The organism is Rhodomicrobium vannielii ATCC 17100, assembly GCF_000166055.1.
Lineage (GTDB): Bacteria > Pseudomonadota > Alphaproteobacteria > Rhizobiales > Rhodomicrobiaceae > Rhodomicrobium > Rhodomicrobium vannielii.
Genome location: NC_014664.1, coordinates 3756486 through 3813072 on the forward strand (window position 1 = coordinate 3756486; position 56587 = coordinate 3813072).

Annotated in this window: 52 protein-coding genes (2 of these 52 only partly in view); 26 read left to right on the forward strand and 26 right to left on the reverse strand. The window is 62.4% G+C overall.

Annotated elements, in window-relative coordinates; all coding sequences use genetic code 11:
* On the reverse strand, nt 1-444 hold the 5' portion of the coding sequence (locus RVAN_RS17290) for an APC family permease (RefSeq protein WP_013420987.1). It extends 936 nt beyond the left edge of the window; 444 of the gene's 1380 nt are visible here — the first part of the coding sequence; it begins with the start codon at nt 442-444; the stop codon falls past the left edge of the window.
* A 281-nt stretch (nt 445-725) separates the two neighbouring features.
* Between RVAN_RS17290 and RVAN_RS17295 the strand changes: the two genes are divergently transcribed.
* Complete coding sequence (locus tag RVAN_RS17295) at nt 726-2018, forward strand: alpha/beta hydrolase (protein ID WP_155942505.1); 1293 nt, start codon at nt 726-728, stop codon at nt 2016-2018.
* 13 nt (nt 2019-2031) lie between these two features.
* Here RVAN_RS17295 and RVAN_RS17300 read toward each other — a convergent pair whose 3' ends face one another.
* Genes RVAN_RS17300 through RVAN_RS17310 form a run of 3 tightly spaced genes read right to left on the reverse strand, consistent with a single transcriptional unit; the run spans nt 2032 to nt 3682 of the window.
* Nucleotides 2032-2505, reverse strand: a complete 474-nt coding sequence (locus RVAN_RS17300; RefSeq protein ID WP_013420989.1) for a periplasmic heavy metal sensor — start codon at nt 2503-2505, stop codon at nt 2032-2034.
* Nucleotides 2505-3023, reverse strand: coding sequence for a hypothetical protein (locus tag RVAN_RS17305; RefSeq protein WP_013420990.1), 519 nt, complete (start codon nt 3021-3023; stop codon nt 2505-2507). Before RVAN_RS17305 ends, RVAN_RS17300 begins: the two co-directional genes overlap by 1 nt.
* Nucleotides 3020-3682 (reverse strand): RNA polymerase sigma factor, encoded by a 663-nt coding sequence (locus RVAN_RS17310; protein ID WP_013420991.1) that lies wholly within the window; start codon nt 3680-3682, stop codon nt 3020-3022. Before RVAN_RS17310 ends, RVAN_RS17305 begins: the two co-directional genes overlap by 4 nt.
* A gap of 268 nt (nt 3683-3950) precedes the next feature.
* On the opposite strand from RVAN_RS17310, the gene RVAN_RS17315 reads away from it, so the two are divergent.
* The 3 genes from RVAN_RS17315 (at nt 3951) to grpE (ending at nt 6590) form a co-directional block, all read left to right on the forward strand.
* Entirely contained in the window at nt 3951-4445 is a 495-nt protein-coding gene (locus RVAN_RS17315) for a DUF4405 domain-containing protein (RefSeq protein ID WP_013420992.1), read from the forward strand.
* A gap of 76 nt (nt 4446-4521) precedes the next feature.
* Nucleotides 4522-5625, forward strand: coding sequence for a heat-inducible transcriptional repressor HrcA (gene hrcA, locus RVAN_RS17320; RefSeq protein WP_013420993.1), 1104 nt, complete (start codon nt 4522-4524; stop codon nt 5623-5625).
* Between the two features lie 98 nt (nt 5626-5723).
* Nucleotides 5724-6590: a nucleotide exchange factor GrpE gene (gene grpE / locus RVAN_RS17325; RefSeq protein ID WP_013420994.1), complete on the forward strand. Its 867-nt coding sequence runs from the start codon at nt 5724-5726 to the stop codon at nt 6588-6590.
* Nucleotides 6591-6635: 45 nt separating this feature from the next.
* Here grpE and RVAN_RS17330 read toward each other — a convergent pair whose 3' ends face one another.
* Nucleotides 6636-7538, reverse strand: a complete 903-nt coding sequence (locus RVAN_RS17330) for an N-acetylmuramic acid 6-phosphate etherase (RefSeq protein ID WP_013420995.1) — start codon at nt 7536-7538, stop codon at nt 6636-6638.
* 81 nt (nt 7539-7619) lie between these two features.
* Here RVAN_RS17330 and RVAN_RS17335 point away from each other — a divergent pair, with 81 nt between their 5' ends.
* Genes RVAN_RS17335 through nagA form a run of 3 tightly spaced genes read left to right on the forward strand, consistent with a single transcriptional unit; the run spans nt 7620 to nt 10695 of the window.
* The gene (locus RVAN_RS17335) at nt 7620-8501 is read left to right on the forward strand and encodes a BadF/BadG/BcrA/BcrD ATPase family protein (protein ID WP_013420996.1); all 882 of its coding nucleotides are present in this window, start codon (nt 7620-7622) and stop codon (nt 8499-8501) included.
* Nucleotides 8501-9535 carry an SIS domain-containing protein gene (locus RVAN_RS17340; RefSeq protein ID WP_013420997.1) on the forward strand — a complete coding sequence of 345 codons (1035 nt, stop codon included), beginning with the start codon at nt 8501-8503 and terminating at the stop codon, nt 9533-9535. Before RVAN_RS17335 ends, RVAN_RS17340 begins: the two co-directional genes overlap by 1 nt.
* Complete coding sequence (nagA, locus tag RVAN_RS17345) at nt 9535-10695, forward strand: N-acetylglucosamine-6-phosphate deacetylase (protein WP_013420998.1); 1161 nt, start codon at nt 9535-9537, stop codon at nt 10693-10695. The genes RVAN_RS17340 and nagA overlap by 1 nt, the downstream gene beginning before the upstream one ends.
* Nucleotide 10696: 1 nt before the next feature.
* Here the strand turns inward: nagA and RVAN_RS17350 are convergent, their stop codons facing one another.
* The 6 genes from RVAN_RS17350 to RVAN_RS19345 form a co-directional block, all read right to left on the reverse strand.
* Complete coding sequence (locus RVAN_RS17350; protein ID WP_013420999.1) at nt 10697-11830, reverse strand: 8-amino-7-oxononanoate synthase; 1134 nt, start codon at nt 11828-11830, stop codon at nt 10697-10699.
* A complete protein-coding gene (bioB, locus tag RVAN_RS17355) occupies nt 11814-12833 on the reverse strand; it encodes a biotin synthase BioB (RefSeq protein ID WP_013421000.1) in 1020 nt (339 codons plus the stop codon). Before bioB ends, RVAN_RS17350 begins: the two co-directional genes overlap by 17 nt.
* A gap of 87 nt (nt 12834-12920) precedes the next feature.
* Complete coding sequence (locus RVAN_RS19335) at nt 12921-14714, reverse strand: sensor histidine kinase (protein WP_049779516.1); 1794 nt, start codon at nt 14712-14714, stop codon at nt 12921-12923.
* A gap of 388 nt (nt 14715-15102) precedes the next feature.
* Nucleotides 15103-15603: a hypothetical protein gene (locus tag RVAN_RS17365; protein ID WP_013421002.1), complete on the reverse strand. Its 501-nt coding sequence runs from the start codon at nt 15601-15603 to the stop codon at nt 15103-15105.
* A 192-nt stretch (nt 15604-15795) separates the two neighbouring features.
* Entirely contained in the window at nt 15796-16470 is a 675-nt protein-coding gene (locus tag RVAN_RS19340; protein WP_013421003.1) for a response regulator transcription factor, read from the reverse strand.
* Entirely contained in the window at nt 16467-16982 is a 516-nt protein-coding gene (locus tag RVAN_RS19345; RefSeq protein ID WP_013421004.1) for a Rab family GTPase, read from the reverse strand. Before RVAN_RS19345 ends, RVAN_RS19340 begins: the two co-directional genes overlap by 4 nt.
* Before the next feature lie 245 nt (nt 16983-17227).
* Here RVAN_RS19345 and RVAN_RS17380 point away from each other — a divergent pair, with 245 nt between their 5' ends.
* The 3 genes from RVAN_RS17380 to RVAN_RS17390 all read left to right on the forward strand — a co-directional run bounded on the left by RVAN_RS17380 (nt 17228) and on the right by RVAN_RS17390 (nt 19601).
* Complete coding sequence (locus RVAN_RS17380) at nt 17228-17464, forward strand: hypothetical protein (protein ID WP_013421005.1); 237 nt, start codon at nt 17228-17230, stop codon at nt 17462-17464.
* A gap of 135 nt (nt 17465-17599) precedes the next feature.
* Nucleotides 17600-17905 (forward strand): hypothetical protein, encoded by a 306-nt coding sequence (locus RVAN_RS17385; RefSeq protein WP_013421006.1) that lies wholly within the window; start codon nt 17600-17602, stop codon nt 17903-17905.
* On the forward strand, nt 17895-19601 hold the full coding sequence (locus RVAN_RS17390; protein ID WP_013421007.1) for an OmpA family protein: 1707 nt from the start codon (nt 17895-17897) through the stop codon (nt 19599-19601). Before RVAN_RS17385 ends, RVAN_RS17390 begins: the two co-directional genes overlap by 11 nt.
* 40 nt (nt 19602-19641) lie before the next feature.
* Here RVAN_RS17390 and RVAN_RS17395 read toward each other — a convergent pair whose 3' ends face one another.
* From RVAN_RS17395 to RVAN_RS17405, 3 genes are all read right to left on the reverse strand, one after another.
* Nucleotides 19642-20844 (reverse strand): cytochrome-c peroxidase, encoded by a 1203-nt coding sequence (locus tag RVAN_RS17395; protein ID WP_013421008.1) that lies wholly within the window; start codon nt 20842-20844, stop codon nt 19642-19644.
* 164 nt (nt 20845-21008) lie between these two features.
* Nucleotides 21009-21431 carry a hypothetical protein gene (locus RVAN_RS17400; RefSeq protein ID WP_155942507.1) on the reverse strand — a complete coding sequence of 141 codons (423 nt, stop codon included), beginning with the start codon at nt 21429-21431 and terminating at the stop codon, nt 21009-21011.
* A gap of 198 nt (nt 21432-21629) precedes the next feature.
* Nucleotides 21630-24020: a TonB-dependent receptor plug domain-containing protein gene (locus tag RVAN_RS17405; RefSeq protein WP_013421010.1), complete on the reverse strand. Its 2391-nt coding sequence runs from the start codon at nt 24018-24020 to the stop codon at nt 21630-21632.
* A gap of 520 nt (nt 24021-24540) precedes the next feature.
* Here RVAN_RS17405 and RVAN_RS21225 point away from each other — a divergent pair.
* From RVAN_RS21225 to RVAN_RS17420, 3 genes are read left to right on the forward strand one after another with little or no spacing between them, the layout of a single operon-like run.
* The gene (locus tag RVAN_RS21225; protein ID WP_013421011.1) at nt 24541-24771 is read left to right on the forward strand and encodes a FeoA family protein; all 231 of its coding nucleotides are present in this window, start codon (nt 24541-24543) and stop codon (nt 24769-24771) included.
* Nucleotides 24771-27104 (forward strand): Fe(2+) transporter permease subunit FeoB, encoded by a 2334-nt coding sequence (feoB, locus tag RVAN_RS17415; protein ID WP_013421012.1) that lies wholly within the window; start codon nt 24771-24773, stop codon nt 27102-27104. The genes RVAN_RS21225 and feoB overlap by 1 nt, the downstream gene beginning before the upstream one ends.
* 7 nt (nt 27105-27111) lie before the next feature.
* Nucleotides 27112-27357: a FeoC-like transcriptional regulator gene (locus RVAN_RS17420; protein WP_013421013.1), complete on the forward strand. Its 246-nt coding sequence runs from the start codon at nt 27112-27114 to the stop codon at nt 27355-27357.
* Between the two features lie 121 nt (nt 27358-27478).
* On the opposite strand, the gene RVAN_RS17425 is transcribed toward RVAN_RS17420, so the two are convergent.
* The 5 genes from RVAN_RS17425 to RVAN_RS17445 all read right to left on the reverse strand — a co-directional run bounded on the left by RVAN_RS17425 (nt 27479) and on the right by RVAN_RS17445 (nt 37475).
* Nucleotides 27479-27988 carry an acetone carboxylase subunit gamma gene (locus RVAN_RS17425; protein WP_013421014.1) on the reverse strand — a complete coding sequence of 170 codons (510 nt, stop codon included), beginning with the start codon at nt 27986-27988 and terminating at the stop codon, nt 27479-27481.
* A 65-nt stretch (nt 27989-28053) separates the two neighbouring features.
* Nucleotides 28054-30387: a hydantoinase B/oxoprolinase family protein gene (locus RVAN_RS17430; protein WP_013421015.1), complete on the reverse strand. Its 2334-nt coding sequence runs from the start codon at nt 30385-30387 to the stop codon at nt 28054-28056.
* 68 nt (nt 30388-30455) lie between these two features.
* Entirely contained in the window at nt 30456-32609 is a 2154-nt protein-coding gene (locus RVAN_RS17435; protein ID WP_013421016.1) for a hydantoinase/oxoprolinase family protein, read from the reverse strand.
* A 239-nt stretch (nt 32610-32848) separates the two neighbouring features.
* Entirely contained in the window at nt 32849-34804 is a 1956-nt protein-coding gene (locus RVAN_RS17440; RefSeq protein ID WP_013421017.1) for a sigma-54-dependent Fis family transcriptional regulator, read from the reverse strand.
* 553 nt (nt 34805-35357) lie between these two features.
* Entirely contained in the window at nt 35358-37475 is a 2118-nt protein-coding gene (locus RVAN_RS17445; protein WP_210160444.1) for a TonB-dependent receptor, read from the reverse strand.
* 400 nt (nt 37476-37875) lie between these two features.
* Between RVAN_RS17445 and RVAN_RS17450 the strand changes: the two genes are divergently transcribed.
* Nucleotides 37876-38667 carry a TOBE domain-containing protein gene (locus RVAN_RS17450; protein WP_013421019.1) on the forward strand — a complete coding sequence of 264 codons (792 nt, stop codon included), beginning with the start codon at nt 37876-37878 and terminating at the stop codon, nt 38665-38667.
* 290 nt (nt 38668-38957) lie between these two features.
* Here RVAN_RS17450 and pqqB read toward each other — a convergent pair whose 3' ends face one another.
* The 3 genes from pqqB to RVAN_RS17465 form a co-directional block, all read right to left on the reverse strand.
* Complete coding sequence (gene pqqB, locus RVAN_RS17455) at nt 38958-39866, reverse strand: pyrroloquinoline quinone biosynthesis protein PqqB (protein ID WP_013421020.1); 909 nt, start codon at nt 39864-39866, stop codon at nt 38958-38960.
* Nucleotides 39867-39873: 7 nt separating this feature from the next.
* Nucleotides 39874-39984, reverse strand: coding sequence for a pyrroloquinoline quinone precursor peptide PqqA (pqqA, locus tag RVAN_RS17460; RefSeq protein WP_013421021.1), 111 nt, complete (start codon nt 39982-39984; stop codon nt 39874-39876).
* A gap of 199 nt (nt 39985-40183) precedes the next feature.
* Nucleotides 40184-41071: a 2Fe-2S iron-sulfur cluster-binding protein gene (locus RVAN_RS17465; protein WP_013421022.1), complete on the reverse strand. Its 888-nt coding sequence runs from the start codon at nt 41069-41071 to the stop codon at nt 40184-40186.
* 277 nt (nt 41072-41348) lie between these two features.
* On the opposite strand from RVAN_RS17465, the gene RVAN_RS17470 reads away from it, so the two are divergent.
* Nucleotides 41349-42374 carry an aspartate-semialdehyde dehydrogenase gene (locus RVAN_RS17470; protein WP_013421023.1) on the forward strand — a complete coding sequence of 342 codons (1026 nt, stop codon included), beginning with the start codon at nt 41349-41351 and terminating at the stop codon, nt 42372-42374.
* Between the two features lie 223 nt (nt 42375-42597).
* The gene (locus RVAN_RS19350; RefSeq protein WP_013421024.1) at nt 42598-43083 is read left to right on the forward strand and encodes a bactofilin family protein; all 486 of its coding nucleotides are present in this window, start codon (nt 42598-42600) and stop codon (nt 43081-43083) included.
* 16 nt (nt 43084-43099) lie between these two features.
* Here RVAN_RS19350 and RVAN_RS17480 read toward each other — a convergent pair whose 3' ends face one another.
* Nucleotides 43100-43936 carry a 23S rRNA (adenine(2030)-N(6))-methyltransferase RlmJ gene (locus RVAN_RS17480; protein WP_013421025.1) on the reverse strand — a complete coding sequence of 279 codons (837 nt, stop codon included), beginning with the start codon at nt 43934-43936 and terminating at the stop codon, nt 43100-43102.
* 254 nt (nt 43937-44190) lie between these two features.
* Between RVAN_RS17480 and RVAN_RS17485 the strand changes: the two genes are divergently transcribed.
* On the forward strand, nt 44191-44880 hold the full coding sequence (locus RVAN_RS17485) for an HdeD family acid-resistance protein (RefSeq protein ID WP_013421026.1): 690 nt from the start codon (nt 44191-44193) through the stop codon (nt 44878-44880).
* Between the two features lie 71 nt (nt 44881-44951).
* Here the strand turns inward: RVAN_RS17485 and RVAN_RS17490 are convergent, their stop codons facing one another.
* Nucleotides 44952-45827 carry an S-methyl-5'-thioadenosine phosphorylase gene (locus RVAN_RS17490; RefSeq protein ID WP_013421027.1) on the reverse strand — a complete coding sequence of 292 codons (876 nt, stop codon included), beginning with the start codon at nt 45825-45827 and terminating at the stop codon, nt 44952-44954.
* 58 nt (nt 45828-45885) lie between these two features.
* A complete protein-coding gene (locus RVAN_RS17495) occupies nt 45886-46473 on the reverse strand; it encodes a hypothetical protein (RefSeq protein ID WP_013421028.1) in 588 nt (195 codons plus the stop codon).
* Nucleotides 46474-46556: 83 nt separating this feature from the next.
* Between RVAN_RS17495 and RVAN_RS17500 the strand changes: the two genes are divergently transcribed.
* The 9 genes from RVAN_RS17500 to ybaK all read left to right on the forward strand — a co-directional run bounded on the left by RVAN_RS17500 (nt 46557) and on the right by ybaK (nt 55526).
* Nucleotides 46557-47381, forward strand: a complete 825-nt coding sequence (locus tag RVAN_RS17500; protein WP_013421029.1) for an undecaprenyl-diphosphate phosphatase — start codon at nt 46557-46559, stop codon at nt 47379-47381.
* Nucleotides 47382-47768: 387 nt separating this feature from the next.
* Nucleotides 47769-48920, forward strand: coding sequence for a GTP cyclohydrolase II RibA (gene ribA / locus RVAN_RS17505; protein WP_013421030.1), 1152 nt, complete (start codon nt 47769-47771; stop codon nt 48918-48920).
* 452 nt (nt 48921-49372) lie between these two features.
* Entirely contained in the window at nt 49373-50338 is a 966-nt protein-coding gene (locus RVAN_RS17510) for an IS481 family transposase (protein ID WP_013421031.1), read from the forward strand.
* A 143-nt stretch (nt 50339-50481) separates the two neighbouring features.
* Nucleotides 50482-51228: an SDR family oxidoreductase gene (locus RVAN_RS17515; protein ID WP_013421032.1), complete on the forward strand. Its 747-nt coding sequence runs from the start codon at nt 50482-50484 to the stop codon at nt 51226-51228.
* A 5-nt stretch (nt 51229-51233) separates the two neighbouring features.
* Nucleotides 51234-53303 (forward strand): excinuclease ABC subunit UvrC, encoded by a 2070-nt coding sequence (gene uvrC / locus RVAN_RS17520; protein WP_013421033.1) that lies wholly within the window; start codon nt 51234-51236, stop codon nt 53301-53303.
* A gap of 192 nt (nt 53304-53495) precedes the next feature.
* Nucleotides 53496-53732 (forward strand): hypothetical protein, encoded by a 237-nt coding sequence (locus tag RVAN_RS17525; RefSeq protein WP_013421034.1) that lies wholly within the window; start codon nt 53496-53498, stop codon nt 53730-53732.
* Between the two features lie 207 nt (nt 53733-53939).
* Nucleotides 53940-54674: a hypothetical protein gene (locus RVAN_RS20405; protein ID WP_169309583.1), complete on the forward strand. Its 735-nt coding sequence runs from the start codon at nt 53940-53942 to the stop codon at nt 54672-54674.
* Nucleotides 54671-54967 (forward strand): YciI family protein, encoded by a 297-nt coding sequence (locus RVAN_RS17530; protein ID WP_013421036.1) that lies wholly within the window; start codon nt 54671-54673, stop codon nt 54965-54967. The genes RVAN_RS20405 and RVAN_RS17530 overlap by 4 nt, the downstream gene beginning before the upstream one ends.
* 85 nt (nt 54968-55052) lie before the next feature.
* A complete protein-coding gene (gene ybaK, locus RVAN_RS17535; protein ID WP_013421037.1) occupies nt 55053-55526 on the forward strand; it encodes a Cys-tRNA(Pro) deacylase in 474 nt (157 codons plus the stop codon).
* Between the two features lie 555 nt (nt 55527-56081).
* Here the strand turns inward: ybaK and hemA are convergent.
* A protein-coding gene (gene hemA, locus RVAN_RS17540) for a 5-aminolevulinate synthase (protein ID WP_013421038.1) crosses the window boundary here: on the reverse strand, nt 56082-56587 show its end. Its footprint extends 778 nt past the window's final position; only the last 506 of its 1284 coding nucleotides appear in the window; its start codon lies beyond the right edge, outside the window; the stop codon is at nt 56082-56084.

Sequence of the window (56587 nt, forward strand, 5' to 3'; positions counted from 1 at the left end):
GATACCGAGGAGCAGGACGGGTGCGCCTGGCATCACGCCTGCAAAATATTGGCCGAACGCCATGGCCGCGAGCGCAACCGGCGCGGCGAAGCCGACGGTCGCTGAAATCCATCCGGCCATGAAGCCGATGGCCGGGCGGAAGGCGCGCGACAGGAAATTGTATTCGCCGCCGGAGCGCGGAAAGGCCGCCGCAAGTTCAGCGTAGGACAATGCCCCGCATAGCGCGACCAGCCCGCCGACGACCCACAGCATGAGCAGCGAGAAGGCAGATGGGATGCCGCGAACCTGGAAGCCGAGGCTCGTGAAGACGCCCGTGCCGATCATGTCGGCGACCGCGAGCGCAGTTGCCGTTACGACGGATATCTTGGGGAGGTCCAGTGACCCGAATTTGCCCCCGGACGAAGACGCGGCAGGTTCCTGCGCGCAAACCGATGCATCACTCATACCCTGCTCATATCAACTGAGGACAATTTCAACAATTCCGCCGGTAAGGTTAACTGTCTGGTAGTTGCATAGTGGCAACTTAGGCTGTGCGCTCAAGCGGATCGTACTCTAGCGGGAAAGGCATTTAGAAAGTCCTTTCGTCTAGGCTCGGGGAGCGGCTCATGATGTGGTCACGATTGCGGGTTATCCCGCTTCACACGTCTGGTGAGTGCAAGACGCTAGGTCTGGTTAGTAAGAGCGTGCGAGTATCCGTGTTCATCCTGCCGCGAGTATCTTTGGCGTTGTTTTCGAGGCTGCGTTTCCCGATTGTGGCGGCGCTCGCGATCACTGCCGCGGGCTGTCGTTCCGAGACGGAAGCCGTCGATCTCGCGAAAACCTCGGACGCCGCGGCGCTCAGCATGGAACTTCCCCCCTCCGGCTTGGCGGCGATGAGCCCCGATGCTGGCGACCGTTTGAACCGATCTGCCAAGCAGGGCGTTCTCAAACAGCAACAGCCAAAAGCCGTCACCCCGACACTTGCCGTCGCTGCGGTTGCGCCGCTCCCCGAACAGCGCCTTGCCCCGGCCGAGAGGCGCACTCCCGCCGAGGCGCCGACGCTGATGACGGCTTCGATGTCGGTTGAGGCGCAAGCTCCCTCGATCCTCGTGCCCGTCAAGATGGTCAAGAAAGGCTCGCCGATCAAAGCCGAACCGCCGCTGCTTCCGCTCCGGCAGACGCGCACGAAGCTCGTGCCGCTGCAAAGCGCGCCGTTCCCCTATCGCGGCACCAATCCGGCGACCGGCCACCCGTTCCTCAATGTGAACGACGGCGGCAGGCGCGGCCACAGCACGTCGAGCGGCGCGGTTTACTGGGAAGATCCGACCTACAACGACAGCCGCACTCTGCTTCACATCCCGCGCGGCTTCGACCTCCGGCGCCCCGCGCTCATGGTGCTGTTCCTGCATGGGCATGGCGCAACCTTGCAGCGCGACGTGATCCAGCGTCAGCGCGTGCCGGAGCAGGTGTCCGAGGCGGGCGTCAATGCGGTGCTCGTCGCGCCGCAGCTCGCGTCCGACGCGGCCGATTCGAGCGCGGGCAAGCTATGGGAGGTGGGCGGCCTGCGCCGCTTCCTCGACGAGGCGAGTGACGAACTCGTGAAGCTGCACGGCGATCCGCGCTCCAAGGCGTATTTCGACCGCATGCCGATCGTGATTGTCGCCTATAGCGGCGGTTACGCGACGGCGGCGTCGTGCATCCGTCAGGGCGGTGCAGACGAGCGCTTGCGCGGCGTGGTGCTGCTGGACGCGCTCTATGGCGAGACGGACACCTTCGCGAACTGGATTTCGTCGCGCGAAAAAGCGTTCTTCCTCAGCGCCTATGCGTCGTCCACGCGGGCGCGCAACACGGAGCTTGCCGATATCCTGAAGGGCAAGGACGTGGCGCTGAACACCAAGCTCAAGGGGCCGCTTCGCAGCGGAAGCGTGACGTTCATCTCCACCGATCCCGGCACCGAGCACCGCGATTTCGTGACGAAGGCGTGGGCTTATCACCCGATCAGGGATCTGCTGCAAAGGCTCCGCGTCGATACGCGATAGTCGATGATGTGCCCTATTTGCGCGGCGGATCGGCCCGCCATTCCGCCAGTTGCGCGCGCCCTTCGAGCGACATATCCGCCGCCGCCGATGCGATGACCGCCTGAATCACCGTCTCCAGCCGACGCCGCGCGTCCTGCGCGTCCGCCATTGCCTTGCGTGTCGCATCGCCGTCATAGGGTTCGGCGCGCAGCGCGAGGCGCATGGCGTCCCGCGCCTTGTGAGAGGCGGCGTGCGTCTCCTCGACCTCGCTCGCGCGTTCAGCAAACGCCGCCTTGAGGCGGTCCGCATCCTGCGCTGGAAGCCGCGCGGCAATCCTCTCGAACTGGTAGGCCGGGCCGCCGCCCCCGCCGCGAAACGCCGGTTTGTATAATGACGCGACCGAAAACGCGACGACGCCGCAGATGAAAAACATGTTCAGGGCGAGAGACCAGAAAAGCAGGCCACGCCGAGGCCGGCTTTCGGCGGCGATGGTGTCTTGCGCGCTCATCAGAAGGTTCCAATCGCGGTTTCGGACTGAAAGATGACGGCGATGGCGTCGGTGCTCTCAGAGGCTGCCGCCGCCATCTGCTCATCGTGCGTGATCTTCTGCGCCCAGAAGACGCCGAGCGCGATGCCGCACGCCGCCGCAAGCGAAAACGCGGCAGCTCTCGGCAGGATCGGGCGCGAGAAAAGGCGGTTGCGCGCGAAACTTTTCGCACCTTCCCGCCGCGCCGGGGAAGCTGCCCTTGCACCGCGCGCCTGCGCTGGAAGCGCCGACTGAGGCGGAAGCGTTGAGGGCAGGGCGTCGAGGAGGCGCGCCGCGATAGCCTCATTCTCGGCTTCGGATGAGGAGGTCGCGAGGCTCGCGCGAATGAGGCCATCGAGGTGGCGCGCTTCCGCGAAAGCCGCCGCCGCATCTGCATCGCTAGCGACGAGACGCTCGGCGGCGCTCCGGTCTGCGGCGGGCCACGCGGCAAGATCGCTGCCGTGCATATCGAGGAGATCCTGAAAACGGGCGCGGGTCATGTGCGGCTCCCTGAGTCATCGGATTGCGCGCGAAGCTCGGCGCGCAGCGTTCGCTTGGCACGCACGAGCAGCGCTTCGACGCTTGAAACTGTGGTCTCCAGCACCGAAGCCGCTTCGGCGTTGCTGAGGTCTTCGTAGTAGGTCAGCACAATGGCCGCGCGCTGGCGATCCGGCAGGGCGGCGATCGCGCGCGCCACGGCGGCGTCGGCCTCCTGCCTTTCGAGGCTCGCCAGCGCGGAAGGCGACGGGTCCGGAACCTCGGCCGCGTCGTCGAGCGGAGCGAAGCTTTTATGGCGCTGCCTGTTGAGGCAGAGATTGACGACCACGCGGTAAAGCCACGTCTTGAAAGCCGCCTCGGCGCGCCAGTGCGGCGCATTCACCCACACGCGGAGCATCGCCTCCTGCAAGACCTCGTCGGCATCGGCCGCATTCGCGAGCATGCGTCGCGACAGGGCCAGCGTGCGCGCGGCATGGCGAGCAGCAAGTCGGCGGAACGCAGCCTCGTCGCCCATCGCCACGCTTCGCATCAGGGTCTCGTCGGTCGCCTCGGCGGAGCGGCGGGCCTCGGCGTCGGGGCGCGCGCTATTCCGGGGCGGCGTCACGACGAATGGCCTCGCCAGCGTTTCTTCGTACATCCATGCAACGGCCCCGATAGACACGCGGTCGCCTCCGCCTCGTCGCGCCAGGCCCGCAATGCCGCCTGCTTACCACTTGGACACCGCAGGCGCAAAAATCCTGCGCGAAAACTCCCCCGCGAGCGCATCGCCGCAGGCTTGGAGAGTTCGTCGACGAAATCCTGCGCAGGGTTTTGCGCCGCCGCCGTGTTCAAGCTGCAGGTCGGCGGGCTTTCGGTGATCGCCGCCGCGACCGAAACCGAATTACCTCCGAAGCGCCCGATGCGGCGGCTTCAATTGAAGGACGCATGACATGAATGGATTTCTTGGGCGCGTGACGACGCCGTTCACGTTCGGCCTTTTCGCCGTATCCGCGATTTCAGGTTTGGCGCTGTTTTTTCACCTCGGCTCGAACCTGTTTCACAGCATGCATGAATGGCTGAGCCTGCTGTTGCTCGTGCCCTTCTTCGTGCATGTCTGGCGAAACTGGGGCGCGATGAAGGGTTATTTCCGGCGCGGCTCGATGATCGTTCCGCTCGCCCTGTCGCTTGTGGCCGCTGCGGCGTTCGCGATTCCCGCCGCGATGCAGGGCAAGGCGGGTTCGCCGCGAGCCGCCGTCATGCTGATGACGCAAACGCCACTCGACAATCTCGCCCCAGTGCTCAAGACTACGCCCGATGCGCTGCGAGCGAACCTCCTTCAGCGCGGCTACAAAGTGGCCTCCACCGCCGACACCCTCGCGAGCGTCGCGGCAGCGTCCGGCGCACCGGCGATCAAGCTGCTGGTGGAAGTCATGCCATCCCGGTAATCGCATCTGTGATCGGCATTTGACGAAGGGGCCGCGCGACCTTAGATTTAACAGGTTTGGAACAAGGACGCGAAGCATGTCGAAACGGCAAGAGTTGCGCGCGCCCGCCCTCGAATTAAATCAGGCAAACGGGCTGCTCGAACTGAATGAGCGCTACCGGGAAATCTTCCGGAGCATCGTTGAGACCTATCTTGAAACGGGCGAGCCGGTCGGATCGCGTCACCTGTCGCGTCAGCTTCCGATGACGCTGTCGCCCGCATCCGTGCGTAACGTGATGTCGGACCTCGAATCGCAAGGGCTGATCTACGCGCCGCATGTGAGCGCGGGCCGTATTCCCACGCAGACGGGCCTGCGCCTGTTCGTTGATGGCCTGCTCGAAGTCGGCAGCATCGAGGAAACGGAGCGCGATCAGCTCGAACGCCAGCTTCTGCGCGACTATCACCGCGAGCATGCCGTGACGTCCGAAGTGCTGGCAGAGGCGGGTGACCTTCTCTCCGGTCTGTCGCGCTGCGCGGGCGTGGTGCTCGCCGAGAAGCAGGTGAGCCGCCTGAAGCATATCGAATTCGTCAGCCTCGACTCGAAGCGCGCGCTGCTCGTGCTGGCGGGCGATGACGGCAGCGTGGAAAATCGCGTGCTGAATTTGCCGGAGGGGCTGCCGCCGCAAGCGCTCGTCGAGGCGACAAATTATCTCAACGCGAAGATTCGCGGCGTGACACTTCCCGAGGCGCGCGAAAAGATCGAGGGCGAACTCAAGGCCAGACAGGCCGAACTCGACGCGCTCACCGCGAAGCTCGTGCGGTCGGGTCTGGCGCAGTGGTCGGGCGGACGCGAGGACAATCGCAGCCTCATCGTGCGTGGGCAATCGCGCCTCCTGAACGACCTCAGGGCGGTGGAAGACCTCGAACGCATTCGCCTGCTTTTCGAGGATCTCGAATCGCAAAAAGCGCTGATCCACCTTCTCGATCTCGCCGAAAAGGCCGAAGGCGTCCGCATTTTTATTGGCTCCGAGAACAATCTGTTTTCCCTGTCCGGATCTTCCCTTATCGTTGCTCCGTTCCAGGATCACGAGCGCAAGATCGTAGGCGTTCTTGGCGTCATCGGCCCGACGCGCCTCAATTACGGCCGCATTATCCCCATGGTTGACTTTACGGCCAAGCTCGTGAGCCGCGTGCTCGCTTGATTATCCCGCCGAAACCGCCGATATAGCTTCAAAAATCGGCGCATTGAAGATCGAGGATAGCGGACGGTCCTCATCGAAAACGGAAACGGCAGAACACCATGAACGATACCCCGGACGGGCCCTCGGACGCGAACGGGCCGGAAAATAACGATTCTCTTGGCCGCGACCAGAATCCGCAAGCCACCGAAGAGCAGGTAAAGGCGCTGGCGAAGATGCTGGCCGATTCGAGGGCCGAAAACGCCGAGCTTCGGGATCGCCATTTGCGCATTGCTGCGGAGATGGAAAATTATCGCCGGCGCAGCGAACGAGAGAAGATTGAAACCGCGAAATACGCGTCGTCCGAGTTCGGCAAGGACGCCATCGTGATCGCCGACAATCTGCGCCGTGCGATCGAAGCCGCGCAGAAGGAAGCGACCGACCAGACCCCGGCCCTGAACACACTGCTTCAGGGCGTGGAAGTGACGGAGCGTGAGCTTCTCAAGGTTTTCGAGCGTCACGGCATCACGCGCTTCGAGCCGCTCGGCGAGAAATTCGATCCACATACCTCCGAGGCGATGATCAAGGTGGATGTGCCCAACGTGCCCGCCGATGTCGTCGTGCAGGTGCTTCAGGCGGGCTACAAGATCGGCGAGCGGGTTTTGCGCCCGGCAGCCGTGATCGTTGCCAAGGGAGGCGCGCCGGTCAAGCCGGAGCCGCCGCAGGGCGAGCACTCGGCCAAACCCGTGAGCGACGCGCCGTCAGCCCCGCATGGGGAGCCGCATCACGATCATCACGCGGTTGAACCCGCTCACGAACACGATCCCGATGTTTTCCGCGATCCGAGCGGCGCGCCCCTGCGGCGTGACCGGTCCGGCGGAGATAAGCGTGCGTCGTCCGTCACGCAGCCCGTTACGGAAAACAGCGGCCCCGCAGGCGTAGACGACCTGATTTCGTCCTTCGGAAAACGGCTCGAAAACGGCAACTGACGGCGAGCGGCGTAACCGAAAGCGGTTAACCGGCAGGCGCGGCGTTCAGCCCGCCCCGCCATCCCGCCCCGCAAGCGTCAGCGCCTCGCGGAGGCGGCCGCCCGTGCGTTCGAGCAGTGCGCTGGCCTCGTCAAGCGCACACCCTTGCAGCAGAAGCATCGCAAGCTTGATATTGCCGCCCGTCTGCGCCAGCGCTTCGCGCACCGCGCTCAAGTCTTTGCCCGTCAGATGCACGAGCATCTTTTCGCGCCGCCCGACAAGCTTCGCGTTCACGGCCTGCACCTCGACCATCAGCCCTTCGTAAACGCGCCCGAGCCGGATCATCACCAGCGACGACAACATCGCGAGCGTGACGCGCTGCGCGGTGCCCGCGTTCATGCGCGTTGACCCAGCGATGGGCTCCGAGCCGGTTTCAAGGCATATCGGGCGGTCAGCTTCGAGCAAAAGGGGCGTGTCGGCGTTGTTCGCGATGCCCACGGTAAGCGCGCCGAGTTTCTTCGCCTCGCGCAGCGCCGACAGCGTGAACGGCGTCTTGCCGCTGGCGGCCACCGCGATCAGCACGTCATTCGCGCCGACGCCATGCTCCACGCGGATGAGTTGGGCGGCGCGGTGGGTTTCATCCTCCGCCCCTTCTACGGCCTGAACCATGGCCTCGTCGCCGCCCGCTAGCAGCAGCACAAGCCGTTCTTTCGGCCAGCTGAAGGTTGGCATGAGTTCCGCGCCGTCCTGCACCGCGAGGCGGCCGGACGTGCCCGCGCCCGCGTAAACGAGCCGCCCTCCGCTGGCGAGGCGCTTCTCCATCGCGAGCACCGCGCGGAGGATGTCGCGCCGAGCTGCGCGCACGGCGGCGACCGCAGCGAACTGACCCTCGATCATCGCATCGAGCGCGTCGAGCGGTTCCCAAACATCGATGCCGGAGAAGCGGGGCGATGGCCGTTCAGTATCCATAACAACCGAAAACGCGTTTGAGTGGCGTTGGACTTTGCAACATGCAACCTTAAATAAGCATCCGCAACAAGGGCATAAAGAGTGAACGCTGAGGTGTTGTTTCTCGCGGTGGATGGCGGCGGCACGAAATGCCTGGCGCGACTCGCCAACGCGGACGGCGAAACGCTGGGTAACGGGCGCTCAGGCCCGGCCAATGTGCGGCGCGGCCTCGCACAGACTTTCGCGGCCATCATGGACGCCACGGAGCAAAGCTTCGATGAGGCGGCCCTCGCTCGCGATTACAGCCGCGTCGTCGCCTGTCTCGCGCTTGCAGGCGCAGGTGAGCCGGACATTCAAGCCGAACTCGCGCGCTACGCCCACCCGTTCAGGGCTGCGATTTTTACCACGGATTCGCATGCGGCTTGCGTCGGTGCGCATCGTGGCGAGGATGGCGGCGTGATTATCGCCGGAACAGGCAGCATCGGCGAAGCCTTCGTGCGCGGCGTGCGTCATCGCGTCGGCGGCTGGGGGTTCCCTGTGTCCGACGAAGGCAGCGGCGCGTGGCTCGGCCTCGAAACCGTGCGGCGCACGCTGTGGGCGCTCGACGGCAGGGCGGCAGCGTCGCCTCTGCTCGACGAAGTCGCGAGCCGTTTCGCCCATGACCCGAACGCCATCACGCGCTGGGCGAGCGAGGCCAAGCCCGCCGATTTCGGCACGTTCGCGCCGCCCGTTTTCCGGCACGCCGGCGATGGGGACACGGTCGCACGGGAACTTGTCGCCTCCGCAGGGCGCCACGTGGAACGAATTGCCGAGGCGCTGCTTGTTCTGGGGACACCAAGGCTCGCGCTCATGGGTGGCCTCGCGAAGCCGCTGGAACCGTGGCTGTCCGCAGCGGTAAAGCGATCGCTGGTTCCCCCAACTGGCGACGCGCTGGACGGCGGGTTGCAACTCGCTCGAAATGCTTTTTTCGGGCAGGAGGATTGATGAAATATTCTGACGTGCCGGACGTGCGCATGGCGCAGGAAATTCGAGAAGCGCCGCATGCGGTGAGCCGCCAGCGTGACGCGCTCGCACGCCCGGTTGAGGAGCTTGCCGCGCGGCTGAGGCGGAAGCCCCCCCGGGTGATCGTCACCTGCGCGCGCGGAAGTTCCGCCCATGCCGCCACCTTCGGCAAGCACCTGTTCGAGCGTTATCTGGGCGTTCCCGTGGCCGCCGCCGCGCCGAGCATTGCGAGCGTCTACGGCGGCGAACTGAAGCTGAAGGATCAACTTTTCCTCGCGATCTCGCAATCGGGAAGCAGCGCCGACATCATCGCCATGACCGAGGCCGCGCAACGCTCCGGCGCGCTGACGGTGGCAATCGTCAACGACATCGAAAGCCCGCTCGCCCGCGTGAGCGACATTGTGCTTCCCATGAGCGCCGGGCCGGAACTTTCCGTCGCCGCGACGAAAACCTTTGTCACCACGCTCGCGGCACTGGTTCGGCTTACAGCGGCATGGAACGGACATGCGGCGCTTGACGCAGCCGTCGCCCGCCTGCCCGAACGCCTCGCCGCCGCTTCGGATCTCGACTGGAGCGCCGCGCTGCCCGCGCTCGCAGGCGCGCCGAGCCTCGTTACCATCGGGCGCGGGCCGACGCTTGCCATCGCCCGCGAGGCGGCGCTGAAGCTCAAGGAAACGGCGAACCTTCACGCCGAAGCCTTCAGCGGCGCGGAGTTTTTGCACGGGCCGGTGGCGCTTGTTTCGCCGGAATATCCGATTCTTATGTTCAACCCCACGGACGAAGCCGCCGCGGGCATGGACCGGCTCGCCGCAGACCTGCGGGGCAAGGGAACGGCCCTCTTCGCGACAGGCTCGCAACATGACGAAAATTTAACAGTCCTGCCTCCGGATCAACCCGAGACAGATGCGGTTTGTCTCATCCAGAGCTTCTACATGATGGCCGTCCGGCTCGCGGAGCGTCTCGGGACAGATGTGGACCGCCCCCGCCATCTTCGCAAAGTCACAAGCACACGATAATGCTTCGCAATCGATACGCCATAGCTGCTTCCGTGATCTTCGACGGTGCGGAGATCCATCGGGATCGCGCGGTCTTCATGCGGGGCGGTCGCATCCTCGACATCCTGCACGTGGGTAATCTGCCTCACGGGGTGCCCGTGCGAACGCTGCCGGAGGGCGCCTGGCTCGCGCCGGGCTTCATCGATGCGCAGGTGAATGGCGGCGGCGATGTGCTCCTGAACGACGATCCGGGCGCGGGGGCGATGGCAGCCATCGCGGCCGCGCACCGGAAATTCGGGACCACCGGCGTGATGCCCACGCTCATCACCGACGCACGCGAGAAGATGGTCGTCGCGCTCGAAGCCGTAGATCGAGCGGCGGCGCTCAATGCGGGCGTGCTGGGGCTGCACCTCGAAGGGCCATTCATCTCGCCCGAAAAGCCGGGTATCCACTGCCGCGACTATATCCGCGAGCCGACCGCGGAGGATCTTGACCTGCTGACCGCGCCGCGCGAAACGGCGACGCTCGTGACGCTTGCGCCGGAGCGCTTCGGGGCGGGGGTCGTGGAGCGGCTTGCCGATGCGGGCGTGCGTGTCTCGCTTGGTCACTCGATGGCGACCTATGAAGAAACGAAGGCGGCGCTCGACGAGGGGCTGACCGGCTTCACCCACCTTTTCAACGCGATGCGCCCGCTCGGTGCCCGCGATCCTGGCCCCGTGGCCGCCGCGCTGGAAGCACCGAACGCCTTCTTCGGCATGATCGTGGACGGTGAGCACGTAGCGCCCGCCATGCTGCGGCTCGCGCTGCGTGGCGCCGCGCATCCGATGCTCGTGACGGATGCCATGCCGCCCGTTGGGGGGGAGACGGCGAGTTTCTTGCTGAACGGACAGGATATCGTGCTCAAGGATGGCCGCCTCACCAATGCGGCGGGGACGCTGGCGGGCTCGGCGCTCGACATGGCGTCGGCGGTTCGCAATACGGTGGAGATGCTCGGCGTGCCGCTGACGGATGCACTCCGTTTCGCGTCGACTGAACCGGCGGCATTCCTCGGCTTTGGCGATTTGCTGGGCCGCATTTCGCCCGACTTCCGGGCCGACCTCGTGGCCTTCGATCCGCGCGACATGACGATTTACGAAACGTGGGTCGATGGTCGCCCATCAGAGCCCACCAATCCGGCGTGATCTATTCGCCGGTCCGAGGAAGCTCGTGTGCCAGCGCGTCGAGCATGTCGCTGACGGTGGCCTCGCTCGTGTTGAGCGTGAGCGAAATGCGCAGCCGCGCGGTCTTTTCCGGCACGGTCGGCGGCCGGATGGCGCGGATGTCGTAGCCGTAACCGCGCATCGCAGCCGCGAGCGCCGTTGCGCGCGTGTCCGCCCCAACGACAACCGGCACGATCTGCGAGCCGCTGCCCTCGATCCCGCAGCGCTCCTTGATGGCGGCATTCGCGAACGCGATGAGGTTTGCGAGCTTCTCGCGCCGTTCCGGCTCTTCCTTGCACAGGCGCAGTGCGGCGCGGACGGCGGCGGCGATCAGCGGCGACGGCGCGGTGGAGAATATGAACGGCCGCGAACAGTTCACGAGGTAGTTGCGGAAGGTACGGGGCAGGCACACAAGCGCGCCAGCCGAGCCGAGCGCCTTGCCGCAGGTGTGGAGCGAGACGACGTTCGCGCTGCCTTCGAGATGCGCGCCGAGGCCGCTGCCGTCGGGGCCGAATACGCCCGTCGCATGCGCCTCGTCAATGACGAGCATGCCTTCGTTGCGGTCGGCGACGGCGGCGAGGTCGTCGAGCGGCGCGCGGTCGCCGTCCATGCTGTAGAGGCTCTCGACCGCGATCCAGGCGCGACCCTTGCCGCCCGCTGCGCGCCACGCGCGGATGCGATCTTCCACCGCGTTGGCGTCATTATGCGCGGCCTTGACGGTCTCGGCCTTGCCCGCACGCATGCCGTCATGCGCGCTTGCATGGATGAGCGCATCGTAAACCACGAGGTCGCCGCGTTTCGGCAGCGCCGCGAAGATCGCGTAATTCGCCTGAAAGCCGTTCGAGAAGAACAGCGCACTTTCCGCGCCGAAGAACTTCGCGGCGTCGGCTTCGAGGCTTTCATGTTCGGAATAGTTGCCGCGAAGGAGCCGCGACCCGCCCGCGCCGATGGCGATGCCGCGTTCGAGCGCCGCGAGCACCGCTTCTCTCAGTTCATGCGATTCCGCAAGGCCCAGATAGTCGTTGGACGTGAAGTCGTAGCCGGACGGCAGGGTGAGCTGGCGAAGCCGCCCGCGCTCCTCCAACCGTGCCAGCGCGTCTTCATAAGGCCGCAGCATGAACCGTTTCCCGCGCGGCGCAGCTTTCGGTGCGATCCTCTGGTTTCAGTTCCATCGGGGAAAGGCCGAGCCTCGCGAAAAGATGCGCGTCCGAGCCCTCTTCCGTGTTCTCCGTCGTGAGCAGCGTATCACCCATGAAGATCGAGTTCGCACCCGCGAAGAAGCACAGCGCCTGCGTTTCGTCGCTCATCTCCGCGCGGCCGGCCGAAAGTCGGACCATGGAGCGCGGCATCATGATGCGCGCGAGCGCCACCGTGCGAACGAAGGCGATCGGATCCATGGGCGGCACATTTTCGAGCGGCGTTCCCTCGACCGGCACAAGCTGATTGATCGGCACGCTTTCGGGCGGCTGCGGCAGGTTCGCCAGCGTCACCAGCATGTCGAAGCGGTCTTCGGGTTCCTCGCCCATGCCGAGAATGCCGCCGCAGCAGATCTTGATGCCCGCCGCGCGCACACGATCCAGCGTTTCGAGCCGGTCGGCGAAGGTGCGTGTCGTGATGATTTCCTTGTAGTACCGCTCGGACGTGTCGATGTTGTGGTTGTAATAGTCGAGGCCGACAGCGGCGAGGCGCTTCGCGTGCGCATCGGACAACATCCCGAGCGTCATGCAGGTTTCCATGCCAAGCGCCTTCACGCCCGTTACCATGGCGCAGATCATATCGAGATCGCGCTCCTTGGGGCTGCGGAAGGCCGCGCCCATACAGTAGCGCGATGCGCCCGCCGCCTTCGCCTTGCGGGCCTCTTCGATGACGCGCTCGACTTCCATGAGCTTCTCGGCGGAAAGCCCGGTCTTGTGATGCGCGGACTGACTGCAATAGGCGCAATCCTCGGGGCAACCGCCCGTCTTGATCGACAGGAGGCGGCTTATCTGGACCTTGTTCGGCTCGAAATAGCGGCGGTGCAGGCTGTGAGCCTGAAAGATGAGGTCATTGAACGGCTGGTCGTAAAGTTTCTGCGCTTCTTCGCGCGTCCAATCATGCCGTTCTTCACTGGTGCGGGACACTTGAGGCGAACCCCCTTTTTTGAATTCCCGGCGTTTGTAGACCTCCTGACCGCCGCGCGCAACAAACCGGGACGACTCGCCGCGCGATCAGGACGCGATCTTGACGGGGACGGTTTCGGCGAAGCGTTGCTTCGACACGCGCTTGTCGAAGACGACGCGCTTTGCCGGGAAGCGGACGGAAACTTCGGTTCCCTCGCCCGGAATGCTGTCGACCGTAAGCGTACCGCCGTGCAGTTCGGTGAGCCGAACCGCGAGGGGCAGCCCCAGCCCCGCGCCTTCGTAGCGTCTCGCCAGCCCGTTCTCCACCTGCCGGAACAGCTCAAGCGCCTGGCGGATCTCGTCGCCGCTCATGCCAATGCCGGTGTCGCGGATTTTTACGCAAAGGCCGCCGTCCCATTCGGGAGTGGCTGAAATCACGATGCGGCCGCCTTTGGCCGTGAACTTGATGGCGTTTGAAAGCAGGTTGACAAGGATCTGCTTCAGCTTGCCCTTGTCGCCGCGCAGCACCACGCCGAGATTTCGGGCGGGCGCGGCAAGGAGAACTCCGCCCGCAAGCGCCTGACTCTGAACATCGAGCAGGCTGCGGTGAATGAGCGTGTCGAGGTTGATTTCGTCCTCGTGCAGTTCAAGCTTGCCCGCCTCGATGCGCGTCACGTCGAGGATGTCGTTGACGATGTTCAGCAGGTGCGTGCCCGATTTGTGGACATCGGCGGCATAGGATGCGTAGCGGTCGATGTCGTTGCCGATCATCTTGTCGCGAATGATTTCCGAGAAGCCGAGGATGGCGTTCAACGGCGTTCGCAGCTCATGGCTCATATTCGCAAGGAACGCCGATTTCGCTTCGTTCGCCTGCTCGGCCCGGCTTTTGGCCGCCACGAGTTCCGCATTGGTTCGGCGGAGCTTCACGCGTTCGTTCGCCAGTTCCTCGCTGATGGAGAGAAGAGCGGCATGCTCCATGCGCACTTTATCGCTTTCGCGGTCGAGGGCGGCTTCCTGAACGACGCGCTTGTTGATCTCCCGATTGAGCATGATCGCCATGATGAGCGGGAGACACAGCGCGGCAAGGCCGAGACCTACGAATGTAAGCTCCTGCCGACGGACGGGAGCCAAAACCTCGTCTCGGCCGACGCCGGATATGATGGTCAGCGGCAGATCGGGAAACTTGCGAAAGTGCTGGATACGAACAATACCGTCAGGCGAGCCGTTGCCCATAAAAATGCCCGACGATGAAGAGTTTCCCGCGTCCTGCAGCACCTTGAGCGTTGTGGGGCTGATCGCGGGGAGGGACATGTCGAGGCCGCCCGATTTTGTGTATCGGACCAGACGCACGCCATCGTTGCGGATGAGGCTGATGGCCGTCGCTTCGCCGAGATGGATCTTGCGGTGCAGTGTGGTGAGTAGGCTGGGCGTCAGAGATGTGACCACCACACCGGCGAATTTGCCGTTCTTTTCAAGCCGAAGCGACAGGGGGATGACGGTTCTTTTGGATAGCTTTCCGTGGATGGGCGCGCCGATATAAAGATCCGCATCACCCTCTTTTTGTACACCGAAGTAGTCGCGATCTGCGAGGCTCGTCTTTTCCCGACCATGGGGAACCGTCGTTGAGACGACAGTTCCCTCGGCATCGGTGATGGTGATGTCGATCGAAGGGGAACCGTAAACGGGCGCGGCTGACCTCGTTTTTTCGAGATCGAGCGGGGCATCGCTGCTTTCGAACTGGCGCTTTATCTCGACGGCGGCGTTTGCCGCTGCCTCGAAATTCGTGCGGATCTGCTCTTCGAAGCTCGCCGATATGTTTGCGGCATCGACCTTCGCGCGCCTGAGCGCATCGTGCCGCTCATCGACGATCGCTTCGCCGACCAGCACGCAAATAGCCACCATGATCGCAAGGCTGTACGCTACGATCCGGTGCTTGGCTTTTCTTGCCGCAGCCCAACGCGACGCCTCACGCGGAGTAACGGGCAGCTGGTCCCGAGGAAGCGATCTCCATATCACGAAAGAAGTCCTTAAACTTGCCATAAAATTGGGGCAAGGCTGGTAAGGTTTTCTCAGATGAGAGGTATAGATCATAAATGCAACGGTGATGAACAAAAGCAGACTAATCACTATCGAGAAGTAAATAACACCCGCTGCTATTGAATTAAATCATATGAATATTATTCCGCACTTTTGATGCACGGCACCTGTTCAATGCGAAATATAGCTCTTGATGGGAAGACAGGCGTCAGGGGCGCGTGACCTGCCGCGCCCCTGATGTTAGACGGGGGCTTTACGCGGCGAGCTTGAGTGCGCCGGAAATCTCCGCAAGCGTTGCCTTTTCAGCGTCGCTGACCTGCACGCCGCCGATGCCGAGGATGTTGCCACCTTCGGAAGCCGCGGCTGCCACCTTCTGGCTGATGTGATAGAGCCACTCCTTCACCGCCGGAGCATCCTGCGGCGCTTTCGCTTCGAGGATTGCGGCGACTTCCTGAAGCGTCTCGATGGATTTCGCCTTGAGCTTCGCGGCGTCGACGTTTTCGCCGAGCCTTTCCTTCATGGCCGTCCGCGCGTCGGTGCGACCTTGCGATGTTTCGAAGTCTTCGACGATGGAGCGGACCAGCTCGTTCGGACCCAGCCGCCCCTCGATCAGAGACTGACTGGCTGCGAAGCTTTCCTTCAGCATGCCGATAATGCCGCTCGGTTCGGCGGCCGTAACCGCCAGCCCCGACATGATGGCGCCATCGAGAAGGGTTTTCCATTCTTCCGGCGTGAAGTCATTTTTCGTCGCCATGTCCAGTCTCTCTCTTTCGTGAGCGAATAGCGGAAATTGGCGAGGCTTCTCGCCTCGGCATTTCAACTCTGGAAGCGAGCGTAACAAAAACAGGCGCTGTATAAATGCACAGAAGTAGATGCGCTTAAGATTCGGTATATTTGCGCGCGACCGTCCAATTCTTCAGCCGTGAGCAAGCTTGGCGTGACGTAATCAGGAGCCGCGCGCTTTATCGGTAAGCCCGGCTTCTATCGCCACTCGGATCAAGTCGGCGGTGGTCCTGACGTTGAGCCGCTTGAGCGCCCTCGCCCGATGTGCTTCGATGGTTTTCGTGCTGAGGCCAAGAATGCGCGCCACCCCCTTGTTGGGTTGGCCGGACGCCAGAAGCCCGACGACCTCCCGCTCTCGCGTTGAAAGCTGGTCCACGAGCGCCGCAGTCTGAGCCGCCCCGGCCTTTCTTGCAGGCTCTGGTCCCATCGCTGTCCCGCCAGCCCTGATGATTTCGTCCGAGATACGCCTCAAACGCAGACTTCCAGCCAGCCTCTTTTCAGCATCGTCGTGGGACGGATAACAGTAGATCGTGTAAAGTCTCAGCTCCTGATCCCACGAAATCAGCAGCGACGATTTTTCCGCAGACGAGTACTCCGCTACAACCGCCACCGCAGGAAGCGTCAGTTTGCCCGCCGTCCTCTTTTGCAGGGCTGTGATCTTGGAAGCCAGCCCCCTGAATGGGGGGAAGCTATCGCAAATGGCCTTTCCAACCGGAAGATAACCCGCAAGTTTTCCGGTGGAGAAGGTTATCATCTGTCCCGCATCGGCAAGGGCCAGTCCGAAACCGCTCTGTTCGAACATGGCCAACGTCGCCGCATCCGCATCGATTTCACTCATAGGGCGAGCCCTCTCGCAACGCAGTGCCGCGCAATCTCGGCGAACGCGTCGAGCACCAGATATCCCGTTTTCGCGCTGGTCCAGACAAAGTCGACGCCGATGGCCGCCGGCATCAGCGTGCTTGCGGGGCTCGTCAGGAGATCGGCCTTGTTCATCACGATCTTCGCAGGTCGTCCCGGAAACTCGCGCTCGAAGCCGCCCCAGAGATCGACCGCGGCTTTCTGGGTCAGCGGACGCGACACATCGGACACGATGAGCGCGCCGGTTGCCCCTGCCGAATAGATGTGGCGGTAGATATCTTGCGAATAGTCGCCGTCGATGTCCCAGATTAGAAGATTGACGTCGACGAGCAGGCCGGAGACCGCCGCCTTGAGTTTAAAATCGAAAATGTCGACGCCGATTGTCGCCTTGTAGCTTGAGTCGAAGGTGCCGAACACTAGGCGTCTGGCCAGAGACGTTTTCCCAACCCCGACTTCGCCCAGCAGTAACAGTTTTATCGCCTGATTCGTCATGAGGCATACTCGAGATTAAGCTGTCGATTGCGCATACCACCTGGCGCGCCCTGAGGTGGAACCCTTAATGAACCCTTCATATGATCGTTCAAGTTCAAGCAGACGATTGACATAATCCATTGTTTTTCTGCGAAGTTCCACAGGTCTTCCCTTGCCGCCCTTAATGCCACATCTAGGGAATTATCCTTAGTCGACTTGGTGATGGCGGCATGCTTTTTAAGGCTTTCCTTTTGGGGAGCCCAGTCATGCGAAATAATACGCCGAGCGGCGTCGTGCTAGCAGAATATTTTAGCGAAGATGAATATGCACGAAAATCTGCGGTGAAGCTGGCTCGGTTGCTTTCGTTTGCTATGGCCGATTTTGAAGAGCTGGGGATGGCGGACTGGAACGAGCGGATTGAGGAGTGCATCCGCGCGCTGATGCTTAGGTATCAGCTTAGCCCCGAGGAGCTGTTTCGCGACCGGCGCGAGCCGCTCCAGTAGCTACGGCCTCCAGCAGCCAGCCTGCGACCGGGTGTCGCTCGCGCATCATGTAAAGGTAAACAAACGATCTTTTTTCGACCCACGATTTTATGTGGTATTGAAGCTTATTGCTTAAATGCCGGGCAGGTGGGTGACATGCTCTCAAATACAACCGAGGCCGCCGATGACGGGTCGGCGCCAGAGATTCTGATCATTAAGGACATTATTCTCCGCGACCTCCGCCGCGCCCATGAAGCGCGAATGGCGGGGATAGAAGAGCGCCTTTCCCTCTTTGAGGAGGAGTGCCGCGCGCGGTTCCTGTCCATCGAAAAGCGGATCGACAGCCTCGCGGCGGCGTCCGAGCACTCGCAGAAAGAAGCCCTTTCCGACCTCAGCAAGGCAATCGGCGACATCGCCGGCCGCTTGCGGCTTGAGCGGGGAGCGGCGGGCGATGTCGGCTAAGAACGATTACCTCGCGCTCAAGGACGTCCTTTTCGGGCGAGAAAGCGCGGCGCTCGAAGATGTGCGCGCTCTCGTCGCAGCGCACGATCAGAGCATCGGCTCGCCGGAGCAACTTCGCGAAAGCGTTGCCGACGTCCTCGCGGGCGCAATGCGGTCCGCGGGCATCAAGGATCGCTCGGGCCTCGCCATCTCCATGGCCCCGGTCATCATCGACGGCATCCGCAGCGAAATCCGCAACTCCCGCAACGAAATCGTCGATGCGCTTTATCCTATCCTCGGGCGACTGACGTCGGCCTATGTGATGAGCGCCTTCCGCGACTTCATGGAGCAGACGAATCAGCGCCTCGAAGGCGGGCTGTCGGGTCGCTTCATCTGGCTGCGGCTGTATTGCTTCGTCACCGGCAAGTCCTATGCGAAAGCGCTGCTGCGGCGGCGCTCGGCGTTCCGCGTGCAGGAAATCCTGCTGATCGACGCCGAAACCGGCGCGCTCGTCGACTCATGGCAGGCACCCGATCTGGCGGTCGGTGAACCCATCGCAGACGACGGGCCGCGCGTCACCGCCATGCTCGCCGCCGTGAACAGGTTCGCGTCCGAGGCGCTCAAGGCGAAGCGCCAGTCTCTGAAGTCCATCGACCTCGGCGACTCGCAGATCTATCTGCGCATGACGGCCAAGATGCTGTTCGTGCTGCGATGCGAGGGCTACGCGAGGGCGTCGCTGCTGGACGTTCTGGACAAGGCGATCGTCAATGTCCTCGACGTCCACGAACCGCGCCTCAGTTCGCCCGACCGGCACACCGCCGCGCAATCCGCCCGCGAAACGCTCGCCGCGCTCGCGGAGAAGGTGCAGGAGACCCTGAGCCAGAGGCGGCGCAGGCCGGTGTTCGCCATCGTGCTCTATAGTGCGTTCATCCTCGCCGTCCTCGCCTTTGCGGGCTTTCGATATTGGCAAAGCGAGCGTCTTGAAGCGATACGCGACACGGCCGCGAGCATCGCAAGGGCGTATCCGGGTGTATTGGGCTTCCCGGTGGACGTGCGCTTCGACGGCGACGGAAGATCCCTCATTTTGTCGGGGCTGGTCCCGAGCTACTCCGTCAAGGAGGGCGTCGAAACTCAGGTGTCGAGCCACGTCACGGAACTGCCGGTCGTAAGCCGGCTTCTCGTCCTTCCCGAGCAACGTAAGGTCGAGGAACTTCAGGGCGCGGTCTCGGCCATCATGGACAAGCTCGCCGCCATCGAAGCGCGGATCGAGGCTGGAAATGCGAGCCTCGCCGATTTGAAGGCGCGCGTTGCGGAACAAGGCGAAACGCTAAAGACGGTGAGCGCGCAGGTGTTCTCGCCGCAGCAGCGCTTCACCGAGTGGGCGCGAAGGAACGCAATCTTCTTCGGAGACGGCACCAAATTCCGCAATCCCGACATCGCAAGCCGGAAGATCGCGGAGCTGGCCGCCATCGTAGCCAATTCCGATATTCGCCTCCTTGTCGTGGGCTTCACCGACTCGCTCGGCCAGAGCGAACGCAACCAGCAACTCGGGCAGGAGCGCGCAAAAGCTGTGGTGGACGAACTGGTCAAGCTCGGCGTCGCCGAGGATCGCCTCGCCACGGTAAGCCGCAGAACGGAAACGGTGATTACGACCGAGACGGGCGCGACGAGCAACAACCGCCGCGTGGAATTTCAGCTGGCCCTTGAGGGCGAATGAGATACGGGGCCGCTGTTAACGGGCGGCCGCGCCGACGCACTCAGTTTTTCAGGAAACGCTCGTAACGGCGATCCGTCAGCGTCTTGAGAAACGCGATCAGCGCATCGATGTCGCGGTCGTCGAGACGCACTATGGCTTTCAGATCGGCGGAGACAGTCGCGGGCACTTCCGGTTCGCCGAAGCCGCCCGAGCCCATTCCGGCGCGTTCGCCCGCGCGCGGATCGGAGCCCCGCTGATGGGACAGCAACACCGTCCTCAGATCGCGGAAAGCGCCATTGTGCCCGTAGGGCGCGGTGATCGCGACATTACGCAAGCCGGGCACCTTGAAGCGGCCATCAAAGCGCGCCTCGTGCGGAACCGCCCCGCCAGATGCGAGGCCGCCATCGATAACCCTCGGTGCGGAACCGTTCAGCGCGCGCACGACGCGGTTCACCGGGACGCCGAGATTGTAATAGCGGAAGTTCGAGAACACCTCGCGCTCGGCCGGCGCACCCTCGCCGCTCATGTGGCAGGCCGCGCAATTGCCGCGCTCGCGCGAAAAGAACAGGTCGCGACCGGCGGTTTCCTTCTCGGTCAGCGCCGCCTCTCCACGCCGCACGCGGTCGTATTTCGAGTCGAAGGGCGACATCGCAGGTGCGCGCTCGAACGCGGCGATGGCGGCGGTCATGGCTGCGAAGGCGCGCGCGTCGTCGTCGAACACGGCTTCGCCGAACAGCGCGCGAAACGCCGACACATAAGCCGCGTTTTCCTTCAGCCTGGCGACAACGCTCGCCTTGTCGGGCATGCCCATCTCGACGGGGTTCAAGGGTGGCCCACCCGCCTGATCCTCAAGCGTCGCCGCGCGCCCGTCCCAGAAGAGGCCGCCGACCGGCTCACCCGTTGCGTCGATATGAAATGCGGGCGCGAAGGCGGCGTAGGTAACAGGCGGCGCGTTGCGGTCGCCGAGCGAGCGGCCGTCTGCGCCCCGCGAAACAGCGCCCGCCACCGCGCCAAGCTCGCGCGGGTCGGTGAAAGCGAGGTCCGGCGAATGGCAACTGACGCAGTTCTGTCGCCGGTTGAACGAAAGGTTACGGTCGGCGAACAGCGCGCCGCCGAGTTTTTCAAGCCGCGACGAGCGGGCAGATGCGGCGTCGGGTGTACGGCGATCGTGAATGACGACGCCCACGAACACCACCGCCGCGCAGAAAAGAGCAAGCGCGCTCGCTCCAACCCGGAAGACTTGTCCCTGCCCGCTCGCGCTCATGTTAGTGATCCGATTCCGACATTTGCATCCGTTCGCAGCACCCCGTGAGCAAATGTCGAAATCACAAGGGCCACTAGCAACTTGATGATTTTAGTGGAGCTTTTGAATTTGACATTTGAGCGAGAGCTCGCTGCAACCGGGACTCAAATGTCAAATTCGCTCCACTAGTCCTGCGCCTCGCGGATCGCGATCTTCACGGTCTCGACGTCCGAGCCCACAACCATCAGCGTCACAGGCCCTTCGCCAAGCTCGAAGCGCACGCTCTTGCGCACGATCGGACATTCCCCGCGCCCAGTGAAGGCCACGGTTTCGGCCGACTTGTCGCCCTGAACGACGTCGATCCAGGCGTGCTTCGAGAGCGTCACCTGATAGACGGCCTTCTTCGGCAGCGCCTTGATCGTGAGGAAGCCGGAATAGCTGTCCGGCGCGAGCGCGCCTTCCTTGATGCCGGATTTTGTGGGAAGCGCCGCATCTTTCGTCAGCGGCAGGGCCAGCGCGACGGCCTTCGCAGGAAGCGCGGCTATCTCCCCGCCGGACTTCACAGCCACGGCATCCGCCGCCTGCATCCAGGCAAGTTCAGTCGCCATCGGCCAGCTAAAGCCATCGCACGGCCCATCCTCTGCGACGGCGGGGCTGCACAGTAAAAAGGCCGTCAGTGCGAAAGCGGCTGCCTTCGCTGGTTTTGTTATCGGGAAATCCATGATCCATTCCTTCATGCTTTGCGGCGGCGTGAAACCGCTCGCGAAATATCGGGGGACCGCGCGGGGTTGCGGCCCCCGAACTCGTCAGAACTTGATGCGCATGCCAGCCGTGAAGCTGCGGCCCGGCTCCGGGAAGCCGTCAGTGAGCGCGTAGTTCTCATCAGTAAGGTTGCGCGCGGTGAGTTGGAGCGTCGCGCCGGGGCGGAACTCGTACTCAGCCGAGATGTTGGCGATGGTGTAGGCGCCGATGGTGTAATAGATGCTGCTGGAATTGGAGGTCCATCGCGTGCTCGCCATCTCGACGTTCGGCGTGAGAGTGACGCCGTCGAGCGGGCTCCACTTCACATAGGCGATGCCCTTGGCATCGGGGACGCCAGTCAGTTCGACGCCGGATGTCGGGTTGGAAATGTTGCGGCTTATCAGCGTGACGTTACCGCCGACCGAAAGCGTCTTCGTCAGTGGAACATCCGCCGATCCCTCCCAGCCGTAAAATTCGCCGTCGCCGATGTTCTGCGACTGACTATAGGTGCCGCCATTATATGCGATGTTCACCGACTGGATGAAATCGGTTACATCGCTATAGAAGACGGCCGTCGAGACCTGCGCGCGCCCGAATAGCTTGCCCGCCCAGCCGATTTCGTAGTTCGTTGATTCCTCGGGAGCGAGCCCGGGATTCGAGGTGGCACCGCCGAATCTCGAACTGAAGCGCTCGAACAGCGTCGGGAAGCGCGTGCGGTGCGAGACGTTGGCATAAACCTTGGCGTCATCCGAATAACGCCAGATCGCCGCGGCCTGCCAGTTCCACGCATCGCTGTCCTTCAGCGTATAGTCGAACAGGCCGTTGGCGGCAGTCCAGTCCTGCGCCTGAAGAAGATTGCGCCAATCGTAGCTAGCGCCCGTGACGAGATCGACGCGCGGTGTCGCGTGGAACGTGTTTTCGAGGGCGATGGAGTAGGTGTCTTCCTCGCTTCGCTGCACCGGCTCAGTGCAAGGGGCCGTCATGACGTAGGGATCCGTACCGAGGACGCCGCAACTCGATCCTTTGCTACCGTTCACGTAAAGCCGGTTATACTCTTCGTGAATATCGCGGCGATAGTGGAACGCGGCCTTCAGCGTATCCCAGTTGGTGATGTCTGTGCCGGCGTCGATGCTGCCGCCGTAGCCTTCGTCCTTGTAATAGCTGCGGAAGGCGTTCGATGTCGTCTGAGTGGTCAGCGATGCGTTGTCATACGCGAAAAGCCCGTTGTCGAACGTGTTGTAGAAAAACTTCGTGTTGACGTAGGAAGACTGACCGATGCGCGTTGTCGTGTGAGAATAGACGCTGTCGAGGTTCCACCAGGGCCAATCCCAGTAACGCTGGTTGTTGATGGGGTTGACGGTGTGGAATGGCGCCCCCTTCGATCCTTCCTGCTTGAGATAGCTGATCGAATATTCATCAGTCGCATTCGGCGTGATGCCCGCCTTGACGTTGATCCGCCAGTCGTTCACGTCGGAATTGTTGCGCCAGCCGCCATCTTCGCTTGCCGCGTTCTGCGGCTTGAAGTCGTCGGAGAGCTTCCAGCCTTTCGAGTCCAGCACTGAGCCTGACGCCGTCAGGTAGTAATATTTCTGCTTCGTGCCGACATAGCCGGACGTGCGGAAACCGCTATAGGCGCCGTCGCCCGCGAAGGTGAATGTCTGCTCGACCTCGCCTTCGAGTTCCTTCGTCGGCCGCCGCGTCACGAGATTGATCGCGCCGCCGAGCCCACCGGGGCCATCCAGCACCGAAGCGTAGCCCTTCGCGATCTGGATTTCGGCGATCTCTGCGCCTGTGAGGAAGCGACCGAAGTCGAGCCGGTTATCGGCAGGAAGATAGACGCGAACACCATCGATGGTGAGCGGCACCTGGTAGCGATCGAAGCCGCGCACATAGAGAAGGCGTTCGTTGCGCGTGCCGCCACCGTTTGAGTCCGACACACCCGGAGCGAGCGCCGCCGCCTGATCGAGCGTGGGCTTCTGGAAGGTCCAGGTCTGCTCGTTGGTGACGACCGTGCCGCCCATGAGATTGATGCCGCCGAGGCTGAAAATGCCCGCAGCCGAAGAGCCGCCCTGCCCGGAGCCGCCCGTTCCCTCAGCGGCGTCGGTGCCCGATGCCTCATCCGATGGCGTCGTCTGCGTGGTTTGCGCCTCGCGACGCGCACGCGGCGCGGAAGCAGGCGTCACCGTCTTCGGCTGGAACACGACCACCGGCGGAAGCGTCGGCGTCTGATCAGCGACCTGCGTTTCCTGCGCATGCGTTGAGGCTGGCAGCATCGCCCCGAACGCGACGCCGACCGCCGTCAGAACCAGCGCTCTATGCGAAATTGCGGCACCAAGCCGACATGGAATAACGCTGATTGCACCATACGCGCGCTCATTGTGTTCGCGCGCAGCCGATCCCGTTGCGAGCGCGCCGGCCAGCCTGCCGCGCGCCCGCTCCTTGCGGGAAATATTCATGTTTTGCCCCTTACCCAGAATAACGATCTGGCCCCCCTCGACGTGAACGTCGTGCCCAAGGCCAGATTGATATATTAGCGACTATACAGCTCAGGGGAATACGGGGTTGTCGCAGTTGTATACGCTGGTGAACAGCTGTGATATATTTACAGCAGGTGTACATTCCTGCCCGTCGAAGAGGCGCGGCTGCCTGCTTTCGATGCTGTGCGGGTAAATTGCGGAGTGCCCTCTGATCGCGCCACCCCCACGCCCGACAGGCAGACACCACGCGGCAATATCAGCGGGGAAGGCGGACCGTGGAGAATCGCTGTCACATCGCCAGAAAATCACATTAGAATTACTCTAGTTTCAAATATAACAAATATGTTGACCTTCTGATATTTTGAAATCTAGTTTTAGGGCGGCATACAGATCTGCTGACGCAAACTCTCTCACATCACGGAGAGGCGGAGTGGATTCTTGGTAGTGCCATCGGATTCCACGTAATTATCATCGTCCATTCAAGGTCTTCCTGAGCATTATGATTACTCTCGAAAATATCAGGGTCGGAGAAAGTGCTCGCGTCGTCGGGTTTTCATCCGGCGACCGAGGCTATCGCCAGCGCCTTCTCGCGATGGGCTTGACACCCGGTGCGACTTTCTCAGTCCAGCGCCGGGCACCGCTTGGCGATCCGATCGAAATCAAGGTGAGAAACTTCAAACTCACGCTTCGAAAAGGTGAAGCGGCCATCGTGGAAGTCGAACGACTCTGATGAAGACCCATCATACGATTGCACTTGCCGGCAATCCCAACTGCGGCAAGACGACGCTTTTTAATGTGTTGACGGGGGCGACCCAGACCATCGGCAACTGGCCGGGCGTCACGGTTGAGAAGAAGCTCGGCGCCTATGCCTGGAAGGGTGTGCGCTACGATATCATCGATCTGCCGGGGGTTTATCTTCTGGCGAATGTCGGGCGGGGCTCCGAAGACGAGCGCGTTGCGCGCGATTACATCCTGAGCGGCGAGCCCGACCTGATCGTCGATATCCTCGATGCATCAAATCTCGAACGTAATCTTTATCTCACCACCCAGTTGCTGGAAATGGGCGTTCCGCTCATCCTCGCCCTGAACATGTCCGACCTCGCCGAAAGGGGTGGCGTGGCAATCGACGCGGCGGCGCTTGGTCAGGCGCTTGGCTGTCCCGTCGTGCCCATGGTTGCGAGCAAGCGCAGAGGCGGCGACGCGCTCAAGGCGGAAATCGCCCGTGCGGTGCAGACGCCTCCGGCTCCGTGCGTCCGGCCGACGCAGGTTCCTGCGGTTGAAAAGGCAATCGGTGCCTTGGCACCTGCTTTGTCCGACGCTGCCAAGGCTGCGGGTGTCGATCCCCGCTGGGTCGCGCTGAAGCTCATCGAAGGCGACGATCTCGCGGAGCGGATCGCCGGGCAGAGCCTGACGGAAGATGCGAAGCGCCTGCGCGTCGAGGTGGAGAAGGAATGCGGCGACGACGCCGACATCATTATCGCTGACGGACGCTTCCGTTTCATCGCAGGGATCATGGAGGCCTGCCATCGCCAGAAGCGCGAGGTCTCGACGACGCTCACGCAGCGCATCGACGCCGTCACGCTCAACCGCTTCCTCGGCGTGCCGATCTTCCTCCTCGCGATGTATCTGATGTTCCTTTTCACCATCGTGGTGGGTGGAGCCTTCATCGACTTCTTCGACAAGGGCGGCGAAGCGCTGTTCATCGATCTGCCTCAGCAGGGGCTCACCGCCATCGGCGCGCCGGATTTCGCCCAGGTGATTGTGAAAGGCTTCGGCAGCGGCTTGCAGACTATCGCGACATTCGTTCCGATCATCGCCTGCCTCTTCCTGTTCCTCTCCATCCTTGAGGACTCGGGCTACATGGCGCGCGCGGCCTTCGTGATGGACCGCGCCATGCGGGCGATCGGCCTGCCCGGCAAATCCTTCGTGCCCTTGATTGTCGGCTTCGGCTGCAACGTCCCTGCGGTCATGGCGACGCGCACGCTCGAAACGCGGCGCGACCGCATCCTCACGATCATGATGGCCCCGTTCATGTCCTGCGGGGCGCGACTGCCAGTCTTCGCGCTTTTCGCGGCGGCGTTCTTCCCGTGGAGCGGACAGAACATCGTTTTCCTTCTCTACATCATCGGCATCCTGTTCGCGGTGATGACCGGCCTCATCCTCAAGCACACGCTGCTTCGCGGTGAAGTCTCGCACTTCATCATGGAGTTGCCGCCCTATCACGTGCCGACGGTGCGGACGGTGGTCATTCAGGCGTGGCAGCGGCTTCGCCGGTTCATCCTCAACGCGGGCCAGATCATCGTGCCGATGGTGATGGTGCTGAGCGTCCTTGCGAACATGGGCACCGATGGCAGCATCGGCCGCGAAAACACCAAGGACTCGGTCCTCGCTTCGGTCAGCCACGAACTGGTCCCCGTGTTCAAGCCCATCGGCCTCACGGACGACAACTGGCCGGCAGCCGTTGGGCTGTTCACCGGCATATTCGCGAAGGAAGCGGTCGTCGGCACGCTGAACGCCCTTTATTCGCAGGTCGATGCGACTGAGGGCGAAGGCGGCGAGAAAGCCGGGGAAGCGCGCGCGTCGGTGCTCGACAAGCTGGGCGAAGCGGCGGCAACCGTACCGACCAATCTCGCCGAGATCGGTGGCAAGTTGCTCGATCCGCTCGGCATCGATGTCGGCTACGTTGGCGATTCGACAGCGGCCGCCGAGAAGCTGGAAGTCAACAGCCAAGTGTTCGGTGCCATGCAGTCGCGCTTCGACGGGATGGCGGGCGCGTTCGCCTACATGCTGCTGATCCTGCTTTATGTGCCCTGCGTGGCCGCTCTCGGCGCGATCCGCCACGAGGTGGGCCTGCGCTGGACGGCCTTTGCGACCGTCTGGACGACCGGCATTGGCTACATCACGGCGGTGTCGTTCTACCAGATCGCAACATACAGCCGCGATCCGGCGACGGCGCAAAACTGGCTCATGACCTGCGCGCTCGTCTTCTGCGTTGCCGTGCTGTCGATGTGGCTCGCCGGTCTGGCGCAAGGGCGTCGCATCGCGGCGCTTCCGGCGGAGTGAGGTTGGCATGATTACGCTGTCCGAACTCGGCCGTTACCTGGAGAACCGGGGGCAAGCGACGCTTTCCGAGATGTCGATCCATTTCGGATCGTCTCGGGATGCCGTTCGCGGCGCGCTCGATCTCATGGTTTCAAAGGGGCGCGTTCGGAAATTGCCCGTTTCGCAAGCGCCATGCGGCTGCGGGTGCTCGGCTTCCTGCGAATGCGTGGAAGTGTTCGAGTGGGTGGGGCCGAAGTCCGGTCCCACTCACTGACGTTCCGCCGCCCAAGGTCGAGGTGGGCGAGCGGATCGCATATTCGTCTCATGGCATGGCGCAAAAAAGGCGGCTAATGCTCGCCGCCTTGCATCGCGGGATGCCCGCCGATCTCCGATGGTCAGGCGGCGCCAGTACGCTCGGGCACCGGCATTCCGAGCCAATCCTTGTAGAACGTGTCGATATCCGGCTCGAAGTCGTGGATGACGGGATACCATGGCGTCGGCGCTTCTACATCGTGAAGCGTCCCGCATTCGGGGCAGAAATACTCGCGCAGCACCTGCCATGACGGGGTCGGGGCCATCAGGCGCGGATAGATCTGCTCAAGCTTCTGCGGCGTGTCGCGCACATTGATGAGCGCGTGCAGCTTCCAGTTTTCCTTCCAGCCGCAGAAATCATGGCCGCATTCGCAGCGGGTCTTCCACTCCTTCGTGTCCTGACGCTGAACGATGTAGAGCTTCGGGCCGAGCGGCAGGATGATGCGATCCTTCCACGGCAGGCGCTCCTGCAGGATGTCGATATAGGTGGCGAAGCGCTCCGCATCCTTCGGCATGGAAAGCATCTGGTGCAGCGTGTCGTGGTCGATGCGGCCGTCGATGAGATCGGCAATCTTGGTGCGTGTGTAGGACATTGCGTTTCCTCGATTTTTATAGGTTGGGGACGCGCCGGCGGGCGGCACCGGCGCGCGTTCGGCCTTTATTCCTCGACGAACTGGACGAGCTTCACATCCGGCAATTCGGACAGGTCCATCGAGTATTTCGAGCCGTAATGAGGGATGTCGAGCTCGTCTTCGGTGAGCTGCCAGCTGTCCGGCAGATCCCAGAACGACCGGAAGTCTTTCTCGAACTTCGGCCCAAGCGTGAACGAAGCGGCGAACATCTGCTTCACGTGGTCGCCAACGCCGGTCTTCGCGACGATCTTCTCGCGCTCACCCTTCATCCAGTCCTTCACCGGCACGGCGTTGGCGATGCGGTCCTTGCGCATTGCCTTGCGCTTGGCGTCGGTCGCCGCCGCATCGACGACATAGAGGCCCGACGCATCCGTGGACACGACGACGCCGTAGACGCGCTCGGCGAAGCGTTCGAGCAGGTAGCCGCCGTTCAGATCGTCGGCGACGCTCTGCGGGTCGCGGTCGAGCGGGTCGCCGAAACCGGGGCCGCCGCGCATGTAGTTGAGGTAGAGGTCGTAGTCCGAGAACATCTCCTCCGTGGTGATCGCCTGCTTGTCGCGCTTGATCACTGCGCCCTTGATGAGATCGTCCCACACCGGGTTTTCCGGGTCGGTGTCGCCGCCGAACGGGATCGGCTTGCCTTCCTCTATGAGCGCCTTGAGGCCTGTCTTGTGCGCCGCGAAGCGATAGCCCGACGCCGCCGGATAGCCGCCCATGAGGCCCCAGTCGGATGAGATGTGACCGTTGCCCATGAAGAACATGGTCCAGTCCTTCGCATTCCAGACGAGGCGCAGGCTCTCGAAGCCGCAGCCGCCGCGATACTTGCCCGCGCCGCCCGAGTTCGATTTGATCTGACGGCCGAGATAGAGAAGCGGCTCGGCCAGTTCCCAGATCTCCATGTCGCCCATGTCGCCTTCCGGGTTCCAGATGGCGGCGGCATGGCTGAGGCCGTCGCCAACCGCCGTCGCTCCGGTTCCGTTCGCTGCGCATTCGAACGAGTTCACGGCGTGAATCTCGTCATACTGGTTGAAGCCGCCGCCCTGGAGCCAGTTCGAAGTGTTGGCGTTGCCCGCGTTCACCTCCTCCAGATAGCCGCGCCCGAAGTACGAGCGAGACAGGCCGCGCCATAGCGCCGTCCACGACGAAACGAGGAAGTGCCATGAGTAGGCGAAAGCGACGCGCCGGTCGTCCGGGTTCATCCACGTGCCTTTCGGCAGGCGGAACTCGGTGCCGTAGGCCGCGCCGTCGTTGATCATCTCCGACGGGATCAGCGTTTGCGTCATCATCACCCAGATGCCGGAGGTGAAGCTCACCTGATGGGCGTTGTAGGTGTGCCAGCCCCATCGGCTGGAGCCTTCAAAGTCGAGCCGCCATGTGCCATCGCCGCGGATCGTGATCTCCGACGGCGTGTGCATGATGGAGTCGACCTTCGCGAAGTCGGATGGCACGCGAACGTCTTCATGCGCATAGGGCACGTCCACGAAACCAACCTGCCGGTACTTGCCGGGGATGGTCATCGCTTTGATGCGGTTCTGAAGTCCGCGCCGCCCGTGCTCCACGGCCTCGTAGGCGAACTTCCAGAACGAGTCGATGCCTTCTTCCGCGATCACCTCCTCCACGAGCCTGCGGATCATGTGGCAGCCCGCGATGCGCGTGCGTTCGTCGAGCATCCAGTAACGCGTCGTGCGCACCATACGCTGGCTCTCGTGCAGCCAGTCGCGGAACAGCGTGTCGTTCTCGCCCACCTTGCGGCAGGTGACGGAATAGCCGTCGCCGAAGCGCTGCACCTGGCCCGTACACATGGAGCCGGGGCCGACCGCGCCTGTATCGATGACGTGCGTCACGCCGCCGACCCAGCCGACGAGTTCACCCTCCCAGAAGATCGGCACGATCGTGTGGATGTCGCAGGGGTGGACGTTTCCGATCAGGCAGTCGTTGTTGCAGAAGATGTCCTTGTCGCGGACGCCGGGGTTACTCTCCCAGTCGTTCTCGATCATGTATTTGATCGCCGCGCCCATGGTGCCGACGTGGATGATGATGCCGGTGGACGTGAGGATCGAGTCGCCCGCCGCGTTGTAGAGCGTGAAGCAAAGCTCGCCTTCCTGCTCCACGATGGGCGAGGCCGCGATCTTCTTCGCCGTTTCGCGGGCATCCACCACACCGGCGCGAAGCCTTGAGAACAGCTTGTTGTAGAGGATCGGCTCGCTGTCGCGCAGTTCCATCTGCTTGAGGCCGGCATAGTGCTTCGTTAGCCGCGTGGCCTCCATCAGCCGGTCGCGATGCTGTTTCAGCGTCTCGCCGCCGCGAACGATGCCGCGCGTGGTCGTCTTGAAGTCCGATGATTTCACGTTGAGGTTCATGACGTTTCATCCCTGTTCGATCATTTTTGGTCGGGGGTGAAGCCGGGCGATTGCCGCCCGGTCCGCTCTCAGACTTCCTTCAGGTGGAACAGCCGGTGGCCGTCGAGGAAGGTTTCGAAGCCGTCGGGGACGACGAAGGTCGTCGCATCGGATTCGATGATCGCCGGGCCCGTGACGCGGTTGCCCGGAAGGAGCGCCTCCATCTTGTAGAGCTGCGCATCGACCCACCGCTTCTTGCGGTAGAATTTGCGCGTGCCGATCTTGGCTTCCTCAGGTGGCGTGTCGCCGTGGAGCGTATCGACGGGGATCTTCGGCTTCTGGATCGGCACCGTGCCGCGCATGATCGCGCCCGTGACGGAATAGCCAAGCTCCGGCGAGCGGGCGCTTTCCGAGTAGACGCGGCCGTAGGTGGCGTTATAGGCGTCCACCATCGCGTTCCAGTCTTCGGCGGTCGACGCGGACTTGATCGGGCTTTCGATTTCGAGGTCGTTCAACTGACCGCGATACTGCATGCGGTAGCCCGGTTGCAGCGTGACCTTGTCCGCCTCGTAGCCGTTGAGTCGGAACTCTTCGAGGACGTTGCGTGTGAGTTCGTCCCACGCCTCCTGAAGCACCGCCGCGGCCTTCGCGCGATCCCCGTCCGGTGCGTCCGGCGCGAGGTTGATGTCGAGCGACTTGTCGTAGCGGTATTCGAAATCCGCCGCCGCGCAGCCGAAGGCCGAGAAGCCCGCCGCCCACGCCGGAACGATCACGTCCTCGAAGCCGAGACCTTCCGTGTAGCCATAGGTGTGGACCGGCCCCGCGCCGCCATAGGAGAAGCATACGAAGCTCGCGGGGGAATAACCCTTGCCCGAGATCATCGCGCGCAGATAGTCGCGAAGGTCGCTGTCGAGCAGCTCGATCACGCCCGCCGCCGCATCCTCGACCGAAAGGCCGAGCGGATCGGCGACCTGCTTCTTGATCGCGTCGACCGAGCGCTGCCGGTCGAGCTTGATCGCGCCGCCGAGGAAGTTGTCGGGGTTCAGGTAGCCGAGCACCATGTGGCAGTCGGAGATCGTCACCGTTTCGATGCCGCTATCCGCCCAGCACACGCCGACACGATAGCCCGCCGAGTCCGGGCCGAGCTTGATCGCCTTTGTGTACGGATCGAGGCGGATGAACGAGCCCGCCCCCGCGCCGACCGAGTCCATCGCCACGAGTGGCAGGGACAGCACGAGCCGCGCCATGTCCGGATCGTTCTTGATCGTGAGTTCGCCCTGCGTGATGAGCGCCACGTCGAACGAGGTTCCGCCGATGTCCGAGCACGCGATGTTATTGTAGCCCAGCACTTCGCCGAGATATTTCGCGCCGATCACGCCGCCGATGGGGCCGGAAACGATGGTTCGCGCGAGTTCCTTGGCCTTCCACGAGATCGTGCCGCCATGCGTGGCCATCACGCGGAAGTCGAACTTCGTGCCCTGCTCCTTGAAGGCGTCGGAGATCTTTTTCAGCGTTTGCCGCGACGGTTCGGCCGCGTAACCTTCGAGGATGGTGGTGTTGGTGCGGTGGCTCTCCTTGCGAACGGGGTAGTAATCGGCGGACGCAAAGACGGGGATCGTCTTGCCGCTTTTCGCCACTTCCTCGATGACGATGTCGCGAACGCGGCGCTCGTGCGACGAGTTCTTGTATGAGTGAAGCAGGCTGATGACGATGCCTTCAACGTCCTGTGCGATCAGATCCTGCGCAGCGCGCCGGGCGGTGTCTTCGCGCAGCGGGATGACCACGGTGCCGGACATGTCAACGCGCTCGACCACGCCGCGCGTGAGATGGCGAGGGACGAGCGGCGGGTCGTAGCGATGCGTGTTGAGGTGGATGCGGTCTTCATAGGCGTAGCCGAGGTGAGACTGGACGGCGCGGCCCATGCGGTGGAAGTCTTCCATGCCCGCGTTGACGATCAGCCCGCATTTGAGGCCCTTCCGCTGCACCACGCGGTTCAGCATCGCGGTGCCGGAATAGACGCCGGTGTTGAGCTGGCTCAGCGCCTCGCCAAGCTCCATGTTCCAGAGCGACAGGCCGTCCCGGCTGGAGTTGATGAGGCCGATGGCTTCGTTTTCGGGGGTGGACTGCGCCTTGCCGACGACGAACTCGCCGTTCGCATCGACGAAAAACGTATCGGTCATGGTGCCGCCGGCATCGATGCCGAGCACCTGCACGCTTCTCAGGTTCCGTACAGCTAAATTCACTCTGACCTCCCTTTCGCTCGGCGTCTTCGCGCCGATGCCTCTTCTTTCGCAGGGAGCATGCCAGAATGTCGCACGGTGGCGCGGCCTCGGCAGATCAAAGGCTTACCGCATCCGCTCAGCCGGTTTTCCGCGTCCGCTAACGTCCGGCGGGGCGTCCGGTCCGGGCGTCCGGACAGCGGGGACACGAACGGCGGCCTCATCAGCCGCCGTCGGGACGTTCTGACAGTTGGAGAGGCGCGTCAGTCTTCCGGCGAGCGCAGGACGCCATATTTCGCAAGCCGCACATACAGCGTCGAGCGCGCGATGCCCAGACGGCGCGCAGCTTCGGTGAGATTGCCGGCGCATGCCTCGACTTCGGCGAGGATCGCGTCGCGTTCGGGCGTTCTCGCGCCGCGCCGCGGCGGAAGGACGGTGGGCGCTTTCGGCGCCGCTGCCGGTTCCGCACACGTCCTGTGGGAAGCCTTGTCACACATGCGCATTTCGAGCGGGAGATGCTCGACGTCGATCCGGTCGGTTTCGCAAAGCGCAAGAATGGCGTCGATCACGTTGCGCAACTCGCGGACATTGCCCGGCCAGCCGTAATGGCGAAGCAACATCAACGCATCGTTCGAAAACGAGGGCGTTGCGCGACCGAGCCGCGCCGCCGTTCTACCGGCGAAGCGCTCGGCGAGGACGAGCACATCGTCGCCGCGTTCGCGCAGCGGCGGGATACGAAGGCGCGCGGCGGCGATCCGATAGAACAGGTCGCGCCGGAAGCGCCCCGCGCCGACTTCATCCATCAGGTCGCGGTTCGTCATGGACACGAGCCGGATGGAAACGGGGCGCCCTTCGTGATCGCCGACGCGATACACGATCCCGTCTTCCAGCACACGCAGGAGGTAAGATTGCAGGTCCATCGGCATCTCGCCGATTTCGTCGAGGCAAAGAATACCGCCGTCGGCCTTCTCGATCTTGCCCGGCCTGCCGTTCCCATCCGCGCCTGTGAACGCGCCTTTCACATAGCCGAACAGTTCGCTCGCGATGAGATCGCGCGCCATGCCACCGCAGTTCACCGGCACAAACGGGCCGCTCGCGCAGGCACTCGCCGTCTTGATAGCGCGGGCGAACAGCTCCTTGCCGACTCCCGTTTCACCTTCGATCAGCACCGGCAGCGGGTTCGCCGCGAGCTTCCGCGCGCGCTCGCGAACATCGCGCATCACGGCGCTGTCGCCCACGATGTCGTCGAACGCATCAGCGGCGGGCTTCGGCGCGCGGGCGATGGCCGGGCTCGCGGGCAGGCTTCGCTTGCCGAGCAGCACGATCAGGCAACCGGCGACCTCGCCATCGCTCTTGACGATTTCGAGGCCCGCATTGGGAAACCGGTCGCGGCAGTTGCGCTCCCAGGCTTCGGCGGAAGCGGAGCCGATGATGCGGCGGAGCACGCGGGGCAGATCGTCGGGCGACGCGGTGTCGATCTTGCGCATCGCCGTCTCGGTGGAATGCACCAGATAGCCGCGCCGGTCGATCACGAGGATGTCTTCGCTGAGCCATGTCGAGCGCTTGGAAAGCAGATGACGCAGCAGGATCTCGTGATCGAGCTTCGCCGCCTTTTCAAGCGTCGCCTCGATCTCCCGACCGATGGCAGCGGCCAACGCCATGCTTTGCGGATTGAAGGTCGCGACGGGGCCGGAAATGTCCACCGCGCCGAGGAGTTCGCCGTCAATCGGATGATGCACGGGGGCCGCCGCGCAACTCCAGCGCTGGACATCCTCGCAGAAATGCTCGGCACCCGTCACCTGAACTGGGCGCCGTTCGGCGAGCGCGGTGCCGATGGCGTTCGTGCCGATCGCGCCCTCCTGCCACCCTCCGCCGGTCTGAAGCGCGTTGCCCTTGCCCTGTTCGACCACGCGGCCGTCTCCCGCCGTTTCGAGGACGAAGCCTGTTCGATCCGCGAGGATCATCATGCTTGCGGCATCGCGCAGCATTTCGCGCGAGCGTTCGAGCGCCGGGTGCGACGCTGCGAGAAAGGACGCATTCAGCGAGCGCCTTCGAAAGATCTCGGGTTCGTCGGCGAGGGGCGCGCGCGCCAGGGCGGTCCCCACACCAAAGGACCGCGAGCGCTCCCAGGAGGCGGCGATGGCGCGCGGCAGAAGGCACGCCTTGCGACCGTGTTGCTGAAATTCCTCCCATGCCAGGCGTATCGCGCGCTGATTCATGACCCTGTCTCCCGGCGGGGCGAACGGTTGTCCTTCAGGCAGGGACGCTCTCGTCGGCGGAGCACACATCGACAAGCAACTCGGCGCGGAAGGCAAATGCTCCTCGCGCACGTCGCTCTTGTCTCGGGATCTTTTCGATCCCGAAGTCCCTTTGCGTTTCCTGCAGGCGGACTTCTTTTCTGGTCCGCTTCAACCAAAGAGTATGGCGAGCAGTCTTATTACGCAAGCCCGGCGGCTAAAGCGTTCTCGAACGAAAATGTAACCGGAGCGCGACGGGGTGCCCCGGCGTCCGGACGAATGTTCGATGCCCGTCCGGGAGATCGAAGCATTCAACGTCCACATGATAAAGCTCGCGGATCGCGGCCGCCGTCAGGGCGTCCGCTGATCCTGAGGCACCGAGGCGACGCGCCCCGCTCGGCCGCTGCTCGTCTGCTCGCCTCCTCGAAGCCAAGCGCCTCCGCCTTTTTACAGTGCGGTCTGATCGTCGAAACAGCGCCGGTAATCGCCGAGCGGGTTTTCTTAGACGCAGAAGATGCCGGTTCGCATGGCAGCCTCAATACTTCACGGAGAATTCGAGGCCGTAGGTCGCGCCAATGGCCTGATAACCGCGGGTGGTGGCGTATTCTTCGTCGGTGATGTTACGACCGAAGGCTGTGACCTTGGAGTCGTAATCGCCGAACCGGAATTTCCGACCGATATTCAGGTCCACGACCGTGTAGTTTCCGACATCGTAATAGACGCCAGCCTTGGTTTCCTTGAAGTTCGACTTGTAGGGCGACACGTAATTTGCGGATATCGTGCCGAAATACGGCCCCCACTCTTCCGTCAGCGTGACGTTGACGATGTCGCGGGGCTTGATGCTGGCGTAATAGATGTCGTCCGTGGCGTCCGCCACCGTCAGATGCGTCCACCCCGTCGAGTAAGTCAGCTTGCCAGGCCAGAATTCGGCCAAGAGCGTGCCCTTTACGGCAAGCTCGACGCCCGCGCGATGCGTGTCGCTCTCGCCCCAGATGGGGACCGAGTAGCCGTTTACCGTCTTGTATTTGACCGGAACCTTCTCGTTTTCAACCTGCGTGTCGAAATAGGTCAGCGTCGGGATGAAATAGTCCGCCGCGCGAGCAGCGACGGCCACTTCCCACTTGTCCTGCTTTTCTGGAGACAACTCCACGCCATCCAGGGCGATGTCGGAGACGCCCCCCTGTTCGGCATGGGAGTAGCGCCCCGACACCGTCACATTCGGGATGACCACGAAGCTCGCTCCGGTGCTGTAACTCGTGGCGAGTGGCAATTCTCGGTCGTGGAAATAGCTGAGCGACTTCAGCCCGGAGGCAGTCGCTTCGGTGTAGAGTTCAATGCCCTTGTCGATGGTGTGATCGTCAACGCGCGCGCTGGCGTCGAGCGTCAGCCTGTCGTTGAAGAACTTCTGCTCCACATTGGCGTAAGCGCTGAGGGTCTCCTCCTCCCGCTCGTAGCCGGACCAGAACATTTCACCGTAAGGCGAATGCCAGTGCACATACTGGCCACCGGCCTCAAGCATGGTCGTATCGAGCTTGATACGATGACGCAGATTGACGGTTTCGGTCTGATCGACCTCGTGATTGGTGGTGGTGGCCTTGCCCGAATAATAGGCCATCACGTTGTCTTGCGTGACCTCATTCATTGACACGGTCAGCAGCGTCGTGTTGGCGCTGTTCCAGGCAAGACGCGAATTCGATGTGATGAACAGCGTGTTGATGGGATCGTAGGACCACTTCTGGTCCGACAGGCTGGAGATGTCCGTGCGCTGGAAGCCAAATGCCGAATGATCCTTATAGATCATCGTCTCTGTGAAGAAGCCGCCATATCCTAGGCCGAACTTTCCGAACCCCGTCTTGCCCTCTGCCCACTTGTTCCAGTCGTCCGGGCCATCGGTCGTGGCGTAGCCGCCGAAGCCTGCCATGTAACCCGTCCAACCGTCGCGCTCGAAGGTCGTGCCGGCGAACGCATTCGTCTTGTAGGTGCCGTATGTCGCCACCGAGGTCGAAACCTCCGCTTCGGTCTTTTCGGGGCGACGCGTGCGGATCACAATGAAGCCCGAATTGAGCGCGCCAGACGCGGATGCAAAATCCACGAGCGGCCCTAGCGTAAGCGCGCTCGCGTCTCGCACGATGTCCACCTGCTCGATCGCGGATACCGGCAGCGATTGCAGGATGCGGCCACCGACGAACGATGGGACATAAGCTCCGTCGATGACGTAGGCGAAGTTGCTATCGCCGCGGATGAAAAGGTTGAACGGACGCTTGCGTCCCTGATAGGTGGCCTGCACCCCGGTCGCATGGCTCAACAGGTCGAAGACGTTCTCTGGATGAAGGTTTTCGATGTCCTGCCGCGTGAAAGTCTGCGTGTGCGGCTGGCTCGAAGGCGCGACGCGGTAGGGGTTTGTCACGCTGTCTGCGACGAGATCGGACTTTATGAGCGCGCCCACGGCAGTACCGCTCCCGCCAGCGGTTGCCGAAGTTCCCCCCGTACCGGCCTGTATGTCCTGCTGCGACGGTGACTTCTTCACAGGTTGAACGGTCTTCTTCTTCGGCTGCTGGACCGTGACCGGGGGCAGCATGCTGTGCTGCGGCGCCTCCTGCCTCGTCTCCTGCGCAAAAGCCGCGCCCGGTATCAGGCAAAGTGCAGTCGCCATGAATGGCTTGAACTTCGTCATGCGCAGTGGCCCCCACCACCCCCCACGGCCCTCGCGGCCGTGAGTCTCCACAAAATGCAGCACAGCGCAGCGAGCGCGGAGGCTCGTCTGGCATGCAGGATTGATCTGCCGATGGATGAGGTTGAAGCGGCGAAGCCGTGAAGAATTGGCATGCAGCCTATGCCCAAGGCTGCACGTCGCACGGTCAAGTCTGTGCCGAAAGTCCCCACCCCGGCGTCATGTAGATTGGCTACATAACGCCAAAAAACTAAAGCGGGGCCGTGGATTGTGCAAGCGCTATGGTGCTCATGTATACAGCGCTAGCCAACTTGTTCGTATTTGTCACCGGATTGACACAGTCGCACCTGCTGATAGGAATCGTTCTAAGGTGAGGTGCGAAATGGCAAAAAGAGACGTTGACGTGACCCTGTCGTTTCGTCAGGAAGGTCGACTTCTCCTTGGTCGCGATCGAATAACGCTCCTTGAGGCCGTCGCAGAGCACGGGAGCATCTCGAAAGCGGCCGAAGCCGTTGGCACGAGCTACAAAACCGCGTGGGATGCAGTGAACGCCATCAACAACTTGCTGCCGCGCCCGGCAGTGTTGACGCGCGCAGGCGGCGAAGGCGGCGGTGGCGCGGTGGTCTCGCCGGAGGGTCGCAGGCTGATCGAGGCGTTTCGCGCCATCGAAGAAAAACTCGCCCGACTATCGGCCGTCATCGCGCAAGAGGGGATCACCGATTGCCAGGAGGCTCTATTCTGGGGCCTCGGCGTCAAGATAAGCGCTCGCAATGCCTTCCGATGCACCGTCGTCCAGGTGAAGAAGGCACCCGTCGACGCCGACGTTATCCTGAAGATTTCGGACCGGAGCGAACTCGTCGTGACGGTGACGAACCGCAGCGTGACGGAGTTGGGCCTCAAGCGGGGGCGAACCGTGATGGCTTTCATCAAGGCTCCGCTCGTTACGCTGCTTCCGGGCGACGCCTCATCGTCCACGGGCCGCAACGTGTTTCCCGGAACGGTGCTGGAACGGACCGATGGCGCGGTGAATGCCGAAATCCTCGTGGACATCGGCGAGGGCAAGACGATCACGGCGGTGATCGCGAAAGACATCGCGGACAGCATGGCGCTGCAGTCCGGCGTTTCTGTGCTGACGTTGTTCAAGCCGTCACACGTCATCCTCGCAACGGATTAAGCGACCCATACCGTTGATGCCGACTTCGATATCTATGCTCCGCTGAAGAGCCGCGATGTCGGGATTCTCAGAGCGAATCCTTGGTAACTGGACGCGCTCCAGGTGTGGTGCTGTTCAGCTTACTCTCGACAGATCGCCGTTATGCGGAGCAGCTAAGGTTTGGCCAGCGCCGCCTGACATTGCTGGCGTTACTGACGCCGCCCCGGCCTCCAGAGTACGACTCGCACCAACTGCGCCAGCGGCCTCCACGCCTGCGCGGTGAATCTGGCTCGAAGCCTGCGGTCCCTCGCCTAAAGCGTAAAGCTCATGCCGTCGGCGGCGATTTCCCAGCCCGCTTCGCGCACCGTCATCGCGGCGGCGCTGTTGGGGTCGAGGATGGGGTTCGTGGTGTTGATGTGAATGTAGATCTTGCGCTGGATCTTCGCGGGGGCGAACGCGTTGAGCGAGCCGCCCGGACCCATGATGGGCACATGCCCCATGCGACGGCCCGTCTTCTCCCCCACATCCGCATCGCGGAGTTCGCCGTCGTTGTAAACGGTGCCGTCGAAGAAAAGACAGGCCGCGCCGTCAACACGGTCCAGCAGGTCCTTGTTGATGGACGCGCAACCCGGAATATAGAAGAGCGTTCCGCCCTCGCGGTCTGAAATGCGAAGGCCGATGGTTTCACCCGACATCACGCCCGTTTCGGGAACCTCGTCCGGCTGCTCGCGGTAGAGTGGGATCTTGCCGGGCACGGCGAAAGGCTCGAACGTCAGCCCGTCGAGCGGCGTCACCTTTTCGCCCGGCACAACGGCGATACGCTCCACGAGATCCAGCGCCAACACGTCGAAAATGCGGTCATCGCCGATGGTCGCGAGCACCGCTTCCGACGCATACAGCCGCAGCCGCTGGCGTTCCCGCAAAGTGAGCAGCCCGGCGATGGCATCGACATCGGCATTAGTGAGGAAAAGCGCCTCGATGGGCGAATTGCGCGCCGAGCCCCGGCGGCGGGGCCACAATTCGCGGTTATCGAGGATTTGCGTGCGCAGATCGGGAGACGTGTTCACGATAACGAAGCGCTCACCGTCCGGCGAAACGGCGAGGCTCGACTGAGTTCGCCGAAGCGCCGGATCGTCCCATGCGAGGCGAGAAACGCGAGCGTTGCAGTTCCACTGTGGGAAGCCGCCGCCAGCCGCCGATCCGAGCACCTTGACGAACACGCCCGGCCTACTTCGGGCAGGCGCGCTTCGCAGCGACGTCCAGCGTCGAGGGAAGATATCGCGTCACTTCGAAACCGGCCTCGACTGCGGAAACGACTGGTTTTGACCAGACCTTCATGTGTCCTCCATCGGTAGCCCATCAGGGCATGAGTCGCTGTTTACAGTCGACAGGCGGAGAACACGCGAAAGCCTGGAAAGGCACATGTACACAACTTGACAGCTTGCTCGCGCCTCCGCGCCCCCAAGCTGCGGCGTCGTCGAAAAAAAGAGCGCCGCTGGTGGCGGCGCTCTCTATTGGCGTGCAGATGCGGAGGTGTTCAGCCCTTGCGAGCATATTCCTCGCGGGCGATCCACTTTTCGAGCTGCGCGACATGTTCGGCTTCTTCCTTCACGAATTCCTTCGCTTCGGCGACGATAGCCGGGTCTTTCGACACGTGCGCCACCGCGTAATAGAACTCGTAGCCGCGCTTCTCGCCCTGAAGGGCTGCCTTCAGCGCGTCGAGACGCGAAAGCGTCGGATCGCCAGCCCAAAGCGCAGTGCGCTCCGGCGTCACATAGTCCGGCCAGACGTAGTCGGCGGGGATATGCAGGCTCGGGTCGATGGTGCCCGCGCGCTTTTGCGCTTCGGCCAGATGCAGGCGCGAGAATTCGGCCAGCTTGGCGAAGAGTTCGGCGACTTCGGTGTTTCCGACATCCGTCATGGACTTCGACAGCTGGTCGTAATGAATGGCCGCGTCTTCCTCGACCTTCACCGCGTAGCCGAAGAATTCATCAAGGCTGCGGATCTCGGTGCCGCCCTTGTAGACGCGCGCCGCCTTTGTGACAGCCGGGCCTTTAGCCGGGATGGTTTCGTCGCCAACGAACGACACGATGATGTCCTCGTCGCGCACGATGTACTGGCAAGCCAGGCGGAAGCGCGGCGCCACGTCGCTGGTCTCGGCGTTCTTGATTTCCTCGGCCGTGATCTTGCCGAGCTGACGGAGCTGCTCCTTCTCCTTCTCGGTGAGCGAGATGGCGTGGGTGCGTTGCGCGTCGAGCTGCTTCACCTCGATGAGGCACGAGCCGCATTCGCCGTCCTGGCAGTCGAACGGGATGGGGATCTTGTGCTCCTTGGCAACGGCGAGAATGGTCCCCCGGTCGCCCGCTACAGCGTAGACGGTGACGTCTTTCGCCAGGCTCGGGGAAGAAAATGTAATGTTCGCCATGGTATCTCCTTTTTCGCGCCGGAGCACGAGACTGCTGTTCGTTGCCGGATTGCCCGACCTTGCGAGGTCTGAAATTACACTAAGTGTAAATTTACCGAAACCGTGGCGTTTGTCGCGCGGACATTTTTTTGCTGCCGGCAACATTATGCTCATCTTCTGCTCAACTTGCTGAAAAAGAGGGCAATCACGTCGGCGAGAGAAATGGTGACGTGCAAAAAGTCTTTTCAGGAAGGCAAAGCACGCATACATTCCGCGCACCTCAAAAAAGGATGAAATTATGAGCTATAACGTCGCCGTCGTCGGCGCCACGGGCAATGTGGGCCGCGAAATGATGAACATCCTCGACGAGCGCGAATTCCCTGTGAAAGAGGTTTTCGCGATTGCGTCACGCCGCTCGGTCGGCATGGAAGTTTCGTTCGGCGACAAGACGCTCAAATGCCAGGATCTGGCGACATTCGACTTCTCGCGCTGCGATTTCGCGCTGTTGTCCGCTGGCGGCGATGTCTCGAAGGAGTGGGCGCCGAAGATCGCGAAGACTGGCTGCGTCGTCATCGATAATTCGAGCGCGTGGCGTTACGACATGGACGTCCCGCTGATCGTGCCCGAGGTGAATGCCGACGCGGTCGCGGGCTTCCGCAAGAAGAACATCATCGCGAACCCGAACTGTTCGACCGCGCAGCTCGTCGTGGCGCTGAAGCCGCTGCACGACGCCGCGACCATCAAGCGCGTTGTGGTGGACACCTATCAATCCGTGTCCGGTGCGGGCAAGGAGGCGATGGACGAGCTGTGGAACCAGACGAAGGGTATCTACGTCACCGACGCACCCACGCCCGAGGTCTTCACCAAGCAGATCGCCTTCAACGTGATCCCGCATATCGACGTTTTCCTCGATGACGGCTTCACCAAGGAAGAATGGAAGATGGTCGCGGAGACGAAGAAGATCCTCGACCCGAAGATCAAGCTCGTCGCCACTTGCGTGCGCGTGCCGGTGTTCGTCGGCCACTCGGAAGCGGTGAACATCGAGTTCGAGAACCCGATCTCGGCGCAGGAGGCGCGGGAAATCCTGCGTGAAGCGCCGGGCGTGCTCGTCATCGACAAGCGCGAAGATGGCGGCTACATCACGCCGGTCGAATGCGTGGGCGACTTCGCGACCTATGTCAGCCGCATCCGCGAAGATCCGACGGTGGAAAACGGCCTTTCGCTGTGGGTTGTGTCGGACAATCTCCGCAAGGGCGCGGCGCTCAACACCGTGCAGATCGCGGAACTGCTCATCAATCGCGGGCTTATCGAGAAGCGGGCGTAAGTTCGTACCCGATACCGATCGCGGCCGGGTCTTCGCCCGGCCGTTTTCATGCGCGCTCGCGATCCGCGTCGCTGACGGAGCAAGCGCTTAACGCTTTATTAAAATCGGCGAAGCTTTGCCTTGCAAATGTCCGGAATGACCGGCTAGACAGGCGGAACGGCAGCGAAAGCGCAGCCGGCATCCGCTCTGGATCAACGCCACTCGTCACGCTTGAAGGTCACCCATGGCGACACCGTTTGCCCCGACTTATTCGCCCGTCACGCCGAGCCGCAGCGTGCACTCCACCGGCGATTCCAATATTTCGAACGATCTCACGATCATCGGCGACGTGACCTCCACGGGCAGCGTAACGCTCGACGGCGTCATCGAGGGCAACATCTATTGCACCTCGCTCATCGTGACGGCGAACGGCCGCGTGAATGGCGGCATCATCGCCAATCAGGAAGTCACCGTGCAAGGCAAGGTGAACGGCACCATTCGCGGCCGCCGCGTGATGTTGCAGTCCTCCGCGAAGGTCGAAGGCGACATCTTCCATCAGGGCATCGGCATCGAAATGGGCACGCGCTACGACGGCACGCTGCGCTGGACCGAGGACGAACGCTCTTTCGACGAGCCCATCGCTCCGGCGAAGACGCAGGGCGAGGCCGTGCTCGACCTGAACGCCTCGAACAGCGACGTCTTCGCCTCCAGCAACGACGGCGGTTATTAATCTTTCTGTCCGCGCTTCACGCGTCGGGCACGAGCCACGCCGTGTGCGTCTCGTGCAGGCGCATCGCGTCGGCGAATGCCGGGAGGGTGGCCTCCACGGCTTCCGGCACGCTGTAGGGCGCATTGAACAGGATCAGCCCGCAGCCATTGAGGCTTAGCGCGCGGCCACGCGGATAGATCAGCGTTTCGACGCACCAGGTGCGCGGCAGGCCGAGCGCCGCCGCTTCCGCCTTGAGTGCGCCGAGGGGCGAAACCGCCTTGATCGGATACCACAGCAGGAAAACGCCGGTCGCCCAGCGCTTCTTCCATTCGCGCATTTGCCTGATGAGCGTTTCGAACTCGTCCTTCTCCTCGAAGGGCGGGTCGATCAGCACGAGACCGCGGCGCTCCTTCGGCGGGATCGTCGCGCGGATACACTCATAAGCATCGGCGCCGGTTACGCGCACGCTCGGAAATTCCGCCAGCGTGCCCCGCAGCGCGCCGCGCGTGGACTCGTGCAGTTCGTTCGCGATCAGCCTGTCCTGCGGGCGAAGCCGCCGTGCGAGCAGGAGCGGCGAGCCGGGATAGAAACCATCCGCGACATCTTCACGCACGAGGCGCAGATAGGGCTCCAGCGCCTCCGCCGCGCTTGCCGTACCGCCAGCGGCTTGCATGACCGCTCCGACGCCGCGCGCCCACTCGCCCGTTTTCTCCGCCTCTTCCGAGCGAAGATCGTAAAGCCCCGCGCCGCCATGCGCATCGAGCAGACAGAGCGGGCTTTCCTTCCGCAAAAGGTAGTCCACGCAGAAGGCGAGCACGGCGTGCTTGATTACATCCGCGAAGTTTCCGGCATGAAAGACGTGGCGATAATTCATGAATGTCGGGCTGTTGCTGTTGGCGTTCCGCGCGTCGTCGGTCCGACGTGTCGAAAGCCGATGGATCGGTCGATTTGTTCAGTTTCACGCAAGCCTACCGAAACGGCGGGCGATCTAAAACGGGATGGTGCCTGCTAATGCGACAGGCGTCCAGAGGGGGCGCTGCCTCTCGGACCGAGGAACGAACCTCCCAGACCTTTTTTGCCAGACCGATCAAGCTAGCGTGCATCCGTCCCGAACCGAAGGAGTTGCCCATGTCTTCCCCCAGCATTCCAGAACGCTCCGGCGCGGACCGCTCAGGCCCCGACCGCTCGCAGGGGTTCGACCCGAAGAAATTCGAAGCCGTCGAGAAAGAACTGGAGGCCGTTGTGCAAAAAGGCCTCCGGGAACACTGGAAGTGGTTCACGGCGGAAGGCGTCCTGCTCGTGCTGCTCGGCGCGGCAGCCATTGCCGTGCCTGTGCTCGCTTCAATCGCGGTGGCGGCTTTTGTCGGCTGGCTGCTGTTTTTTGCGGGCGTCTTCTCGGCCATCTCGACCATCCGCTCGCCGCGCGCGCCGGGTTATGTGTGGCACATCCTGCTTTCGGCGCTGATGGCGATCCTCGGCCTCGTGCTCGCGCTGTTTCCTGTTCAGGGCTCGCTTTCGCTCACACTTGTGATGACGGCCTACTTCATCGCACACGGAATCGCGACAGTCGCGTTCGCCTTCTCGATCAAGCCCGATACGGGGCGGTGGATTGGTCTGCTGTTCGTCGCGCTGGTGGATTTCGTGATCGCCGCGCTCGTTATCGCCGGCTGGCCTTCGACCGGCCTGTGGGTGCTCGGCCTGTTCGTCGGCATCGAACTGCTGCTGACCGGCTTCGGCCTGATCTTTGCGGCGCTCGGCGCGCGCGAACGCGGAGCGGATGAGACGCTCCCCGGTGCTGGCGCGCATCGGCCTGCGTAAGATTTGAAGCGTCGCTTGAAACGGGTGGGCCGTCGGAAACGACGACCCACCCGTTACTTTGTCATGGAGCGCTATTTGTTCAGCACGCGCCCGGCGACGGCATCGAGCTTCGCAAGCAGGGCCGGATCGCGCGCATCCCGGGACGTGACGATGGCATGTTCAAGCGCTCGGTCGGAGCCGATGGGGCAAGGCTCGTGCTCGCGCGGGAAGTCGGCGGCGATGCGCGCCACCAGACGGCTCGCCTTCTCGGAATTGCCCTTCATGATGCGGATGATCGCCGTCATGTCTACGTCTTCGTGCTCTTCGTGCCAGCAGTCGAAGTCCGTCACCATGGCGATGGTGGCGTAGCAAAGCTCGGCTTCGCGGGCGAGCTTTGCCTCAGGCATGTTCGTCATGCCGATGACGCTGCATCCCCAGGCCTTGTACATGTAGGACTCGGCGCGCGTCGAAAACTGCGGACCTTCCATCACGAGATAGGTGCCGCCGCGCGTATGGGCGATGCCTTCGGCCTTCGCCGCCGCCTCGATCTGGTCCGCCAGCCGCGGGCTTACGGGATCCGCCATCGGCACATGCGCGACGCAGCCCTCACCGAAGAACGACTTTTCGCGCGCGAAAGTGCGGTCGATGAACTGGTCCACCAGCACGAAATGTCCGGGCGGCAGCTCTTCCTTGAACGAACCGCAAGCCGAAACGGAAATCAGGTCGGTCACGCCGACACGCTTCATTACGTCGATGTTCGCGCGGTAGTTGATGGACGACGGCGACTGGACATGGCCCTCGCCGTGACGCGGCAGAAACGCGACGGAAAGGCCGCTGATCTCGCCGAGATGCACGTCGGAGGACGGCTCGCCCCACGGTGAAGGCACCTTCACCTCGCGTTTGTTTTCCAGTCCCGGCAGATCGTACAGCCCCGATCCGCCGATAATGCCAAGAAACGACTTCGTCATGTCCCGCTCCAGCAGCGCCAAATTGAATTGGCGCATCTTCAAAGCTGAAGTCAGGATGTCAAGCCATTAGCTCGATATAATAAAGGGCGAAAACCCAGCGCGCCTCTTCCTCCTCCGTCCTTTTCATGCCCGCCGGAAGTTCGCGCACGAGATAGATCGGGCCGAAACCACCGAGGTCGAAGGCATTGGCGTCCGCTTCGAGCGCGAGAACCCACCGCTCGGAATAGACCGTTTCGAGCGAGAGTTCGGCCGCGAAACCGTCGAGCGCGGAGAGGCGCGCCGTCTTCGCCTCGGCAAGCGGCAAGGCGGTCGCCAGCACCTCGTGAAGCAGCGGCCCCTTGTAGACGTGGGCGATGCCCGCTTCATCGAGGCCTGTCACAATGGTTTGCGAAAACTGGAGGAGATCGCCGTAGGAAAAGGCGCGCGCGTCCTTGAAGTCGATGTTGTTGCTGTAAAACAGGCGGTCGCGCTTCTGCTCCAAAGGCGGGCGGTTCGGCGCGCCGACGAGGCCGCCCACCGTAAGCACCACCAATCCGGCTGGCGCGGCAGGTGCGGCAACCGCGGTTCCGCGCTGTGCGGCGAGGGCGGCCGCGCCGCCCGCGAGTGCGGCCATGGTGCCCCGCCGGGTAAAATTCCTTGCGAACATGCGTGTTCTCCTGTGCATCCGGGGTTGCGCCACCAACGCCGCGCGCCTAAACCGCTTCGCGGTGGGACAAGCGGGGCCACAAGGTGGATATTTATCTTCAAGCGGCAGTTCTAGGCGTCATAGAGGGGCTGACCGAGTTTCTGCCCGTCTCCTCAACAGGTCATTTGATTGTCTTCGGGGAACTTCTCGGGTTCAATGGGCCCCCCGGCAAGACGTTCGAGGTGATGATCCAGCTCGGCGCCATCGTCGCGCTGATCTTTCTCTACTTCCGGAAGCTTTTCGGCACCTTGTTCGGCCTTCCGACCGACCCTGCGGCGCGACGATTCGCGCTGTCGATTCTCGTCGCGTTCCTGCCCGCGCTCGTGCTGGGCGCGACGCTCCACGGCTTTATCAAGTCCGTGCTCTTCTCGCCGGTCGTTGTGGCGGTCGCGCTTATCGTCGGCGGGATCGTGATCCTCATCGCCGAGGAAACGCAAAAGCGCGTGCTCTATACGCAGGCGGACAACGTGCCGCTCAAGACGAGTTTTCTCGTCGGCTGCGGTCAGGCGCTGGCGCTTGTTCCTGGCGTGTCCCGCTCGGGCGCGACCATAATCGCCGGGCTACTTCTCGGGCTTGAGCGGCGCGCGGCGGCGGAGTTCTCGTTCTTCCTGTCGATCCCGACCATGACCGGTGCCTTCGTCTACGACGCTGTCAAGAACCGGCACGAGCTTTCGTCCGGCGACGCGGGCGTGATCGCCGTGGGTTTTTTCGCCGCCTTCATCGCCGCCATGCTCGTCGTCAAGCCGTTCCTCGCCATCGTGACGCGCATCGGCTTCGCGCCCTTTGCGTATTACCGCATTGCGTTCGGCACCTTCATTCTCGCGGTGATCTACGTTTTCAACGCGTGGCCTTCGAACGGGGCAGGGTAAAGGCCGCGTAAACCGCGCTCGTAAAAAAAACGTGACGCCTCACGGCAAAGCTTCCAAAGCGAGGCAATGCCACCTATGTAACACTGTTGCATGACACTCGACAGAACCAGAGCCCGCGCTCGCAGGCGTCGTTCAGCCACTTGCCGGTTCGGCAGCGGGGCTGCGGCGCTCGATTCGGAACGCTTGCGCTTTTGGGTCGGAAGGGCGACCTTTACTTACGGGGCACGCCAATCGAAATCGTGCAGACGAGCCTTGCGCGCGGTATCAGGCGCAGGGCTCCCATTCACCATCATACGCCTCCGCACTTGCGCGTGCGGCTTGGTTTGCTTCCGTTCGGAATGCGCGGACATTGCATCCGCGAATTCGACGGCTTGAACAGGATAGGCCATGGAAAGCGCTAATGCCTCTTCTCCTTTCGGTGACGCCCGGCAGATCGCGGTTGAACGCGCGATAGCGGAATTTCGCGCGGCGCGCCCGGTGGCGATCCGGTCGGGAAGTACTGCTCTCGTCGCGTTTCCGGTCGATGGCGCGACCGAGGCCGCGATGGCCTTCTTGCAGCGAGGCGATGGTAAACCGCGCGTAATCGTGCCAGGCGAAAAGATTCTGGCGGCTGGCAAGTGGATCAGGCCGGTTGCTGCGCTCACGCTGGAGCCTTTCACGATGGAGGCGCTCGACGCGTATTTCGGCCGTGACGAGCGTGTGACAGCGGCCGCGAATGGAAGTTTTCGCGCGGCCGATCGCGCCGAGGTGGCCGGGCTTGCGCTTTCGAACCTTGCGCTTCTGCTGCCCGCTGTGCTCGTTGCGGACGCGGGGGCGAGCGCGCGGGACGCCCTGCCTCTCCTGACCGTCGATGCCGAGGATGTTTTCGGCTTTCGCGACCGCGAGGCCAAGGCGCTCAAGATCGTGTCGCGCGCCTTCGTGCCGCTCGAAGGTGCCGGAAGCTGCGAGTTCGTCGTGTTTCGCGGCGGCGACGGCTTCCGCGATCAGATTGCGATCCTCGTGGGCAATCCGACGCCGGGCAAGCCTGTGTCCGTGCGCATCCACTCCGCCTGCCTCACCGGCGACCTTTTCGGCAGCCTCAAATGCGACTGCGGCGAGCAGCTTCGCGGCACGGTGCGGGCCATGGCCGAAGAGGGTGGCGGCGCGGTCCTCTACCTCGATCAGGAAGGGCGCGGCAACGGCATCGCGAACAAGATCCGCGCATACCGGTTGCAGGATCAAGGTTTCGACACCTACGATGCCGACGAGCTTCTGGGCTTCGGGCAGGATCAACGCCGTTTCGATTTCGCGGCGGACATGCTGAGGCTGCTGGGCTTCACGTCTGTGCGGCTGATGACGAACAACCCGCTCAAGATCAAGGCACTGCGCGATGGCGGGCTCAATGTGCTGTCCACGCACCGTGTCCTGACGCGGCCGACGGCGCAAAATGTGAAATATCTCGCGGCAAAGCGCGACAAGGCAGGCCATCTCCTCGGCGACGCCGGGCTCGACACCTTCGATAGCGGCGAGCATCCGTTGTCGCCCGCGCGGCATCCCTAGATCAGCCTGCGTTAAGCGGTTCGACGCAAAGTTGCGGCGACAACGAAAGTCGCTGGGTCGTGTTGCGTCTTTTAAAGGGAAGCGCCGGGATCAGCGCGCTTTGATGCGCACCGGGTACGAATGGCGGCTACCGGCGCGCAGGCGTCACCGCTTCGCACGCTATGATTGCGCCAATTAACAGCAAGCTGTGGCCGGTGACTGGTCCAGCACGATCTCAGCTTGAAGTTGTGCGGGGCTTAAAATAGAGTTGGCCGGACCCGGGTGGGGCAGGGGTCCGGCCTTCTGGGCACTTGAGAGGGAAATGATCTAAGCTATCCTTGGGCATGGATAGACAGGGATCACTAACGAAACACGAGAGCATGCTCTCCAATGAGTTGAGCTATCGATCTTGTTAACTGTTTGATCCCGGCATTTGATGGTGCATTATTCTCCCTCGGCTGGAAGGATGCGCTATGGGACAAATTCTTCATGGGAGCGCCACAACGACTGAGGCGGTCCGTCGAGCGATACAGCATAGTCAAGAGAGCTTGAGGGCCCTGGCCAAGCGCTACGGCATCAACCCGAAGACGGTTTCGAAATGGAAGAAGCGCTCATCCGTCGCCGATGTGCCGACTGGACCGAAAGAGCCGAAATCCACGGTTCTGTCGGTCGAGGAAGAGGCGATAATCGTCGCCTTCCGCAAGCATACGCTCTTGCCGCTCGACGATTGCCTCTATGCGCTACAGGCGACGATACCGCATCTGACTCGCTCGTCGCTGCATCGCTGTCTTCAACGCCACGGTATTTCTCGGCTGCCGGACGTCGAAGGCGACAAGCCCGCCAGGAAGAAGTTCAAGTCCTATCCGATCGGCTATTTTCATGTCGACATAGCCGAAGTGCAGACGGCCGAAGGCAAGCTCTATCTCTACGTCGCCATTGACCGCACGAGCAAATTCGCCTTCGTGCAACTCGTCAAAAAGACCGGCAGGACGTCCGCTTCAGCCTTCCTCGTCGCCCTGATAGAGGCAGTTCCCTACAAGATTCACACGGTGCTCACCGACAACGGCATCCAGTTCACGTTTCCGCCGCGTTATGCCGATGGACCAACGGCCAGATACATGACGCACATGTTCGACATGCGATGCAGCGAGAACGGCATTGAGCACCGCCTCACCAAGGTCAAGCATCCCTGGACAAACGGCCAGGTCGAGCGAATGAACCGGACGATCAAGGAGGCGACGGTCAAACGCTATCACTACGACCGTCACGAGCAGCTCGAAACCCACCTATCGGACTTCATCAACGCCTATAACTTTGCTCGCCGACTAAAGACCCTCAAAGGCCTCACGCCTTATGAGTTCATCTGTAAATGCTGGACGAATGAGCCGGAAAGATTCAAGATCGATCCAATCCATCAAATGCCGGGACTGAACAGTTAACCGGCTGAGCTACAAGTTCGCGTTACTCTCTCGCCTCGTTAGAAACACAACTATAGCGAGCGACGCCTCGACGCAACTACTTTTACGCGTCCTTTTGGTGGATTCGCTTAAAAGTTGTAGAATGGACACACAGTGAGGGGTTGATGGCGGATGTTGCGCTGATCACCGGAGGTGCCGTGCGGATCGGCAGAGCGATCGCACTACACCTCGCATCTCGCGGATTTTGCGTTGCTATTCAATATCATAAGTCAAGGCCGGATGCTGATGACACGGTGGCCGCGATCACGGCGGCTGGCGGCAAGGCGGTGGCGTTTCAGGCGGAGCTGGAATCTCCGGCAGACGTTGCACAGCTTATCCCCAGAAGCGCGGCGTTCGGCCCCGTTACGTGCCTCGTCAACAACGCCTCAGCCTTCGCCGACGACAGTTTGACCGCTCTGACCCCCGAAAGCTGGCGGCGTCACATGGCCGTCAACCTGGAAGCGCCGATCTTTCTCGCGCAGGCTTTCGCCGCGCAGCTTCCGGCGGGGTTGACTGGCACTATCATCAACATCCTCGATCAGCGCGTGTTGCGGCCGAACCCGCAGTTCTTCTCCTACACCGTCAGCAAGGCCGCGCTCCACGCCGCGACGAAAACCATGGCGCAGGCGCTCGCGCCGCGCATCCGCGTCAACGCCGTCGCGCCGGGGCCGACGCTGAAGAGCATCCACCAGAGCGAGGACGAGTTCGCCCGCGAAGAGGCCGCGATGCCGCTTGGCCGTGGCGCGAGACCGGACGAGATCGCGCGCGCGGTCGGCTTCCTCCTCGACCAGCCGTCCATCACGGGCCAGACCATCGCCGTCGATGGCGGTCAGCATCTGATGTGGCAAACGCCGGACATCCGCGTTACATAACGGGTATGCCCGACATTGAGGACACAATCGAAGTCGAGTCAGACCTCGCGCCCGAAGACGCCGCGAGCGCGCCCGAGACCGGCCCGCAGGTCATCCACCGCTACGTGAAGCATCTCGGCACCGGCCCCGGCGTCTACCGCATGGTAGATCTCGCGGGCGAGGTGATCTATGTCGGCAAGGCGCGGAACCTCAAGAACCGCGTGCAGAATTACACGCGCATGGGCGGTCACACCAACCGCATCGCCGCGATGATCCGCGCGACGGCGACGATGGAGTTCGTCAATACGCGCACCGAAGCCGAGGCGCTGCTTCTCGAAGCGAACCTCATCAAGCGCTTCAAGCCGCGCTACAACGTGTCGTTCCGCGACGACAAGTCGTTTCCCTACATCGTCATCCGGCGCGATCAGGAAGCGGCGCAGATCGCCAAGCATCGCGGCGCTCGCACCGTCAAGGGCGACTATTTCGGGCCATTCGCCAGCGCGGGCGCGGTAAACCGCACGATCAACACACTTCAGCGCGCGTTCCTGCTGCGCACCTGCGCCGACAGCGTCTATGACAGCCGCACGCGGCCCTGCCTCCTGTTCCAGATCAAGCGTTGCGCCGGGCCTTGCACGCGCGAAATCCCGCTCGACGATTATTCGAAGCTGGTGGACGAGGCGACGGCGTTCCTGTCCGGCAAGACGGACGCCGTGCAGCGCAAGCTCAACACGCTGATGGAGGAGGCGGCCGAAGCGCTGGAGTTCGAGCGCGCCGCTAAATATCGCAACCGGCTGTGGGCGCTGGCGCATGTGCAGGCCCATCAAGGCATCAACCCGAAGGGCGTCGAGGAAGCGGACGTGTTCGCGATTGCGCAGCAGGGCGGCCAGACCTGCATCGAGGTCTTTTTCTTCCGTAGCGGCCAGAACTGGGGCAACCGCGCGTATTTTCCGCGCGCGGACAAGAGCCTTTCGCCCGCTGAAGTGCTCGGCTCGTTCATCTCGCAATTCTACGACGACAAGCTCGTGCCGCGCTGCGTGTTCCTCTCCGAGGAGGTGCCGGAGCAGTCGCTCATCTCGGAGGCGCTATCCACGAAGCTCGGCCGCAAGGTCGATGTGGTGACGCCGAGGCGCGGCGAGAAGCGCGAGCTTGTCGACTATGCGCATCAGAACGCGCGCGAGGCGCTCGGCCGCAAGCTCGCGGAGACGACGAGTAACGCGAGGCTGCTCGCGGGCGTGGCGCAGGTTTTCGGCCTTGAACGGGTGCCGCGCCGCATCGAGGTTTACGACAACTCGCACATCATGGGCACGAACGCCGTCGGTGGCATGATCGTGGCGGGGCCGGAAGGTTTCGCGAAGAACCACTACCGCAAGTTCAACATCCGCACCGCCGACCTCACGCCGGGCGACGATTTCGGCATGATGCGCGAGGTGCTGACGCGGCGGTTCAAGCGGCTCCTCAAGGAGCACGGCCTGCCTGCGGGTGAAACGGCGGCGAGCGGCGATACCCCGCCGGAGGCGGCGGTCGCGGCGGCTGAGGCGGGAGCGGTCGCGGCGGTTGATACCTCGTCGCTCTCTCCGCCCGTGGAAGAGGAATACACCGAGGAGGAAAACGGCGATGCGGCTGCGCAAGGCGGTGATCTCGGCGCGTGGCCGGATCTCCTGCTGATTGACGGCGGCGCGGGCCAGCTTTCCGCCGCGCGCGAGGTGCTGGCCGAACTTGGGCTGCATGGCCTCGCCATCGCGGGCATCGCCAAGGGACCGGACCGGAACGCTGGCCGCGAGCGCTTCTTCATGCCGGGCAAGCCGCCGTTCTCGCTTCCGCTCAACGATCCGGTGCTTTACTTCGTGCAGCGACTTCGCGACGAGGCGCACCGCTTCGCCATCGGCTCGCATCGCGCGAAGCGGAAGAAGGCCATGACGGAGAACGAACTCGACGGCATTCCCGGCATCGGGCCGACGCGAAAGCGCGCGCTTCTGAAACATTTCGGCTCCGCGAAGGCCGTCAGCCGCGCCGGATTATCCGACCTCCGGGCGGTCGACGGGATCAGCGCCGCCATGGCCCAGCAGATCTACGACTGGTACAACGACCGCAAATAAGTGTTTCGCCGCAACGGCAAAACGTTCACGCGCTTTTGGTGGGAAAGCGCCTCACTCAAGACGCAAAACACAGCGAAGCATGCCAGAACTTCGGGAGAAGCGGCGCGCGTTTGACGAATCACTTAGCCTTGCGGGGTGCGGCGTCACAGGTGACCAGTTGCCGCTTCAACAAAACTTCAGAGGGAGAATTTTATGATGCGGAATGCAGTGTGCGCAGTCGTGGCGGCGGCGTTCTTGATGATGAGCGTGGATGCGATGGCTCAATATAGCGGCCACCGGGGCTCGAAGGACGAGCAGGAAGCGTGCAAGCCCGACGTCTATCGCCTCTGCGCCGAGTTTGTGATGCCGCCGCAGGAAGACAAGATCGTCGCCTGCCTGAAGTCGAAGCGGAAGGAACTTAGCTCCGCTTGCAAGAAGGTGATCGACTAATTTCGTCGAATATAAATCTGGTTCAAGGCTTTCTGGGGAGGAGGCCTTGAATTTCATGGCTTCTTTTTGACAAGTGCTCTACTGAGAGCGCTGCTAGGCAGCGCGACTTCTTGCCATTGACGTCATTTTTCACGCTTCGATAGCTGCCGAAGGCACGAAGCGGGGTAGGTTTTTATGAGTTCGAAGCTAGACAATTGCTCTGTCGTCATGGCTCATCCTGATGACGAAGTGCTCTGGGCGAGTTCGGTCCTTTCCTCCGCCGCAAAAATCATTTTATGCTTCGGCGATTCGTCCAAGCCCCGCATCGGGCATGCCCGACGACTCGCCATGAAGGATTTCCCCCTCAATACGCTTGAGTTTCTGGATCTGACGGAAGCTCGCGTTTCGAACCGCGCCAGATGGCCTAATCCACAGCCAAGCAGCGCCGGCTTGAAGATATCGCGACGTATGTACGATCTATATAATCGTGCGGAACAAGCTTACGAAACAAATTTTTCGCGTCTTTGCTCGGAGTTTTCTGTTCGATTATCAGGAGTTGATGATGTCATCACGCATAATCCTTGGGGCGAATACGGCCACGAGGAGCATGTTCAAGTCTTTAAAGCGGTAGTCCATGCGCAGGCAAAGCTTGGATATCGGATCTGGGTGACAAACTACGTCAGCGAAAGATCTCTGCAGTTGATGCTCAGTCAGGCAGATCAAATAGGGCAATCAACCGAGCCGATGAAGACGGACACACATCTTTCGAAGGAGCTGAAGCAGTTATACGAGCGTTGTGGATGCTGGACATGGCCCCAGAGACATATTTGGCCAAGTTATGAAATGTATTACGAGTTGGCGCCAGAAAAGCGCTCGCCACGTTGGGTGTCTACGCTTAATTTTGTCGGCAAAGAGGGAAAACTGCGACCGGCAGATGCTGCCCTAGCTCTGAAAGATGGATGATGACCACGATCTATGTAGCCGTTCTAGCCTATGTACGGCCCGTCGAGGAAATTGACGCGCAGATGCAGGCGCACGTCGCATGGCTGCGCAAAGGGTACGAAGACGGCGTGTTCCTGGCTTCGGGGCGGCGCATTCCACGCACCGGCGGCGTAATTCTGGCGCGCGGAGACAGCCTTGAAGCGATCGAATCGCGGCTGAGCGAAGACCCGTTTCAGCGGTTGGGCCTTGCCAAGGTCGAAATCATCCCGTTTCAGGCGAGCATGACCGCAGAAGCGTTGAAAGGCATTGTCTGACGCGAAGCGGTGAAGTTCAAGACATGACGGCGCGGCGGGAAAAAATTCAGGCGAGCGACCGTTGGCGCCCAATGCGAGGGCTCTGATGTCGAAATCGACGCGTGCGACGAAGATGCTTGAGAAGGCCGGGATCGTCTTCACCGTGCACACCTACGAATACGATCCCAACGCCGACCGGATCGGCATGCAGGCGGCGGAGGCCCTCGACGAGATGCCCGCGCGCGTGCTCAAGACCTTGATGGCGCTCGTCGACGACAAGCCGGTTCTCGTGATCGTGCCTTCGGACCACGAGGTATCGATGAAGAAACTCGCGGCCGCGTTTGGTGGCAAGTCGGCACACATGATGAAGCCGGCGGATGCGGAGCGTATCTCGGGCTACAAGGTCGGCGGCATCAGTCCGTTCGGTCAGATGAGGAAGCTTTCCGCCGCCATCGAAGAGCAGGCGATGATGCAAGACCTCATTTTTATCAATGGAGGCCAGCGCGGATTGCAGGTGCGGCTTGCCCCGCACGATGCAGCGAAGGTGCTGAACGCTGTCGTTGCGCCGCTAGTGGCTTAGGTCGCCTTTCGTTAAATCGCACTCGGTTTGACGCAGATAAGCTGATCGACACCCGAAACAACGTCTGCTGCGTCTGATTTCTGATTTATGGCACGGCGCTTTAAAGCCGCTCCGTAGAAGTGATCGCAGTTTTGCGTTAACCCATGCTGCTACGGCGGGCGCTCGTTTCCGTTAAAAGTCTCCGATCTTGCCGCATTTCACGTTGAGCGCAAAAAGTCTGCTGGTCGGAGCCAAGACCGCAGGACGCGCCATGATCAGGGCCGTGCGCCTGCTCGCGCGAATACGAAATCGGCCGAGGGCGCGCCGAATTACACCAAAGGAGGTGATGATAAGTTAGGCTTTCGAATTTAGCCTAGACGGAACTGCAAGCCTCCAGCTCGTGTTTATAGATACGGCATGCAGAGAAAGGAAGGCGTTCATGGCACTTCGGATCGGCACCGAAAAAGGGCTTCCGGCAGAATTTTTCAAAGAAGCGGCGCTGCCTTGGATAAAAAGAAGCCGCCCCAAACTTTCGTCGGGACGGCGCTTTGCAAAATATACTGAAGCTTGCGTGCCTCAGCCGCCAGCAGCGACGCCGAGCTCGAACTGGCCGGCAACGGCGATACGGCCGCGCCAAAGCTGGCACCAGTCGTAACCGTTACGCAGACCCATTTCGTTCCAGAGCGTGCGAAGAGACTTCACGAGGTGCTCCATCTGGGCTTCGTTGTGCAACGGCCCAGGTGTGAGACGGATGCGCTCGGTGCCGCGTGACACCGTCGGGTAGTTGATGGGCTGCACATAGATACCGAAACGGTCGAGCAGCTGGTCGGTGAGCTGCTTGCACTGCACGGGATCACCGACGAGCACGGGAACGATGTGGCTCGGCGTATGCATCACAGGGAGATTTTCGAGAGCGAGGCGTTCCTTCAGAAGCGCCGCGTTGAGCTGATGCTTCTCGCGTTCCACGTTGCTCTGCTTGAGGTGGCGAACGCTGGCGATCGCGCCCGCGCAGATCACAGGGGCAAGCGATGTCGAGAAGATGAAGCCAGGCGCGTAGGAGCGGATCGCGTCGATCACCTTCG

Excerpts from the sequence above, each read along its gene's own strand:
- RVAN_RS17465 (WP_013421022.1), bottom strand. The coding sequence starts at position 41,071 with ATGGCGAACATTACATTTTCTTCCCCGAGCCTGGCGAAAGACGTCACC.
- RVAN_RS17510 (WP_013421031.1), top strand. The coding sequence starts at position 49,373 with ATGGGACAAATTCTTCATGGGAGCGCCACAACGACTGAGGCGGTCCGT.
- RVAN_RS17530 (WP_013421036.1), top strand. The coding sequence starts at position 54,671 with ATGATGACCACGATCTATGTAGCCGTTCTAGCCTATGTACGGCCCGTC.
- RVAN_RS17440 (WP_013421017.1), bottom strand. The coding sequence starts at position 34,804 with ATGAATCAGCGCGCGATACGCCTGGCATGGGAGGAATTTCAGCAACAC.
- RVAN_RS19340 (WP_013421003.1), bottom strand. The coding sequence starts at position 16,470 with ATGAGTGAAATCGATGCGGATGCGGCGACGTTGGCCATGTTCGAACAG.
- RVAN_RS17430 (WP_013421015.1), bottom strand. The coding sequence starts at position 30,387 with ATGAACCTCAACGTGAAATCATCGGACTTCAAGACGACCACGCGCGGC.
- RVAN_RS17400 (WP_155942507.1), bottom strand. The coding sequence starts at position 21,431 with ATGGCGACTGAACTTGCCTGGATGCAGGCGGCGGATGCCGTGGCTGTG.
- feoB (WP_013421012.1), top strand. The coding sequence starts at position 24,771 with ATGAAGACCCATCATACGATTGCACTTGCCGGCAATCCCAACTGCGGC.
- RVAN_RS17525 (WP_013421034.1), top strand. The coding sequence starts at position 53,496 with ATGATGCGGAATGCAGTGTGCGCAGTCGTGGCGGCGGCGTTCTTGATG.
- ribA (WP_013421030.1), top strand. The coding sequence starts at position 47,769 with ATGGAAAGCGCTAATGCCTCTTCTCCTTTCGGTGACGCCCGGCAGATC.
- RVAN_RS17305 (WP_013420990.1), bottom strand. The coding sequence starts at position 3,023 with ATGACCCGCGCCCGTTTTCAGGATCTCCTCGATATGCACGGCAGCGAT.
- RVAN_RS17385 (WP_013421006.1), top strand. The coding sequence starts at position 17,600 with ATGCTCTCAAATACAACCGAGGCCGCCGATGACGGGTCGGCGCCAGAG.
- RVAN_RS17445 (WP_210160444.1), bottom strand. The coding sequence starts at position 37,475 with ATGGCGACTGCACTTTGCCTGATACCGGGCGCGGCTTTTGCGCAGGAG.
- nagA (WP_013420998.1), top strand. The coding sequence starts at position 9,535 with ATGCTTCGCAATCGATACGCCATAGCTGCTTCCGTGATCTTCGACGGT.
- hrcA (WP_013420993.1), top strand. The coding sequence starts at position 4,522 with ATGTCGAAACGGCAAGAGTTGCGCGCGCCCGCCCTCGAATTAAATCAG.
- RVAN_RS19350 (WP_013421024.1), top strand. The coding sequence starts at position 42,598 with ATGGCGACACCGTTTGCCCCGACTTATTCGCCCGTCACGCCGAGCCGC.
- RVAN_RS17300 (WP_013420989.1), bottom strand. The coding sequence starts at position 2,505 with ATGAGCGCGCAAGACACCATCGCCGCCGAAAGCCGGCCTCGGCGTGGC.
- ybaK (WP_013421037.1), top strand. The coding sequence starts at position 55,053 with ATGTCGAAATCGACGCGTGCGACGAAGATGCTTGAGAAGGCCGGGATC.
- RVAN_RS17390 (WP_013421007.1), top strand. The coding sequence starts at position 17,895 with ATGTCGGCTAAGAACGATTACCTCGCGCTCAAGGACGTCCTTTTCGGG.
- RVAN_RS17490 (WP_013421027.1), bottom strand. The coding sequence starts at position 45,827 with ATGACGAAGTCGTTTCTTGGCATTATCGGCGGATCGGGGCTGTACGAT.
- RVAN_RS17315 (WP_013420992.1), top strand. The coding sequence starts at position 3,951 with ATGAATGGATTTCTTGGGCGCGTGACGACGCCGTTCACGTTCGGCCTT.
- grpE (WP_013420994.1), top strand. The coding sequence starts at position 5,724 with ATGAACGATACCCCGGACGGGCCCTCGGACGCGAACGGGCCGGAAAAT.
- RVAN_RS17425 (WP_013421014.1), bottom strand. The coding sequence starts at position 27,988 with ATGTCCTACACACGCACCAAGATTGCCGATCTCATCGACGGCCGCATC.
- RVAN_RS17405 (WP_013421010.1), bottom strand. The coding sequence starts at position 24,020 with ATGAATATTTCCCGCAAGGAGCGGGCGCGCGGCAGGCTGGCCGGCGCG.
- RVAN_RS19345 (WP_013421004.1), bottom strand. The coding sequence starts at position 16,982 with ATGACGAATCAGGCGATAAAACTGTTACTGCTGGGCGAAGTCGGGGTT.
- RVAN_RS17450 (WP_013421019.1), top strand. The coding sequence starts at position 37,876 with ATGGCAAAAAGAGACGTTGACGTGACCCTGTCGTTTCGTCAGGAAGGT.
- RVAN_RS17470 (WP_013421023.1), top strand. The coding sequence starts at position 41,349 with ATGAGCTATAACGTCGCCGTCGTCGGCGCCACGGGCAATGTGGGCCGC.
- RVAN_RS17485 (WP_013421026.1), top strand. The coding sequence starts at position 44,191 with ATGTCTTCCCCCAGCATTCCAGAACGCTCCGGCGCGGACCGCTCAGGC.
- RVAN_RS17340 (WP_013420997.1), top strand. The coding sequence starts at position 8,501 with ATGAAATATTCTGACGTGCCGGACGTGCGCATGGCGCAGGAAATTCGA.
- RVAN_RS21225 (WP_013421011.1), top strand. The coding sequence starts at position 24,541 with ATGATTACTCTCGAAAATATCAGGGTCGGAGAAAGTGCTCGCGTCGTC.
- RVAN_RS17515 (WP_013421032.1), top strand. The coding sequence starts at position 50,482 with ATGGCGGATGTTGCGCTGATCACCGGAGGTGCCGTGCGGATCGGCAGA.
- RVAN_RS17495 (WP_013421028.1), bottom strand. The coding sequence starts at position 46,473 with ATGTTCGCAAGGAATTTTACCCGGCGGGGCACCATGGCCGCACTCGCG.
- pqqA (WP_013421021.1), bottom strand. The coding sequence starts at position 39,984 with ATGAAGGTCTGGTCAAAACCAGTCGTTTCCGCAGTCGAGGCCGGTTTC.
- RVAN_RS17395 (WP_013421008.1), bottom strand. The coding sequence starts at position 20,844 with ATGAGCGCGAGCGGGCAGGGACAAGTCTTCCGGGTTGGAGCGAGCGCG.
- RVAN_RS17380 (WP_013421005.1), top strand. The coding sequence starts at position 17,228 with ATGCGAAATAATACGCCGAGCGGCGTCGTGCTAGCAGAATATTTTAGC.
- RVAN_RS17350 (WP_013420999.1), bottom strand. The coding sequence starts at position 11,830 with ATGCTGCGGCCTTATGAAGACGCGCTGGCACGGTTGGAGGAGCGCGGG.
- RVAN_RS17365 (WP_013421002.1), bottom strand. The coding sequence starts at position 15,603 with ATGGCGACGAAAAATGACTTCACGCCGGAAGAATGGAAAACCCTTCTC.
- RVAN_RS17420 (WP_013421013.1), top strand. The coding sequence starts at position 27,112 with ATGATTACGCTGTCCGAACTCGGCCGTTACCTGGAGAACCGGGGGCAA.
- RVAN_RS17330 (WP_013420995.1), bottom strand. The coding sequence starts at position 7,538 with ATGGATACTGAACGGCCATCGCCCCGCTTCTCCGGCATCGATGTTTGG.
- RVAN_RS20405 (WP_169309583.1), top strand. The coding sequence starts at position 53,940 with ATGGCTCATCCTGATGACGAAGTGCTCTGGGCGAGTTCGGTCCTTTCC.
- uvrC (WP_013421033.1), top strand. The coding sequence starts at position 51,234 with ATGCCCGACATTGAGGACACAATCGAAGTCGAGTCAGACCTCGCGCCC.
- RVAN_RS19335 (WP_049779516.1), bottom strand. The coding sequence starts at position 14,714 with ATGGTGGCTATTTGCGTGCTGGTCGGCGAAGCGATCGTCGATGAGCGG.
- RVAN_RS17480 (WP_013421025.1), bottom strand. The coding sequence starts at position 43,936 with ATGAATTATCGCCACGTCTTTCATGCCGGAAACTTCGCGGATGTAATC.